Genomic DNA, 52732 nt, shown 5'->3' on the forward strand with positions numbered 1-52732 from the left:
GCCCCGCACCGATTCGGTGCGGGGCCCCTTTCGCGTCTGCTCTCGTGCCGGGGGGTGGCGGGCGTGGGACCGGGGGGTGGCGGGCGTGGGACCGGGGGGCGGCGCTGCGCGTCAGACGGCGGCGTGCAGCCAGCGGACGGGCGCGCCGTCGCCCGCGTAGCGGAACGGCTCCAGCTCCTCGTCCCAGGGCCGGCCGAGCAGCTTGTCGAGCTCCTCCTCCAGCACGCAGCGGCCCTGACCGGCGGTCAGCATCACGGCGCGCAGCCGGTCCTCGGGGATCATGATGTCGCCCGCGGCGCCGATGACCGCGCTGAACGCGCCGAGCGTCGGGGTGTAGGCGTGCCGGGAGCCGTCGACGCCCGGCGAGGCGTCCTCGGTGATCTCGAACCTGAGGCGCTGCCAGCCCATGAGTGAGGAGGCGATGGCGGCGGCGATGCCGGGCCGGCCTTCCCATTCGGCCTGCGCGCGCACCACGTTGGGCGCGGCGGGTTGCGGCGTCCAGGTAAGATCAACGGGCACGCCAAGGACACCCGCGACTGCCCATTCGATATGAGGGCACAGCGCGGGCTGAGCCGAGTGGACGTACAGCACGCCACGAGCAGACACCGGACCTCCCGTTTCGGTACGAGGTGCGCCTTCCCCAACGGCCTCGCCCCGGGATGATCACAAGTGACTAGGGAGAGACTACCGTCGGTCGCAATCCGACACCAGAGGGGGGCCATACCAAGTTGGTGCGCGTGTGACACGTGACAGGACGGCCGGCGGGGAAAGATACCCGCTCATGAACATCCAACAAGTCGGCGACGCGCTCATCCGCCCAGGTCAGGTGCTGACCGACCGCAGCGCGCTGTCCGCCGCCTCGCGCTGGACGCAGGCCGTCTCGGAGGCCGACGGCGTCTGCGTGATCCACCTGTCCGACGGCGTCGACCCGTGCGAGCTGACCGCCGACCTGCGCGAGCACGGCTTCCGCGCCTCCCCCAACCACGTGCTGGCCGGGCAGCCGCTGTTCTTCGGCGGGCCGGCGTCGCGCCCCTTCCCCGCCCCGCCCATCGCCCACCGCCACAGCCGCACCCGCTCGCCGGTGGTGGTCGGGCTGCTCGACACCGGCGTGGCGGAGCACCGCTGGTGGGCCGGGAGCGACTGGTTCGCCGAGCGCCGGGCCGAGGACGACGACGCCGCCGAGGGCCGCCAGGCCGGGCATGGAACGTTCCTGGCCGGATTGCTGACGATGCGGGCGCCGGGCGTGTCGCTGCGGGTGACCCGGGTGCTCGACGGCGAGGGGCTGGGCGACGAGGCGACCGTGGTGCGGGCGCTGCACCGGATGCGCGAGCGGCCGCCCGACGTGCTGAACCTGTCGTTCGGCTGCCACACCTTCGACGGCAGGCCGCCGCCGCTGCTGGCCGACGCGCTGGCCGAGCTGCCCGGCACGGTCGTGGTCGCGTGCGCCGGCAACTCCGCCTCGGACGTGCCCTTCTACCCGGCCGCGCTGGGGCCGGTGGTGGCGGTGGGCGCGGTCGACGACACCCAGCAGCGCCGCGCCCCGTTCTCGGCGTACGGGCCGTGGGTGGACGCCTGCGCCCGCGGCGAGTGGCTGACCAGCACGTTCCCGGAGCGGGGCGAGTTCGCCGGCTACGCCTCGTGGAGCGGCACGTCGTTCGCCGCGGCCCTGGTGGCGGGGGCCATCGCGGACGCCGCGCGCGATCTGCCGGCGGCCCAGGCGGCCAAGGCGGTGCTGGATCCGCAGGCCACCCGGCAAATTCCCGATCTGGGAGTTCTCGTCCCGTCGAGTCTGTAGAGTTTACGCTCAGTCCCCGGGCGATCACGTGGAGGCAGGACAGCCTCCCGGCAGGGTCGGGAAGGAGGCCGTATGCACGACACGCGCGACCCAGCGGAGCTGCTCGCGGCGGCGGCCGGTGGCGACCAGGACGCCTGGGACCAGCTCGTGTCCCGCTTCGGGCCGCGGATGTGGGCGGTGGCCCGCTCCTGCGGTCTCGGCGAGAGCGACGCGGCGGACGTCGTCCAGGGCGCGTGGCTGCGCCTGCTGGAGCGGCTGCACGCGATCAGGGAGCCCGCGGCCGTGGGGGCGTGGCTGGCCACCACGACCCGCCGCGAAGCGCTCCAGCTGCTGCGGAAGACTCCGCACAGCGTGGCCGCGGAGCCCCCGGCCGCGCCCGACCCGGCCTCCGCCGTGCTGGAGGCCGACGGCAACCGCCTGCTCTGGCAGACGGTCTCCACCCTGCACGAGCCCTGCCGCACCATGCTCCGGCTGGTGGCGACGGATCTCGGCAGCCGGCAGATGGCCCAGCGCCTGGGCGTCCCGATCGGCAGCGTCGGCCCTACCAGGGCGCGCTGCCTGGAAAAACTGCGCACCCTGATCTCACTACAGGAGACGGTGCAATGATCAACGACGAATACTTCCTGGCGGCCCTCAGACTGGCCGCCGGGAGCGATCCCATCCCGGGACACGTGAGCGCGGCCGCCCGCGACGTCTTCCGGCTCCGGGTCCCCAGCGCGATCACCGCCGTCCCCGCCGAGTGCACCGCCACGCGCGGCGTGCGCGGGCCGGAGGGCCCGCACATGGTCCGCTTCGTGGCGGCCGGGCTCACCTTCGACCTGGAGGTGACCTTCGGCGACGGGCTGATCGACGTGGCGGGGCAGGTGTGCCCGACTCCGGGCGACGGGACGCTCGTCGACGTACGCACCCCGCACCTGACGTTGAGCAGGCGGCTGGCGCCCACTGGCCACTTCGCGGTGACCGGGCTGCCGCCGGGCTGGCTCAGCGTGGTCTGCCACCGCCCCGGCAACGCCCCCGTCCAGACCCGGTGGGTGCGCATCCGCCCTTGAACACCGAGCCGAACCTGACGACACCGGAGCATCAGCGGGACACGTCCCCGGTCGTCGCCATGCTCGTGCGCGCGGCGGAGATGGCGGTGCAGCGTTCCGTGGTCGATCCGCCGCAGGCGTTGCGGGCGGGCCGGACGATCCTGGCGAAGGCGGCGGCCGTCCCCGGGGGCGCGGAGGCGACGGCGGTGGCGTTGCGGGCGATGGGCCTGGCCGAGCGTGAGCTGGGCGATCTGGAGGCGGCCGAGCAGCACCTCAGGCAGGCGATCGGCACCGTGGGGGCGCCCGGCGAGCGGCTGGCGCAGGCGCGGCTGTCGCTGGTGACGGTGCGCACCGAGCGCGGCCACCCGCTGCAGGCGCTGCGCGTCGCCGCGCTGGCCTGGGCCCACCTGTCGCCGCTCGACCGCGCCAAGCTCGACACGCAGCGGGCCGTCGCGCTGGCCTGCCTGGGCCGCTACCAGGAGGCCGTCGCCTCCTGCGACCGGGCGCTGCGGGCGCTCGTGGCCGCGCCGGGCACGCTCGACGACCGCAGGTTCCTGGCGGGCGGGCTGCTCAACCGGGGCCTGGTGCACGCCTACCGGGGCGACTGGGACGACGCCATGCGCGACATCAGCGCCTGCCTGGAGATCTCCCGCCACGCCGGGCTCCACCACCTGGCCCGGCTCGCCGCCGCCAACCTGCCCTTTCTCGCCGTACGGCGCGGCGACGTCGGCGAGGCGTTCGCCCACTACCGCGCCGCCCAGGACACGCTGTTCGGCTTCACCGAGCGGCTGGCCACGATGCGCGCCGACTTCGCGGGCGCCCTGCTGGCCGCCCACCTGCCCGGCGAGGCGCGGGCGCTGCTCAGCCTGGCCGTGCCCGACCTGGAGCAGTCCGGCGGCCGGGCGGCGCTGGCCGAGGCGCGGCTCAAGCTCGCCCAGGTCGAGCTGCTGACGGGCGACGCCCGCGAGGCGATCACGGTGGCCGAGCGGGCCGGGCGCGAGCTGGCGGAGCAGGAGCGGCACTCGTGGCTGCCGCTGGCCAGGGAGGTCGTGCTGCGGGCCAGGCTGGCGCTGGAGCCGCCCACGCCCGCGCTGCTCGCCGAGCTGATCGCGTGCGCGGGCGAGCTCGAACGCGACGCCGCCCACCTGGCCGGGGCGGCGGCGCTGCGGCTGGTGGCGGCCGAGACCGCGCTGGCCGTCGACGACCACCCGACGGCCTCGGCCCAGCTCGCGCGGCTCACCCTGCACGCCAGGCCGCAGGAGCGGTGGATGCCGGCCGGCACCCGGCTGACGCCGCTGTCGAGCGAGACGCAGCAGCGGCGGCTGGCCCAGGCCGCTCAGGTGCCGCCCGTGGTGCGCCAGCACGCGCTCGCGCTGGAGGCGGCGCTGCAGGAGGACGTCCCGGGCGCCTTCCGCGCCGTGCGGGAGGGGCTGGCCGAGATGGGCGGGCGCATGGACACGCTCGACGACCCGGCGTTGCGCGCCCACGCGGCCCGCGCCGGTGAGCGGCTGGCGGCGTTCGGGCTGCGGCTGGCGATCCGCGACGGAGACGCCGGCGAGGTGTTCGAGTGGGCGGAGCGGTGGCGGGCGGTGGCCGCGCCCGCGCACGCCCGCCCGCTGACCGGCTCCGGGCGGCTGCGCGAGGAGCTGGGGCGGGCCGCGCTGGTCGAGTACGTCACCGACGAGGAGTCGCTGCTGGGCGTGGTCGTCACCGGCGAGCGCGTGACGCTGCGGCGGCTCGGCGGGCTGCGGGCGGTGGCCGAGACGCTGATCCGGCTGCGCTACTCGCTGCGCCGGGCCGGGCTGCGCGAGGGCGGCGCCGCGCCTCCGCAGCCGATCGACGCCGTCGGGGCCGAGCTCGGGCGGCTGCTGCTGGAGCCCTTCGCTGACGAGCTCGCCGACGAGCTCGGCGACCGGCCGCTCGTCCTGGTGCCGACCGGGCCGCTGCACACCATGCCGTGGGGCGCGCTGCCCTGCCTGCGCGGCCGTCCGGTGAGCGTGGCGGCGAGCGCGGCCGGATGGCTGGCGGCGAGCGGACGCGGCGCCGGGGACGGGCCGCCGTCCGTGGTCGCCGCCGCCGGGCCCGGCCTCGCGCACGCCGAGGAGGAGGTGGGCCGGGTGCTCGCCCGCCACCCCGGCGCCCGCCCGGTCCCCGGCCGCAGGCAGGCGGTGCTCGACGCGCTGGCGGGCGCGGACGTGCTGCACCTGGCCGCCCACGGGGTGTTCCACGCGCGCAGCCCGCTGCTGTCCGGCATCACGCTGGAGGACGGCCCGCTCATGGCGTACGACCTGCTGCGGGCGGAGCGGGCGCCGAGGCTGGTGGTGCTGTCGTCCTGCGACTCGGGGATGGCGCGCACGCCCGCCGACGGGGCGCCGCTCGGGCTGGCCGGCACGTTCCTGTCGCGCGGCGCCGCCTGCGTGGTGGCGGGGATGGTGCCGGTGGGCGACGAGGACGCGCTGGCGCTCATGACGGCCTTTCACGAGCTGCTGGCCGCCGGCCGGCCGGCCGACGCCGCGCTGGCCGTCTCGTCGGCCGCGACGGGGGTGCCGGGCTTCGTGTGCTTCGGCGCCGGTCACCGGCCGCTCGTCCGGCCCGCGACGGCGGGCGTTCAGCCGGTGGCGACGGGCCTCGCCGGGTCGGCCACCCAGTTGGACCACGAGCCCACGTAGAGGGCGGCGTCGATCCCGGCGACCGCGAGCGCGAGCACCTCGTGCGCGGCCGTCACGCCCGACCCGCAGTAGGCGCCGACCGGCACGCCGCCCGTCACGCCCAGCCCGGCGAAGCGGACCCGCAGCACGTCCGGGGCCGGGAAGCGGCCGTCGGCGCCCACGTTCGCGGTGGTCGGGGCGCTGACCGCGCCGGGGATGTGCCCGGCCACCGGGTCGACCGGCTCCACCTCGCCCCTGTAACGCTCCTCCGCCCTGGCGTCGAGCAGCACGCCGGAGCCGGCCAGCGCCGCGGCCTGCCCGGCGTCGAGGACCGGCATCCCGCCCGGCGTGGCCGTGAAGTCGCCGGGCTCGGGCCGGGGCTCGTCCTTGGTGACCGGCAGCCCGGCCGCGATCCAGGCGGGCAGCCCGCCGTCGAGCACCCGTACGTCCTGGTGGCCGAAGTAGCGCAGCGTCCACCAGGCGCGGGCGGCCACCGTCGAGCCCGCGTCGTCGTACACCACGACGGGCCTGCCGTCCGACACGCCGAGCCGCCGCATCGCCCGCTCGAACGCGTCCGCGCCGGGCAGCGGGTGCCGGCCGGCGTCGCCGGGCGGCGCCGCCAGATCGGCGACGAGGTCGCAGAAGACGGCGCCCGGCACGTGACCCTCGCGGTAGAGGCCGATCCCGGGCGGGCCGCCCAGCCGCCAGCGCACGTCGAGCACGCTCGCCGTGTCGCCCAGCGCGGCCAGCTCGTCCGGAGTGATCAGCGGGCTCATCTGCGGGATACCTCCACAAGTGGTACGAGCTGCTCGGCGGCGGTCATGGAGCCGTGGTAGCCGGTGAAGAGCGCCTCGATCCGATGCGCGGACGGGGCGATGATCGCCAGGTCAGTGTAGGGGACGGCGAGCACGTCACCGATGCGCCGCAGCCACGCGCCGCGCACTTCCGGCCCGAACCAGCCGGCCTCGACCGCCTCCTCGCGCGGCACCACCCAGGCGCGCCCGTTGAGCGTCGCCGCCCAGGCGTCGAGCACGTCGCCGGCCGCGCCGGGCTCGGCGTAGACGTGGCGGGCGCGGGCCTCGCCGCCGAGCATCGCCACGCCGCGCGTCAGCTCGGGCGTCTTCTCGGCGTCGAGCTTGTCGGCGGCGTTGATCATGCCGTGGTCGGCGGTCACGTACAGGGCGGCACCGTCGGGCAGTCCCTCGGCCAGGCGCTCGGCCATGCGGTCGACGATCGCCAGCTGCCGCAGCCATTCGTCGCCGCCCCAGCCGGTCATGTGCCCGGCCGCGTCGAGGTCGCCGTAGTAGACGGTGACGTGGGCGCGCGGCCCGGCCAGCTCGGCCAGCGCCCTGGTGACGCGCTCGTCCGGCGTCTCGGCGGGGGCGTAGCGGACGCCCCGGTAGACGGCGTCGGTCAGGCCGGTGCCCTCGAACTCGGCCGGGGCCACGTAGACGGCGTCGATCCCGGCCGCGGCGGCCCGCTGGTAAACAGTCGTGCTCGGCTGCCATTCGGCCGGGTCCATCGGCGTCCCGGTCCAGCGCAGGCAGTTGAACAGCAGGCCGGCGCCGGGCACGGCCAGCGTCATGCCGAGCATGCCGTGCTCGCCCGGCGGCAGCCCGGTGCCGAGCGAGCACAGGCTCGTCACGGTCGTCGCGGGGAACCCGGCGGTGAGGGTGGCGGGCGGCGCCGCGTGGGCCGGAGGGGCGATCGTCCCGCCGGTGGCGGTGGTCGCAGCGGCGGCCGTGAGGAAGGGAGCGGTGTCAGGGTGGGCGCGCAGGAGCTCCGCGCCGAGGCCGTCGACCAGGAACAGGCAGGTGCGGGTGGCGGGCGCGATCGCCAGCGGGTTGGGCTCGTCGAGGCCGAGGGCCGCGAGCAGGGAACGGGCGAGGTCGGGCAACGAGGCCCCGCCGTAGGCCGGCACCAGCGGCACGCTGTCCATGCCCTCGATCTTAGACGCCGCGGCGGCGCCCACCTACAGCGTCGGCGAGGCCGTACGGGGGATGATCGCTCAGGCGGCGGCGCGGGCCGTGGCCTCCGACAAGGCCTTGGCGAAGGCCAGCACGTGGGTGACCGCCTCGGGCCCGTCGGCGGCCTCGCTGACGCGCAGGGACAGGTCGTCGGCGGTGATGGCGCCGGTGTAGCCGTGGTCGGCCTCGCAGTTCTCGTCGCCGCAGGTGGCCGGTTCGAGGTCCACGTGGGAGATGGCGCCCCAGCCGATGGTGAGCGTCACCTCGGTGGGCGGCACGCCCGGGACGTAGGAGGCGGGGTCGGGAACCACCCGGGTCACCGCGACCGACTGGACGCGGCTCAGCCGCACCGCCTCCGTGGTCGTGGACGCGTGCGCCGTCGAGACCCCCTCCACCGCCGGGTGCTCGTCGGTGTGGCACACCAGCAGCCTCGTGCCGGACAGCACCAGCACGGTGACGTGCCGGCGCACCTCCATCGCGGGATCGAAGGTGGCCTCGTGATGGACCACGAACGCGGTCACGGCCTCCTTGCCCAGCGCGGATTCGACCGCATCGGTGACGAGGTCGGGATAGTAGCCGCTGCGCTCGATCGCTTCACGCAGGCCCGCGGCTGAGACTCGGGTTTCCCTCATGGATCCAGTTTGCCAGGGCGTCGCAGTGCACTCACCCGCCGGATATAACGCTCTATAACGTCTTCAACACCGAAATTTTCCTTTCGCCCCCAGCTTCCCCGCCGGGGCGGAGCCCGCCGCCCGCGCCGGTCAGCCCAGGCGGCGGGGGCCGCCGTCCAGCCGGGGGCCGGGCGGGGTGCGGAGGGTCACGCGGGCGCCGAGGACGATCACGCCGCTCTCGCCGACCAGGACCTGGTCCAGGTCGAGGCGGGCCAGCTCCGGCAGGTCGTGGGCCAGACGGCCCACCCTGACCAGGAGGTCCTCCAGGGCGTCGACGGCCACCGGCGGGTAGCCGTACTCGCCGAACAGCAGCGGCGCGGCCCGTACGGACCTCACCAGGCCGGCGGCGTCGTCACGGGTCAGCGGCGCGAGACGGAACCCCTGGTCGAGCAGCAGGCGCGCGGTCACCTCGCCCAGCCCGAACGACACCACCGGCCCGAACGCCGGGTCCTCGACGACGGTCACGACCGTGGGGACGGCGGGCTGCGGGGCCATGCGCTGCACGGCCAGCTCCGTGGCGTCGCCGAACTGGCGGGCGAGCTCGGCGTACGCGTGGCGGACGCTCTCGGCGGTGGACAGGCCCAGACGTACGGTCCCGGCGCGGCGGGCGGCGCGGGGGTCGGCGAGCTTGAGCACCACCGGCCACCCGAGCCGTTCGGCGGCGGCCACCGCCTCGTCCGGCGACCCGGCCACCTCGGCCGGCCACACGCTCAGCCCGTAGCAGGCGAGCAGCTCGGCCGCGTCGGCCAGGACCGGCGGCCCCGCCTCGGCGAACGCCCCGGCGTCCGGCACGGCGTCCGGCACGGCGGGGGCGGCGGCGGCTTCGTCCGCAGGGGTGCCGGGTGCTTCCTGGGGCGGCGGGGTGAGGGTGCGGTGGACGAGGGCGCGGGCGCGCGGGGTGTCGATGTCCTCCAGGTCCGCCGGGGGGACGGCGGGGCGGGCGCGCCAGGCGGCGTAGCGGACGGCGTGGGACAGGGCGCGCACCGCCTCCTCGGGGGCCGCGTAGGAGGGGATGGAGCCGCGCGCCGGGGCGGCGCCCGTCTGGAGGCAGGGGTGCATGCCCAGATGCCCCTGGAAGGTGGCGAGGACGGGCTTGGCCGAGCCCCGCGACACCTCCATGAGCCGGTCGGCGATGCCCGCGGCGTCACCCGGGATGGGCGGCATGTAGATGACGACCGCCGCGTCGACCTCGGGTGAGGCCAGCTCGGCGGCGAGGGCCGTGCCGAACTCGTCGGGCCCGGCGGCGGGGCCGAGGTTGGCCGGGGGCCGGGGAGCGAGCCCGGCGGCGACGCAGGCGTCGGCGGCCAGCAGGCCGAGCGCGTCGGAGTTGGTGACCAGGGCGACGCGCGGCCCGGCGGGCAGCGGCTGGTAGGCCAGGAGCTGGCCGACGTCGAAGAGCTCGATGAGGTCGGCCACCCGGATCAGCCCGGCCTGCTCGAACAGGGAGCTGACGGCGGAGTCGGGCAGGCCGAGCTCCTCGGCGGAGTGGCCGGACGGGGTGCCGCCGCTCTTGACGACGACGATGGGCTTGGTGCGGGCGATGCGCCGGGCCAGGCGGGTGAACTTGCGCGGGTTTCCCAGCGACTCCAGGTAGAGCAGGATCACCTCGGTGGCGTCGTCCTCCTCCCAGTACTGGAGCAGGTCGTTGCCCGACACGTCGGCCCGGTTGCCCGCGGAGACGAACGACGAGATGCCCATGCCGCGCTGCTTGACGCGCTGGAGGAGGGCGGTGCCGAGGGCACCGGACTGGCTGAAGAAGCCCACGCGGCCACGGCCGGGGACGGTGGCGGCGAGGGTGGCGTTGAGCTTGACGGCGGGGTCGGTGTTGGCGATGCCCAGGCAGTTCGGGCCGACCACGCGCAGCCCGTAGGAGCGGGCGATGCGGGCGAGCTCGTCCTGGCGGGCGCGGCCGCGGCTGCCCGTCTCGCCGAACCCCGACGACACGACGACGAGGCCGTGCACGCCCTTCTCGGCGCACTCCTTGACCACGTCGAGGACGCTCTCGGCGGGCACGGCGACGACGGCGAGGTCGACCTCGCCGTCGATGGCGGTCACGCTCGGGTAGGCGCGCACGCCCGCGACGGCGCGGACCTCGCGGTGCACCGGGTAGACGGGGCCGGTGAAGTCGGCGGCCAGCAGGTTGCGCAGCACGGTCTGGCCGACGCCGCCGGGCTCGCGGGAGGCGCCGATGACGGCGACGGAGCCGGGGGTGAGCAGCCGGGCGATCGAACGGGCCTCGGCGCGGTGCTCGCGGGCGGTGGTGACCTCGGCGGCGGTCTCGGTCGGGGTGAGGTCGAGCGTCATGCGGACGACCCCGTCGGCGAAGCTGCTCTCCGCCGTGTAGCCGGCCTGGCGCAGCACGCCCATCATCTTCATGTTGGCGGGCAGCACGTCGGCGACGAAGCGCTCGATGCCGCGTTCGCGGGCGGTGGCGGCCAGGTGTTCGAGCAGCACGGAGGCCACTCCCCTGCCCTGGTGGGCGTCCTCGACGAGGAAGGCGACCTCGGCCTCGCCCGGCCCGGTGCGGTCGTAGCGGATGACGGCCACCATCTCCGCCCCGATGGTGGCGATCAGGGCGACGCGGCTCTCGTAGTCGACGGTGGTGAACCGGGTGACCTCGCGGTCGGACAGGCGCGGCCGGGGCCCGAAGAACCGGAAATAGATGGATTCCGGGGACAGCCGCGAGTAGAAGGCGCGCAGCCGATCGGCGTCTGCGGGCCTGATCGGGCGCACGTGCGCGGTGCCGCCGTCGGCCAGGACGACGTCGGCTTCCCAGTGAGCGGGATATTGTGCCTCCACAGTCACGAGCGTAAACCCGTGTCCCACATGTCAAGAAGTTGGGCAACGCTTGTGCATCGACTCAGGCCGGGTGTCGGGGGTCCGCCACACGAACCGGCTGGAAGCTGTTAGTTTTGCCGTGGCCAGGCTCGATCTGTAGGCAGCAAGGTGGTGGCATCATGACGCGGGTCGTCGTGGTGGGCGATCTCATGACCGACGCGGTGGCGCGCGCCCGTTATGCGCTCGCCAGGGCGAGCGACACCCCGGCGATCGTCACGATGCACGGTGGCGGGTCCGGGGCCAACATCGCCTCGTGGCTAGCCGTCGAGGGCGCGGAGGTGGCCTTCATCGGCCGCCGGGGCGCCGACATCACGGGGCGCAACCGCGACATGGAGCTGATGGGCTACGGAGTCGACGCCCGGCTCGTCATGGACCCCGAGCGTCCCACCGGCACCTGCGTGGTGCTCGTCACGCACAAGGGCGAGCGCACCATGCTGTCCGACCCGGGCGCCAACGCGGCGCTGTCGCCGGAGGACCTGCCGCGTGACCTGTTCAACGGCGGCGGCCACCTGCACCTGTCGGGCTACACGCTGATCAACGAGGGCTCGCGCGACGCGGGGCTGGCCGCGCTCGACATGGCGCGCCGCTCGGGGATGTCGATCTCCGTCGACTGCGCCTCGTCGGCGCCTCTCGAGCGTACGGGCGCCGAGCCGTTCCTGGAGTGGACCAACGGCGCCAAGCTGCTGTTCGCCAACATCGACCAGGCCAAGGTGCTGACCGGGCGGGACGACCCGGAGGCGGCGGCCAAGGTGCTGACGGCGTGGTTCCCGCAGGTCGTCATCAAGATGACCGCCGAGGGCGCGCTGTGGTTCGGCAACGGGCGGCCGGAGCCGGTCCGGGTGCCGGCCGAGCCGGTCGACCGGATCGTCGACGGCACGGGCGCGGGTGACGCGTTCTGCGCCGGGTTCCTGCCGGCGTGGCTGGCGGGCAAGCCTCCGGCGGAGTCGCTGGGCGCCGGGTGCGCCCTGGCCGCCAAGGCGATCGTGCACCTGGGCGCGCGGCCCCGCCTCTGACCTTCCGGCGGGGCCTCTCCCTCCGAGCCACCGTACGAGCTGCCGAACGTCCCGGGCTGCCGAACGTCCCGGGCTGCTGAACGTACGCCACTCAGGACGTGCGGGGCTCAGGGGCGTACGGCGCTCAGGACGTGGTGGCCAGGACGAGCGGGAGGACGGCCGGGGCGCCCGCGTGGCGCACCAGGGCGGCGGCGAGCGTCATCGTCCAGCCGGTGTCGACCCGGTCGTCGATCAGCAGCACGGGCCCGCCGCAGGCGGCCACGGCAGCGCCCACCTCGCGCGGCATCGCCAGCGTCGCCCGCACGGCCTGCACCCGCTTGGCGCTGTTGAACTGCTGTCCGGGCGGCCCCGACCGGTAGCCGAGCTCGCCGAGGTAGGACAGCCGGCCCACCTGCGCCAGCCGTTCGGCGAACCCGCGCACGAGCAGCGGGCGCGACGCCGACGGCACGTTGACCACGGCCACCGGCCGCTCGCGCCACTCCCACGCCGACAGCACCTTGACCACGGCGGCGAACATGTCGTCGGCCATCGGCCCGTCGGCCCCGGCGAACAGCTCGCGCAGCCGGTGGCCCCAGCCGATGTCGGTGAGCCTGCCGAGCGCGCGGCCCGGCTCGGCGCCCAGCTCGGGCTTGATCCGCCCGGACAGGTCGGCCAGCCCGGTCGGCCACTGCTTGCGCGCCTCGATGTCGACGCCGGGCCTGCTCAGCCGCTCGCGGGCGGTCTCGACGGCCCCGGCGGCGATCTCGGGTGAGCGGTGGCGTCCGGTGCAGTTGTCGCAGCGGCCGCACGGCCGGGCTGCCTCGTCGTCGAGGCGGCGGCGCAGGTATTCCTCACGGCAGTCGGTGGTGGTCAGGTAGCCGAGCATGGCGTCCTGCTCGGCCTTGCGCTCGGCGGCGATGCGGGAGTAGCGCTCGGCGTCGTAGGACCATTCCTCGCCGGTCGACTCCCAGCCGCCCTTGACCCTGCGCACGGCGCCGTCGACGTCGAGGACCTTGAGCATCATCTCCAGCCGGCTGCGGCTGAGGTCGACGGCGGTCTCCAGGGCCTGCGTGGACATGACGCCGCGCTCGGCCAGCGTCTCCAGCACGGTGCGCACGACCGGCTCCGGCGGGAACGCCAGCGAGGTGAAATAGGCCCAGATGTCGCGGTCCTCGGTGCCGGGCAGCAGGATCACCTCGGCCCGCTCGACCCCGCGGCCCGCGCGGCCGACCTGCTGGTAGTAGGCGACGGGTGACTGCGGCGCGCCGACGTGGACGACGAAGCCCAGGTCGGGCTTGTCGAAGCCCATGCCGAGCGCGCTGGTGGCGACCAGCGCCTTGATCTTGTTGTTGAGCAGCGCCTCCTCGGCCGCCAGCCGCTCGGCCGGGTCGGTCTGGCCGGAGTAGGCGGCCACCTCGTGGCCCTGCTCGCGCAGGTAGGAGGCGATCTCGTGGGCGGCGGCCACGGTCAGCGTGTAGACGATGCCGGAGCCGGGCAGCTCGTGCAGCGTCTGGGCCAGCCAGGCCAGCCGCTGCTCGGCCGACGGGAGGCGTACGACGCTCAGGTGGAGGCTCTCGCGCTCCAGCGGGCCGCGCAGCACGAGGGTGTCCTCGCCCATCTGCTCGGCCACGTCGCGGGTGACGCGGGCGTTGGCGGTGGCGGTGGTGGCCAGCACCGGGATGCCGGGCGGCAGCTCCTCGAAGAGGGTGGCGAGCCTGCGGTAGTCGGGCCGGAAGTCGTGACCCCAGTCGGAGATGCAGTGGGCCTCGTCGACGACGACCAGCCCGGCGCTCTCGGCCAGCTCGGGCAGCACGTTGTCGCGGAAGTCGGGGTTGTTGAGCCGCTCGGGGCTGACCAGCAGCACGTCGACGAGGCCGTCGGCGACCTGGCCGTAGACCTCCTCCCACGCCTCGGGGTTGGCCGAGTTGATGGTGACGGCGCGGATGCCCGCGCGCTCGGCGGCGGCGATCTGGTTGCGCATGAGGGCCAGCAGCGGCGACACGATGACGGTCGGCCCTTCGCCGAGCTCGCGCAGCAGGGCGGTGGCCACGAAGTAGACGGCCGACTTGCCCCAGCCGGTGCGCTGCACGACGAGCACCCGCCGGCGGTCGACGACCAGCGCCTCGATGGCCTTCCACTGGTCGTCGCGGAGCCTGGCGTGCTCGCCGGCCAGCGCGCGCAGCTTCTCCTCGGCCTCTTCGCGCAGCATCCCGGCGTCGGGGGCGTCAATCATGTGTCCCTTGTTACCAGGTTTCCCCGACGATTCGCGCCCGCGAGCGGCGGAACCCGCCATCGGCGCGAAGCGTTGAGCGTACGTCACCCCTGGAGAGCACGGCCCTCAGGAGGGTTCATGGCGGAGTTGTCACTCGCGCGACGTGCCCGGCGGCCGGCGGTTCCGCGTCTAGCTTTCGCGCGGGTCGTCACGGTGATGCTGCTGGTGGTGGGGATGGGCGCGGCGGGCTGCGCGGGGACGGACGTGAAGGCGTCCTACCGGCCGATGTTCCTGCCGGTCAAGCTCGAGTGGGGGCCCGGCGGGGTGAAGGTCACCGGCGACGCCTCGATCGCCACGCCGATCGGCGTGTTCTCCGTGGGCGCCGAGCACAGCCTCGTGGCCAAGAAGCAGAACGCCCTCTACGTCATCTTCCGCGACCACGACGGGGTCCTGCCCGGCTCGCCCGTGGCGGGCACCGACCTGGTGTACGAGGTGCTGAGCGGGGGCGGCCGCTTCACCGCCGTGGTCAACGGCACGGCCGTCATCCAGGTCGCCAACCAGGAAGTGCTCATCGACGTCACGGACGGCACGCTCAAGGTCATCGAGTTCCAGGGCGCCCAGGCGATCATGCAGGAGCGGCCCAGCGGCCTGGCCCAGCGGTGGCAGGAGTTCTGGGACGGCTGCCTCTACACGCCGATGTCGCTGTCGCGGTGGGCCTACGACGACTCGACCATCGACCAGTGGTTCGGCCTGGGGTTCGTGCTGTTCCTGGTCCGGCTGGCCCTGGCGCTCGTCCTCGGGGTGGCCGACCTGCTGCTGACCGCCGGGTGCTTCCTGGCCGCCGTCGCCTTCGTGGTCGCCGGTCCGACCGGGCGCAACATCGTGTACGGCGTCGAGGTCCTGTTGTTCCTCGTCCTCGTGTTCGGGGCGCGGTCGCTGGCCTAGCGATTTCGGGGCAAGATCGGCACAAAAGTGATCATGTGGGCGTCCAGGCGCACGGCGAAGCACGTCGGTGTCGCGGGCACCCGCGTTTCTTCGGCACAATGTTCGACATGGCCCGACGTACCCCTGCACCCCCGACTGAGGACTTCGAAGAGCGGATCGTCGACATCGACGTCTCCTCGGAGATGCGCACGAGCTTCCTCGAGTACGCGTATTCGGTGATCTACCAGCGTGCGCTGCCCGACGCCCGTGACGGACTCAAGCCGGTGCAGCGGCGCATCCTCTACTCGATGAGCGAGATGGGCCTGCGCCCCGACCGGGGGCATGTCAAGTCCTCCCGCGTCGTCGGCGACGTGATGGGCAAGCTCCATCCCCACGGCGACACCGCCATCTACGACGCGGTGGTGCGCCTGGCGCAGCCGTTCTCGATGCGGCTGCCGCTGGTCGACGGGCACGGCAACTTCGGCTCGCCCGACGACCTGCCCGCCGCCATGCGTTACACCGAGGCCCGGCTGGCCCCGGCCGCGATGCTCATGGTGGAGTCGCTCGACGAGGACACCGTCGACTTCAAGCCCAACTACGACGGCCAGGAGACCGAGCCCACGGTCATGCCGTCGGCGTTCCCCAACCTGCTGGTCAACGGCACGACCGGCATCGCGGTCGGCATGGCGACCAACATGGCGCCACACAACCTGGCCGAGGTCGTGGCCGCCGCCCGCCACCTGATCAAGAAGCCCACGGCCACGCTCGACGAGCTGATGAAGTTCATCCCCGGCCCCGACCTGCCGACCGGCGGCACGATCACCGGCCTGCAGGGGGTGCGTGACGCGTACGAGACCGGCCGCGGCACGTTCCGCATGCGCGCCAAGTGCGCGGTCGAGCAGATCACGCCGCGCCGCAAGGGCATCGTCGTCACCGAGCTGCCCTACAACGTCGGCCCCGAGCGCGTGGTCACCAAGATCAAAGAGCTCGTGACCAGCAAGAAGCTGCAGGGCATCGCCGACCTGAAGGACCTCACCGACCGGCACAAGGGCCTGCGCCTGGTCATCGAGATCAAGAACGGCTTCATCCCCGAGGCGGTGCTCGACGAGCTCTACCGGCTCACGCCGATGGAGGAGACGTTCGGCATCAACAATGTCGCGCTGGTCGACGGCGAGCCGCGCACGCTGGGCCTGCGCGAGCTCCTCCAGGTCTACGTCGACCACCGCATCGAGGTCGTCCGCCGCCGCTCCGAGCACCGCAGGCGCAAGCGCGAGGACCGCCTCCACCTGGTCGACGGCCTCATCGTCGCGCTGCTCAACATCGACGAGGTCATCCAGGTCATCCGCTCCTCCGACGACTCCGGGCAGGCCCGCGAGCGGCTGATGGACGTCTTCGACCTGACCGACATCCAGGCCGCCTACATCCTCGACACCCCGCTGCGCCGCCTGACCCGCTACGACAAGCTGGAGCTCGACCGCGAGAAGGAGACGCTGACCGACGAGATCGCCGAGCTGACGGGCATCCTGTCGTCCGAGACGCGGCTGCGCCAGGTCGTCTCCGGCGAGCTCGCCGAGGTGGCCAAGAAGTACGCCACGCCGCGCCGCACCGTGCTGCTGGAGGCGTCCGGCGTCTCCCGCACCGCGACGGTCGAGCTCCAGGTGGCCGACGACCCCTGCCTGGCGCTGCTGTCGTCCACCGGCCTGCTGGCCCGCACCTCCAACGCCGACCCGCTGGCCGCCACCGGTGACCGCACCGCCCACGACGTGCTCGTCTCCGCCGTGCGCACCACCGTCAGAGGCGAGGTTGGCGTGGTCACGTCACTCGGCCGGCTCATCCGCGTCCAGGTGGTCGACCTGCCCACGCTGCCGCCGTCCGCCGGCCCGCCCTCCCTGTCGGGCGGGCATCCCGTCTCCGAGTACGTGTCGCTCCAGCCCGACGAGACCGTGGTCGGCCTCGGCTCCCTCGACCCCGAGAGCCCCGGCCTGGCCCTCGGCACCGCGCAGGGCGTGGTGAAACGGGTGGTGCCCGACTATCCGGCCAACCGTGACGACTTCGAGGTCATCACCCTCAAGGACGGCGACACCGTCGTCGGCGCCGTCGAGCTCGACTCCGAAGAGCACGACCTGGTGTTCATCAGCTCCGACGCGCAGCTCCTGCGCTACCAGGCGGCCCAGGTGCGCCCCCAGGGGCGGCCCGCGGGCGGCATGGCCGGCATCCGGCTCGACGGCGGGGCGCGGGTCATCTGGTTCGGCGTCGTCGACCCGGCCCGGCCCGGCCAGGTCGTGACGGTCGCCGGCTCCTCCACCGCGCTTCCCGGCACCCAGGTCGGCGGCGGCAAGGTGTCCGACTACGCCGAGTTCCCCGCCAAGGGGCGCGCCACGGGCGGCGTACGCGCCCAGCGCTTCCTCAAGGGCGAGGACGTCCTGCTGCTCGCCTGGGCCGGGCCCGCCCCGGCCAAGGCGGTCTCCTCGGTCGGCAAGCCCGTTCCGCTCCCCGACGAGATCGGCCGCCGTGACGGCTCGGGCGTGCGCCTCACCCACACCATCGGCGCCATCGGCGGCCCCCTCGCCTCCTCCCCTGACGACCCCGAGGGAGAAACTTCCCAGGAAACCGAGTAACCGCCGCCTGACCCCCGGCACGCTGCCAGCACCGGGGCCCTTCACGGACGGGCCGTACGGACGCCCGCCATTTGAGGCGGACGCCCTGAACGGCCCGTGGGCGGGCCCGGACGTGCGCGGACAGTCGTAGTGCCGCGGACCCTGAACGGACGCTATACACAGGCGGATGGCCGCCAACGCGGGCCGGCGCGGGGCCTGGGCGGGCAGGCGCAGGGCGCAGGTCTGGTCCCTCTGGTTGGGGTCTGGCGCCCGCCGTGCGCCTTGGAGGCTACGGCGGGCGTGTCGCCAGGGGGCCCGGACGGCCGGGCGCGGGGCGCGGGCGTGTGGGCCGGTGCCTGGGTCAGTCGGCGATCGTGAGGCAGAACGGGTGGCCGGCCGGGTCGAGGTAGACGCGGAAGTTGTCGCTCTCGCTCGGCTGGACCTCGTGCTTGGTGGCGCCGAACTTGAGCACCTGCTCCTCGGCCGCGTCCAGGTCGTCGACGACGGTGTCGATGTGGAGCTGCTGGGGCCGCTCCCCCTCGGGCCAGACGGGCGGCCGGAAGTCGCCGACCCGCTGGAAGGCCAGGCGCATCGACGAGCCGGTGTCCTTCAGCACGACCCAGTCGTCCTCGTCATAGATCACCGGCCAGCCGAACAGCCGGGAGTAGAAGTCCGCCAGCTTCTTCGGGTCGGGGCAGTCGATCACCGTGGAGTGGTACTCCGCGATGCCCTTCATGGCTCACCTCCGGGATGATGGTCCGCATGGCTGCGAACTCGTTCATGGTTCCTCTCGGCACGCCCGCGCCCCCGTTCGACCTCACCGCCGTCAGCGGCGGCAGCGTCTCGCTCGGCGATCTGCGCGGCTCGCCGGCCACGCTCGTGGTCTTCCTGTCCAACCACTGCCCGTACGTCCGCCACATCGAGCACGGCCTGGGCGCGTTGGCCGCCGACTACGGGTCACGCCTGTCGGTCGTCGCCATCTGCAGCAACGACAGCGTGAACTACCCGGACGACGATCCGACACACCTGGCCGAGCAGGCGGCCCGGGCCGGGTTCGGCTTCCCGTATCTGCTGGACGACACGCAGGAGGTCGCCAAGGCCTACCGGGCCGCGTGCACGCCCGATCTGTTCCTCTACGACGCCGACTTCCGGCTGGCCTACCGGGGTGAGTTCGACGGCTCGCGGCCCGGCAACGGGGTGCCCGTGACGGGCTCGTCGGTGCGGGCCGCGATCGACGCGCTGCTGGAGGGCGTGCCGGTCAGCGCGGATCAGGTGCCGGCGATCGGCTGCGGCATCAAGTGGAAGCCCGGCAACGCGCCGGCCTAGTGTGACTCCCATTCGGTGGCGGCGGTGATCGTGGCGGGCAGCGACAGCAGCAGCTCGTGCGGCTCGCCGCCCTGCCAGCCGCGCACCAGCCGGTCGCCGGCCGGGCCGGGGTTGAAGTCCTCGCACCCGAGCGGCCCGTAGCAGCCGGCCTGGTCGAGCATGAGGATGAGCGGGTCGTCGTCGGGCAGCGCCGCGGCGTAGGCGGCGGCGTCGAGCAGGGCCAGGGCGCATCTGGCGTTGCGGCCGCCGTCGTTGGACTCCACACGGTCCAGGCGGCGCCTGGCCTGGGCTCGGAAATACGCGGCGAGCGACTCGGACCTGCTCAAGACGACCCTCTTCTACGTCACGTTGGGCTAGCACATCATCACGCAAAGCTAGCAGTGATCGGGGGTCGTTCGCGAAGTACGACAGTCCGCCACCCCACGTTTTCGCGGGGGACGAGCATGGGATCATCAAGGACATGGATGCCTTCGACGACGTTTTCGCCGGTAACGCGAAGTTTGCTGAGAAGTTCAAGGAGTCTGGGCTCACCGGCACCGCCGCACGCGGGCTCGCGGTGGTCACCTGCATGGACTCACGGATCGACCCGCTCGGACTGCTGGGGCTCAAGCCCGGCGACGCCAAGATCCTGCGCAACGCGGGCGCCCGCGTCACCGACGACGTGCTGCGCACGCTGGTGCTGGGCGTCTACCTGCTCGGCGTGCGCCGGGTGCTCGTCATGCCGCACACCGACTGCGGCATGACGAAGGTGACGGACGCCGACGTGCACGACCTGACGCAGAGCAACGGCGTCGACACGCGCAGCCTGGAGTTTCACACGGTGCCTGACCAGCACGCCGCGCTGCTGCACGACCTGACCCGCATCACGTCCTCGCCCTTCCTGCCGGCGGACATGCCGGTGCAGGGAGCGATCTACGACGTGCGCTCGGGCGTGTTGCGGCCCGTGGGGTAGCGCCCCGCGGAGCGCCGGCTCGCGGGGTTAGCGCCCGAGCAGGATGGCGCCCGCAGGAGGGCGCCCCGCAGGAGGGCGGGCCGCTGGGTGGCGGCCCGCAATGTGGCGGGCCGCAGGGCGGGGGTGGTCAGGCGTCGATGTGGTCGCGGTCGACCTCGGCGGCGCTCTTGACGATGAACTCCCGCCGGGGCGCCACGTCGCTGCCCATGAGCAGGCTGAAGATACTCTCGGCCTCTTCGACGTCCTCGATGCGGACCCGGCGCAGGATGCGGTGGCGGGGGTCCATGGTGGTCTCGGCGAGCTGGTCGGCGTCCATCTCCCCCAGGCCCTTGTAGCGCTGCACCGGGTCCTTCCAGCGCTTGCCGCGCCGCTCCAGGTCGCGCAGCACCTTCTGCAGCTCGCCGTCGGAGTAGCAGTAGATGTACTTGTCCTTGCCCCGGCCGGGGTTGGTCAGCTCGATGCGGTGCAGCGGCGGGACCGCGGCGAAGACCCGCCCGGCCTCGACCATCGGCTTCATGTAGCGGTGGAAGAGCGTGAGCAGCAGGCAGCGGATGTGGGCGCCGTCGACGTCGGCGTCGGCCATCAGGATGATCTTGCCGTAGCGGGCCGCCTCGATGTCGAACGAGCGGCCCGAGCCGGCGCCGACCACCTGGATGATCGCGGCGCACTCGGCGTTCTTGAGCATGTCGCTCACGGACGCCTTCTGCACGTTGAGGATCTTGCCGCGGATCGGCAGCAGGGCCTGGAACTCGGAGTCGCGGGCCAGCTTGGCGGTGCCGAGCGCCGAGTCGCCCTCGACGATGAACAGCTCGCTGCGGTCGACGTCGTCGTTGCGGCAGTCGACGAGCTTGGCCGGGAGCGCGGAGTTCTCCAGGGCGCTCTTGCGGCGCTGGTTTTCCCGGTGCTCGCGGGCGGCGATGCGGGCCTTGGCGGCGGCGACGATCTTCTCCAGCACGGCGCGCAGCGCCTGCTTCGTGCCGCGCGGCGGGTTGGCGAACAGCTCCTTGAGCTCGCGGCTGACCACGTGGGAGACGATGCGGGTGGCCGCGGAGGTGCCCAGCACCTCCTTGGTCTGCCCCTCGAACTGCGGCTCGGGCACCCGGATGGTGACGACGGCGGTCAGGCCCTCGGAGATGTCCTCCTTGTTGACCGGGTCGTCGCCGTTCTTCAGCAGGCGGGTTTCGCGCAACTGCTCGTTGATCGTGCGCACGAGCGCCCGCTCGAAGCCGGTGACGTGGGTGCCGCCCTTGGGGGTGGCGATCACGTTGACGAACGAGCGCACGGTCGACTCGTAGCCCTTGCCCCAGCGCACGGCCACGTCGACGGTCAGCTCGCGCTGCACCTCGGTGGGCGTCATGTGGCCCTGGTCGTCGAGGACCGGGACGGTCTCGTGGAAGTGGCCGACGCCCTGCAGCCGCAGCACGTCGCAGACGGCCTCGTCGCGGGCCAGGAACTCGGTGAACTCGGAGATGCCGCCGTCGAAGCGGAACTCCTCCTCGACGCGCTCCTCATGGCGGCTGTCGATGACGACCAGGGTGAGGCCGGGGACCAGGAAGGCGGTCTGGCGCAGCCGGACGTGGATCTCGTCGAGGGAGACCTCGGCGTCGGGCAGGAAGATCTGCTTGTCGGCCCAGAACCGCACCCGGGTGCCGGTGACGCGCTTGGGCAGCGGGCCGCCGTCGCGCAGGCCGGACTTCTTGCGGAACTTGGCGGTGGGCCCGTCACCGTCGAACACGCCCGGCACGCCGCGCCGGAAGCTGATCTCGTGGATCCGGCCGTCACGGTCGACCTCGACGTCGAGACGGGACGACAGCGCGTTGACCACGGAGGCGCCCACGCCGTGCAGGCCGCCGGAGGCCGCGTAGGAGCCGCCGCCGAACTTCCCGCCGGCGTGCAGCTTGGTGTAGACGAGCTCGACGCCGGCCAGGCCGCTCTTGGGCTCGACGTCGACCGGGATGCCGCGGCCGTTGTCGCGGACCTCGATGGAGCCGTCGGCGTGGAGCTCGACCTCGATGCGGTCGCAGTGGCCGCCGAGCGCCTCGTCGACGCCGTTGTCGACGATCTCCCAGAGACAGTGCATGAGCCCGCGGCTGTCGGTGGACCCGATGTACATGCCAGGTCGCTTGCGGACGGCTTCGAGGCCCTCAAGCACCGACAGGTGACGAGCTGTGTAACCCGCCTCCACTAGCGTCACTCCAGCTCCTCTGGTCACTTGTCATCGAACACGTGTGCGTAGCCTACCGTTCTTCCCCTGCGCACGCGTACAAGCTTGCCATGCGGTCACGTTTGCCGTTACCGCCGGGCTGCTGGGCATTACTTTCGGACACATTCTGCTCTGGGCGTAGCGAGGGGGAGGTTGGGAACGTCCACGTCCGGTTAGATGTTGTTCCAAGTGACTGACGCCAGATCCTCGCTTCGGCGGGGGTGACCCGAAAGGCGATACGTGACTGGAGCTCTTGCCCCCGTTAAGCCGCTGACGGCCCTCGACCGCTGCGACCGTTGCGGTGCCCAGGCATACATTCGCGCGACCCTGCCCGTGGGCGGGGAGCTGCTGTTCTGCGCCCACCACGGGCGTCAGCACATCGCGGCGCTGCGCGAAAAGGGCGCCGACATCCTGGACGAGTCGGCACGACTCAGCGAAACCCGATCCCACGCCCCCGACGGCGAGCGCTGACTGCGCTGGCCTTGAGATAACCACATATTGCATGACAGAACGGCGATCCCGGGCCTGCCCGGGATCGCCGTTCTGCGTTCACACGCCAGATCAGCGCGCCTGGTCAGCGCACCCGGTAGTGATACGCGGCCACCGGCTCCAGCCCCTCGCTCCGGTAGAGCGCCTGGGCGGCGGCGTTGCCGGCCGTGACCACCAGGTAGGCCCGCCCGCCCCCGGCCAGCGCCCGCAGCACGCTGCGCGCCAGCCCGCGCCTGCGGGCAGACGGCAGCGTCGCCATGCAGTACACGCCGACCGTGGCGTCTTCCGTGCTCCCCTGCGGCACTCCCCTGCCGACCGCCACGGGCACGCCGTCCTCCTCCACCGCCGCGTAGCGGGCGGGCACGCCCGTGAGGATGCGCCCCGCCTCGCGCAGCCCGTCGCCGTAGCGGCCGTCGACCTGCCACCAGGTCCGCGTCCAGGCATCCCAGGGCCGGTCCTCGACCCGTACAGGATGGCCGGGCTCGCCGGGGACGGACCCGGACATCACCACGGTCGGGTCGGCCCGCGCGTAGCCGCGCCGGTCCAGCTCGGCGTCGAGGCCGGGCGTGGCGCCCGGCCCGATGGAGAACGCGCACGCCTGCCCGCGCGCCGCGTAGAACGCCTCGGCCGCCTCAATGGCCGCGCCCAGGTCGGCCGGGACGCCGAGCGGCAGCACCGAGTTCGCGCGCTTGGTCACGCCGCCCGCGTGGCGCAGGATCCAGCCGTCGTGGCGCACCTGCTCGTAGGCGGGCCACGCCTGGTGCACGAGAGCGTCGACGTTCATGGCCCGCGAGCCTAGCCGACCGGGTTTGACGGCATCACTCCAGGTAAGTGCCTCCCCCATCACATGGGCCGTGAAAGGGGTCGCCATGTCCAGGTCAGCTGCCGCGGTCGCCGCGATGCTCCTCCTGACCGCGTGCGGCGGCGTGGGCGGCCCGAGCCGCCCGGCGGGCGAGTCGCTGACCACGATGGGCTTCGGGCTGCCCGACGAGATCGCCACGGTCCGGGTGGACGCCTTCAAGAAGGCGTACCCGGGGGTGACGGTCCGGATCAACGAGGGCGCGTTCGACGAGCAGGCGTTCCTGTCGGCGGTCGCCTCGGGCAACCCGCCGGACGTGGTCTACCTGGCCCGCGAGCGGCTGGGCAGCTACGCCGCGCGCGGCGCCATCCAGCCGCTGGACGACTGCGTCAGCCGCGAGTCCATCCCGACCGGCGACTTCTACCCGGCCGCGCGGCAGCAGGTGCGCTACGACGGCCACTGGTACGGCATCCCCGAGTTCTCCAACTCGATCGTGCTCATCGTCAACGACCGGGCGGCCCGCGACGCCGGGATCGACCCGGCGAGCGTCGACACCTCCGACTGGGACCGCCTCGCCGAGCTGGCCAGGAAGATGACCAGGACGGACGGCGGCAAGGTCGAGCGGTTCGGCTTCAACCCGAAGCTGCCCGAGTTCCTGCCGCTGTGGGCCAAGGCCAACGGCGCCGACCTGCTGTCCGCCGACGGCCGCACCGCCGGGCTCGACGGCCCCGCCGTCGTCGAGGCCATGACGTACGCGAACCGCCTGGTCGAGTCGCAGGGCGGCTGGAAGCGGCTCAAGGCGTTCGTGGACACGTGGGACTTCTTCGGCGCCCGCAACCCGTTCGCCGAGGACCAGGTCGGCATGATGCTGGGCGAGCAGTTCCTGGTCTCCTCGATGGCCGGCACCACGCCGGACGTCGCGATCACCGTGCTGCCGTTCCGGGGCCGCGACGGGCAGCCGGTCAACCTGGTGGGCGGCAACGCCTGGGCCGTGCCGAAGGGCGCGCGCAACCCGCAGGCCGCCTGCCGCTGGATGAAGACGATGACCGCAGCCGAGACCTGGATCGCCGCCGCGCGGGCCCGCCAGGACAAGCGCACCCGCGAGGGCAAGGTCAACATCGGCACCTTCACCGGCAACGCCAGGGCCGACGAGACGATCTTCGGCGAGATCGTCAGGCCGAGCGGGAAGGCGCCGTTCGACGCGGCGGTCAGGACGATCCGCGCGGTGCAGCCGGCCGGGTTCGTGGTGCCGCAGTCGCCCGCCGCGGCCGAGTTCAGGAAGGCGTGGGAGGACGCGGGCACCCGCGTGCTGCTCGGCGGCCAGAAGCCGGCCGACGCCCTGGGACGCGCCCAGGCCGAGGCCCAGAAGGCCATCGACGGGGCGGCGTCGTGAGACCGGAGACCCGCTGGGCGTACGTCTTCGTGCTCCCCTGGCTCATCGGGCTGGTGCTGTTCCAGCTCGGCCCGATGCTCGCCAGCCTCGCCCTGTCGTTCACCGAGTACGACCTGATCTCCAGCCCGGAGTTCGCCGGGACCGCCAACTACGCGCGGATGGCGCAGGATCCCAAGGTCGCGGTGGCGATCGGCAACACCGTGCTCTACACCGCCCTGCACGTGCCGCTGGCCATCACGCTGGCGCTCGGCCTGGCGCTGATGCTGAACCGGATCGGCGGCCGGGGCGCCGGAGTTTTCCGGACGATCTTCTACCTGCCGTCGATGACCCCGTACGTGGCGGTGGGGGTGCTGTTCCTGTTCCTGCTGAACGGGCAGGCGGGCATGGTCAACCAGTTCCTCGGCCTGTTCGGCGTCGAGGGGCCGCAGTGGACGACCGATCCGGACTGGATCCTGCCGGGCATCGTGCTCATGTCGCTGTGGAACCTGGGCTCGACGACGATCATCCTGTTCGCGGCGCTGCGGAACGTGCCCGCCGAGCTGGCCGAGGCCGCGATGATCGACGGGGCCGGGGCGTGGGCGCGGTTCCGGCGGATCACGCTGCCGATGATCAGCCCGGCGCTGTTCTTCGTCGTGATCATCAACACGATCGCGTCGCTGCAGATGTTCGACCAGGTGTACGCGATGTTCTTCGGCAACCAGGTGACGCAGCAGGCGTCGGGCGACTCGGCGCTGTTCTACGTCGTCTACCTGTTCCAGCAGGCGTTCCAGTTCCTGCACATGGGCTACGCCTCGGCGCTGGCCTGGGTGCTCTTCCTGGTGATCGCGCTGATCACGCTCGTGCAGTGGAAGCTCGGCGGGCGGCTGGTGCACTACGAGGCGGGAGAGCGGGCGTGAGGCGGCGGCCGTTCTTCTGGATGATGCTCGCGGCGGCGTCGGTGATCTTCCTGTACCCGTTCGTGTGGCTGGTCGTCGCCTCGCTCAAGCCGCGCTCCCACACCTTCGCCGACCCGTTCGTGCCGTGGCCCGACCCGTTCGCGCCGGAGAACTACGCGGTGGTCTGGGAGGCCGTGCCGATGCTGGCGTGGCTGGTGAACACCGTGCTCGTGGGGCTGGCGGCGGCGCTCGCGGTGACGCTGTCGAGCGCCTTCGTGGCGTTCGGGTTCGCCTACTTCCGCTTCCCCGGGCGCAACGTGATCTTCGCGAGCGTGCTGGGCACGATGATGCTGCCGGCCGCGGTGACGCTCGTGCCGACGTACCTGATCTGGCACGCCGCCGGGCTGACCGGGACCCAGGTGCCGCTGTGGGCGGGCAACCTCTTCGGCTCGGCGTTCTACATCTTCCTGCTGCGCCAGTTCCTGCTCGGCGTGCCCCGGTACGTGTTCGAGGCCGCCCGGGTGGACGGCGCCACGTACCTGGACCTGTTCTGGCGGATCGCGGTGCCGCTGGCGAAACCGGCGCTGATCATCGCGTTCGTGTTCGAGCTGAAGGCGAGCTGGTTCGACCTGATGAAGCCGCTGGTCTATCTGCAGGATCCGAGCCTGTTCACGTTGCCCCGGGGGCTGAAGGCCGTCGTCGACCAGTTCTACCAGGGCGGCGACCCCAAGTGGGAGCTCGTCCTGGCCGCGAGCGTGATCACCACGCTGCCGCTCGTCGTCGTCTTCTTCGCCGGGCAGCGCTACTTCGTGCAGGGCGTCGCCACCACCGGGCACCGGTGATGACCAGGGCGTATAGGGTTCGGCTGTGCTGATTCTGCTGCCGCCGTCCGAGGGCAAGGCGTCCACGGGAGACGGCCCGCCCGTCGGAGAGCTGTCGTTCCCCAAGCTCGGCCGCCCGCGCGGGCGGGTCATGAGCGCCCTGATCAAGGCCTCGCGCCGCCGCGACGCTCTGAGCGTGCTCGGCCTGTCGCCCGGTCAGGCCCCCGAGCTGGCCAAGAACCTCGCGCTCAAGGAGGCGGCCACGCTGCCCGCCGCCGAGCTCTACACGGGCGTGCTCTACGACAACCTGGCGCTGTCCGGCCTCGACGCCGACGCACGGGCCAGGGCCGAGGAGAGCGTGCTGATCTTCTCGGGGCTGTGGGGGGTCGTGCGGCTGTCCGACCGCATCCCGCCCTACCGGCTGTCGATGGGCGTGTCGCTGAAGCCCCTGGGCGGGCTGGCGGCCTTCTGGCGCCCGCTGATCACCGCCGAGCTGGACCGGCTGCCCGGCCTGGTCGTCGACCTGCGCTCGGCCACCTACGCGGGCGCCTGGCGCCCCGGCGACCGCGGCGTGTCCGTACGGGTCTTCAAGGACGGCAAGGTCGTCAGCCACATGGCCAAGGCCACCCGGGGCGAGATCGCCAGGAAGCTGCTGGAGAGCGGCCTGACGCCCACCACCCCCGACGAGCTGGCCAAGGCCCTCGACGGCCTCGGCTACTCCGTACGGCTCGCCCCCGGCAAGCTCGACGTCGACCTCTGAACGACGAAAAAAAGGGGGGTGCGGCCCGCGCGGGCCGCACCCCCCTTTTCTCCGTGCTGGGACCTAGTCCAGGTAGTCGCGCAGGACCTGCGAGCGCGACGGGTGACGCAGCTTGGACATGGTCTTGGACTCGATCTGCCGGATGCGCTCGCGCGTCACCCCGTAGACCTTGCCGATCTCGTCCAGCGTCTTGGGCTGGCCGTCGGTGAGGCCGAACCGCATCGACACGACGCCCGCCTCGCGCTCCGACAGCGTGTCGAGAACGGAGTGGAGCTGCTCCTGCAGCAGCGTGAAGCTGACGGCGTCGGCCGGCACGATGGCCTCGGAGTCCTCGATGAGGTCACCGAACTCGCTGTCGCCCTCCTCACCCAGCGGGGTGTGCAGGGAGATCGGCTCGCGGCCGTACTTCTGGACCTCGACCACCTTCTCGGGGGTCATGTCCAGCTCGCGGGCGAGCTCTTCCGGCGTGGGCTCGCGGCCCAGGTCCTGCAGCATCTGCCGCTGGACGCGGGCCAGCTTGTTGATCACTTCGACCATGTGGACCGGGATGCGGATGGTCCGCGCCTGGTCGGCCATGGCCCTGGTGATCGCCTGCCGGATCCACCACGTGGCATAGGTGGAGAACTTGTAGCCCTTGGTGTAGTCGAACTTCTCCACCGCGCGGATCAGGCCCAGGTTGCCCTCCTGGATCAGGTCCAGGAACAGCATGCCTCGGCCGGTGTAGCGCTTGGCCAGCGAGACCACCAGGCGGAGGTTGGCCTCCAGCAGGTGGTTCTTGGCCCGGCGGCCGTCCTCGGCGATCCACTCCAGCTCGGCGCGCACGTCGACCGGAAGGCCGTCGCTCTCGCCGCCCAGCTGCTCCTCGGCGAACAGGCCGGCCTCGATGCGCTTGGCCAGCTCGACCTCCTGCTCGGCGTTGAGCAGGGGGACCTTGCCGATCTGCTTGAGGTAGTCCTTGACCGGGTCGGCGGTGGCGCCGGCGGCGGCGACCTGCGCGACCGGGGCGTCATCGTCGTCGTCGGACAGGATGAGGACCTCGTCCTCGCTCTTCTCGGCGGTCACGGCGGCGGCCTCGGCGACGACCTTGGGCTCGTCGTCGGAGTCGTCGTCGTCGGAGTCGGCCTCGTCGGTGGAGTCGGCGTCGTCGGCGATCTCCTCGACGTCGATGTCCTCGAGGTCGTCCAGCTCCACGTCGCCGTCGAGCTCGATGTCCTCGTCGTCGTCGGCGTCGGCCTTGGGACCCTCGGGGCCCTTCGGCTTGTTGTCGGCAGGCCCAGCGCTGTCCGGCTTGGCCTTCTTGGCAGGCGCGGCCTTGGCGGGCGCGGCGGCCTTCTTGGCCGCCGGAGCGGCCTTCTTGGCGGGAGCCGGCTTCTTGGCCGCCGGCTCTGCTTCGGCGGTGCCCACGACCGCGGTCACGGTCTCGGGTTGCTGCTCTTTGGCGGCCGCCGCCGTCTTGGTCTTGACGGGCGCGGCGGTCTGGCGCTTTGCTGAGCCTCGAGACTTCTTCTTCGGCGCAGCCGAATCCGCGGCGGTCACCACCACGGTCACGCCCTCTTTGCTGAGGTTCCGCAAGAACGCGGCGGCGTGCGACATGGGGATGTCCGCCTCCTCGAAGGCCTGACGGACGTCCTCAGACTCGAGGAAACCCTGCGAGCGCCCACGCTCGAGCAGTCGCTGAATGACGGGCTCGTTCAGCTCTTGTGGCTTCGAGCGAGTCGAACTTGCAGGCGACACGAACACCTCTCGAACGAACGCGTGGCGACAATGGACCCAGATGCCCGCTGGGGGGCTGATGCCTCTCTCGGAGATCGGTGAGGCCGTGCGGATCGCGACGGACCTGTCCAGCATTCTGGCACGACCACGCACTCCATACGGCCACCTCCCGGCGGTTGACCTCCACCCTAGGCCGACCAAGAGAGTAGTGCGTACGTAAGCGCGCCACTGATATCCGAAAGCAACCCTTATGACTGTTTCATTCAGTCACTCTTCGTGGCGGGCGGCACGTGAATGGCCAGGGCGGTAACGTCATCATCTTGCTCATATCCCGACAACATCCGGTCGACCAGGAAGTCCAGCAACATGTGTGGACTTCTCACGACCTCAGGCGGCGCTTCGGTCACAACACTGCAAATCTCTGCGAGACCGGCATCCAGCCCGCGCTTCCGGTTCTCGACGAGGCCGTCGGAGTAGAGCACGGCGGTATGGCCGGGCGGCACCACGAACCGGAACTGCCTACGGCTGGTCGGCCAGCCTAGCGGGGTGCCCGGCTCCGCGTCGCAGAGGATCGCCGTGCCCTGCGGAGAAACCAGCACGGGCGGCGGGTGACCGGCCAGCGCCAGCGTGCCCTCGCCCGTCGACGGCTCGACGACCATGTAGGCCAGGGTGGTGACCTGCTCTTCCTCCTCGGTCGCGTCGAAGACCCGGTCCAGGCCGGTGAGAACGGCGGCGGGCGGCGGGTTGGTCAGCGCCAGCGCCCGCATGGCGTTGCGGATGCGGCCCATCCCGGCCGCCGCCTTGACGCCCTTGCCCATGACGTCGCCGACGACCGCGGCCACGCGGCCGTCCTGCAGCACGAACGCGTCGTACCAGTCGCCGCCGACCTGCACGTGGCGGCTGCCCGAGCGGAAGCGCTGGGCCAGCTCCAGGCCCCTGACCACCGGCAGGCGGTCGGGCAGCAGGCTGCGCTGCAGCGTCTCGGCGGTGCGGTGCTCGCGCTCGAACAGCGTGGCGCGCTCCACGGCCAGCGCGCACTGCCCGGCCAGCGCCTCCAGGAAGACGCCGTCCTCCTGGGAGATCTTCTGCGGCCGGGTGAAGGAGAACCGCAGCGCGCCCAGCGCCCGGCCCGCCGCCAGCAGCGGCAGCCCGACCCAGGCGCGCTCGTCGCTGCTGGCCAGGTAGTTGGTCAGCACCTGCTCGTCGCCGCCCGCCTCCAGCAGCTGGGCCTTCAGGCTCTCGGGCGACTCGGCGAACACCGGCCGCCGGCTGTTGACCGCCATCGTCATCACGCTGGAGCTCGACAGCGGGATCTCCTCGCCGGCGGCGCCGGACGCCTCGGGGACGCCCTCGCCGTTGATCAGCTTGAGCGCCGCCCGGTCGGTGTCGAGCAGCGCCACGGCCGACCGGTCGGCGGCCAGCGCCGTGCGGCCGACGTCGATGATGACCTGCACCACCTGCTCGACGGTGAGCGCCTCGGCCAGTATGGCGGTGGCGCCCTGGAGCCGGGCGGTGCGCAGCGCGGCGGCGCCGAGCTGGTCGGTCAGCCTGCCGCGCATCTCCTCGGCCTCGCGCTGCGGCGTGACGTCGGTGTTGGCGCCCACCCACTCCACGACCCTGCCGTGCCGGATGATCGGCACCGCGCGGACCTCGAAGTGGCGGTAGCCGCTGGCCCGGGTGCGCACGCGGTAGTTCCACTCGAACATGGTGCGGCCGCGCAGCGCCTCCTTCCAGGCCTCCTCGGTCTGCTGGCGCTCCTCCGGGTGGACCACGTCCAGCCAGCCGGCCGCCAGGTATTCCTCCAGGCCCTGGCCGGTGATGGCGCGCCACTGCGGGGCGTCCTCGACCACCGTGCCGGTCGGCGAGGTGATCCAGACGAGCTGCGACTGCGCCTCGACCAGCGAGCGGTAGCGCTCCTCGCTGCGGCGCAGGTCCTCCTCGACCAGGCGGCTCTCGGTTACGTCGAGCCCGGCCAGGGCGACGGCCTGCAGCGCGCCGTCGGCGTCGTGGACCGGCGAGAACGAGACCGACCAGTAGCGGGCCTCGCCGCCGGTCGCGCGCACCCGCACGGGCCGCTCGGAGACCGGCGCGTCGCTGCCGATGACGGCCTGGACGCCGTGCGTGATGAGCTGGCTGAGGTCGGCCGCGAGCGTCTCGGACGGCGCGCGTCCCAGCAGCCGCTCGGCGGGCACGCCGACGACCTCGGCGAACACGTCGTTGACCCGCAGGACGCGGGTCTGGGTGTCGAAGAAGGCAAAGGCGAACTCTGCCTCGGACAGCAGGCCCTCGAAGAGGGCGGAGTCTGAGACGTCCACATCCGACTCCCGGGGACGGGGAACGGAGGTCTCGGCGCTCATGGTCGGCACCTCCGTCGCGTGCCAGGGTCTCCCACGCGGCACATCTCCATAATCGTGTATCGGCGTAGCGCAGCTCCGGGCGACCGGATTCTGCAGTACATCATCTGCGATGGGCGGGCGCGGACGGAAGCCCCGGCCGCCATACGGTCAACGCATCCTGTCAAAATCGCTCCACGTTGCGCAGCAAGATCAGGCTACTCGGCCTTCGCCGCCCGCTTGGCCGCCTGCTTGGTGGCGCGCACTCTGCCCAGGCTGTCGGCGTCGACCACGTCCGCGACCGAACGGTAGGACCCCTGCTCGCCATAGGGGCCGGCCGCCTCGCGCCATCCTTGCGGCTGGACCCCGAGCTGCTTGCCCAGCAATGCCAAAAATATCTGGGCCTTCTGCTTGCCGTATCCCGGAAGGTCCATCAGTCGTTTGAGCAACTGCTTGCCGTCGGCTGCCTCGGTCCAGATGCGCTCGGGCTTGCCGTCGTAGTGCTCGACGAGGTAGGCGGCGAGCTGCTGGACGCGGGCCGCCATCGACTTGGGGTAGCGGTGGACCGCCGGTTTGGCGGCCAGGAGCGCGGTGAACGCCTCGGGGTCGCAGGCCGCGATCTCCTCGGCGGTGAGCTCGTGCCCGAGCCGTTCGGAGATGGTGTAAGGGCCCGTGAACGCCCACTCCATCGGCACCTGCTGATCGAGCAGCATGCCGACGAGCAGGGCGAGCGGACTGCGGCCGAGCAGTTCGTCGGCCTCCGCGCGCTGGGTGAGCTGGATGCGCATGGGAACAGCTTCGCACGAAAGCCGCTCCCGAGAAGCGAAGACAGCCGTCGTGGAGGCTTGACACCAGCCCGAGAAAAGATGAAATGAGAGCGCAAGTCACCTGCGTCCATTCCTGGGGGTTTGCCCTGGGGCATCCAGAGGAATCTCACACCTATGCTCGCTCTGGCCACACGCTTCCTCAAGGAGCCGGTCAGTCTCAGGCTGGCCGAGGAGTTCCTGACCGTGCCCGTGGACACCATCGACCGGTGCGTCGAGGACGTGTGCGTGTGCGCGCAGCACCTCGGCATCACCGCGACACCCGAGATCGTGGAGCGGATCGCCCGCGAGCACCTGCTCGCGATCGTCAACTCCGCGCCGCCGCCGCGCGCCCCTCGATAACATCGGAGTCACCGGGCCGCGTTCTGCGCACCGTTTCCGCCTGGAATGCGAGAGAGTGAGGGCGTGCGCCGACACCGACGAGACCCCCGGGAGAGCCCCCCGCCCGACGACGTGTTCAAGGAGATGGTGCAGGCGGCCCGCGAACTGCTGGCCGTGCGCAGCCCGCTCGACGCGGAGCTGATGGTCTCCGACATGGTCGGGGCCTGGTGGGGCAGGAAGGTGCGGGGCGGCGACGTCGAGCAGGTGCTCGGTGAGGGGCTGGTCGACTACGCGGCCAAGGCCGGCACCCCCGCCTCGCTGACGCTGCTCATCTGCCTGGCCTACCTCGGCACCGCCCGCCAGGGCGCCAAGGCCGAGGGCGCGGCGCTGGCCATGATGGAGTCCGGCGTGGCCAGGCCCGGCTGGGCCGACCGGGTGGGCGCGGTCAAGCCCACCGGCTGCTACGTCTCCCGCGACGCCTACGGCGACCAGGACACCGTCATCTGCACCTTCGCCTACCGCTGGAACGAGGACTCCACCCCCCGCCACAACCAGGACCGGCACGCGCTGGTCATGGTCGTCGACCACAACATGTCCGGCATGGCGCGCGACGCCTGGGTGTCCTCCCACGTCGACAAGCTGCTGGAGCAGGCCAGGGCCGAGGCCGCGGGCAACCCGATGCTGCTGTTCGAGGAGATCGAGCCGCAGCAGGCCAGGGCGCTGCTCGAATCGGCGATGAAGGCCACCGGCGAGCCCAAGACGCCCCCGCCCGTCAGCGACAGCTACAGCGCCTACCACGCCTTCGCCCGCGCCCGCCTCAAGGCGCTGCCGCCCGGCCGCAAGCGGCCCGCCCCGCTGCACATCGAGGCCCCCTACAGCCGCGAGCGGCGGGCGATGCTCGCCGCCGAGTTCCTCGCCTCCGACGCCGCCGAGCACCTGTCGGACCCGTCGGCCGCCTCCCGGTGCGCCGACCACATCATCGACTACGGCTGCGAGCAGGACTTCGGCCGGCCGCTGCGGGTCAGCCCGACCAAGTGCGAGACGTTCCTGCTCGACTGGCTGCCGCGCAAGGTCATGCTCTCGCAGGCCGAGCAGGAGGCGATGCCGCACGCGCTGTCGGCCTGGGTGCGCTTCGCCGCCGCCCGCACCGGCCTGCCCGAGCAGGGGCTCAAGGCCACGCTCGACGCGGTGTGGGGGGCGATCGGCAAGTTCCCCGAGGCCTACCGCGACCCGACGTCGTTCGGCATCGACCGGCCGCTGCTGGAGCGCCTGCTGCCCGACGGCGACCTGTCGGCGCTGGCCAGACGGGCGTTCGCGTTCCCGTTCCTGCAGGGCGTGCACAACGGCGTCGACCTCGACCGGCTCAACCCCGCCGACGCGGCGGACCGCCGTACCCTCCTGGAGATCGACCACGTCGGCGCGATCGACGAGGAGCACCTGGCGTGGCACGAGGAGATCGCCACCCGCCTGTGGGACGGCGACCCGCCGCAGCTGTGGGAGGCAGCCCAGCGGCTGCTCGACCTCGGCCACGACCGCCACGACGTGCTCCACGTGCTCATCGAGATCGCCGAGCGCATCGGCGGCGACCCCGAGGAGCTGGCCGCCGCGCTCGACGACATCGCCGACATCCCCGACGAGATCTGATGGCCATGTACACGCGGCTCGCGCCGGGCCGCTACCGCGCCTCCGAGCACACCCAGGGCCCGTGGGACCCGGCCACGCAGCACCTCGGGCCGGTGACGGCGCTGCTCGTGCACGAGCTGGCGCTCACCGCGCCCCGTCCCGGCCTCGACCTGGCGCGGCTGGCCGTCGACGTGCTCGGTCCCGTCCCCGTCGGCGACCTCGACGTACGCACCGACGTCGTGCGCGACGGCAAGCGCGTGCAGTGCCTGTCGGCGTCGGTGAGCGGCGGCGGCCGCGAGCACGTACGGGCCACCGCGTGGCGCATCCGCGAGGCCCCCACGCCCGCCACCCCCGCCGCCGACCCGCCGCCCCTGCCCGGCCCGCAGGGCGAGTCGTGGATCTCGACCGGCTTCGGCTACGGGCGCGCCACCGAATGGCGCTTCGCCCGCGGCGGCCCCGACGAGCCCGGCCCCGCCACCGCGTGGGGCCGCTGCCGGGTGCCGCTGGTCGACGGCGAGGAGATCACGCCGATGGAGCGGCTGGCGCTGTTCGCCGACAGCGGCAACGGCATCAGCCTCGCCCTCGGCTTCGACACCCACCTGTTCGTGAACGTCGACCTGACCATCTCCCTGTTCCGCGCGCCCGCCGGCGAGTGGATCTGCCTCGACGCCGCCACCGCCATCGGCCCGTCCGGGCGCGGCCTCACCCGCTCCACCCTGTACGACCTCGACGGCGAAGTCGGCAGCGCGACTCAGACCTTGTTCGTCGCGCCGAGGTAGCCGCTCACGCCATGATGGGGTCATGGTGATGGACCTGAACGCGGACCTCGGCGAAGGCTTCGGCATCTGGCGGCTCGGCGACGACCTGGCGCTGCTCGACATCGTCACCAGCGCCAACGTCGCGTGCGGCTTCCACGCCGGCGACCCGGTGACCATCCGGCGCACCTGCGCCGCCGCCGTCGACCGGGGGGTGTCCATCGGGGCGCAGGTGTCCTACCGCGACCTGGCCCACTTCGGGCGCCGGGAGATGGAGGTCGAGCCTGAGGAGCTCTGCGCCGAGGTGCTCTACCAGCTCGCCGCCGTCGACGGCATCGCCCGCGCCATGGGCGGCCGCGTCTCGTACGTGAAGCCGCACGGCGCCCTCTACAACCGCATCTGCCGCGACCGGGAGCAGGCCGAGGCCGTCGTCGACGCCATCGCCGACTACGACCCGGCGCTGCCGGTGCTCACGCTGCCCGGCTCCGTGGTCCACACCGTCGCCGCCGCCGCGGGCGTCCCCACCGTCGCCGAGGCGTTCGCCGACCGCGCCTACACCGCCGACGGCGCCCTGCTCCCCCGCCGCCTGCCCGGCGCCGTGCTGCACGACGCCGCCGACGTCTCGGCCCGCGCCGTCCGCATGGCCCTGTCCGGATCGGTCATCTCCGCCGACGGGGCCGAGGTCCCGGTCAAGGCCCGCTCCCTCTGCGTCCACGGCGACACGCCCGACGCCGTCCACCTCGCCCGCACCGTCCGCGACGACCTCCTGGCCGCCGGCGTCGTCCTCCAGGCCTTCGCATGACCGCCCCCACGCGGCCCCTGCCGCCCCGCCGCCTCCCCTCGCGCGAGCTCCCTCCCCGCGAGACGCCCTCCCCCCTCCGCCCGGCCCGCGAGACTCCCTCCCGCCGCCTCCCACCCCGTCGTCTCCCCTCCCGCCAGGCCCACACCTCTGGTGGACACGCAAAGGCCACGCCCCTGCCGGACCACCGGAACGGCGCCCCCTTCCGGCAAGGGCCCCACCTCCCGGAGGTGGGGCACCGCGCTGCCAAGAGCGCGCCCCCGCTGGAGGGCGCTTGGCCTTCGGCGAGAGAGTGGGGGTCTGCCCAAGAGGACCGTGGCCCGGTCTGGCCGGGCGGCCTCGTGGGGGCGGCGGTGCGGAGGGGCGGGCGCAGTCGCCGGGAGGCGGGCGGGTGATTCGGCGGGTCGGGGAGCACGGGCTGCTCGTGGAGACGGGCGCGCTGGACGTGTCGCACCGGCTGGACGCCGCGCTGAGGGCCGAACGGCCGCCCGGGGTCGTGGAGGTGGTGCCGGGGCCTGAGACGGTCCTGGTGGTGGCTCCGGGGGCCGAGCAGGGCGGGTTGCGGGCGCGGCTGGGCGAGCTGCTGCGGCGGTGCGCGGCGGCCGGGGTGACGGAGGCGCCCGAGGAGAAGGACGTGGTCCGGGTGCCCGTCGTCTACGACGGGGCGGATCTGGAGTCGGTGGCCGAGCTGGCCGGGGTGCCGGTGGACGAGGTGGTGGCCCGGCACACGGGGCGGGAGCTGGTGGTGGGCTGGCTGGGGTTCGCGCCGGGGTTCGCGTATCTGACGGGGCTGGACCCGGTGCTGCACGTGCCCCGGCTGGCGACGCCGCGGACGTCGGTGCCCGCGGGGTCGGTGGCCGTGGCGGGGCCGTACTCGGCCGTGTATCCGGCGGCGTCGCCGGGCGGGTGGCGGCTGCTGGGCAGGACGGGGCTGCGGGTGTGGGACGTGACGGCGCGCCCGCCGTCGGCGTTCCGCCCGGGGACCCGCGTGCGCTTCGAGGCCGCATGATCGAGGTCCCATGATCGAGGCCGCATGATCGAGGTGCTCGGGTCCGGTCCGTACGCGACCGTGCAGGATCTGGGGCGCCGGGGGCTGGCGCATCTGGGGGTGCCGCGTTCGGGGGCGGCCGACGAGGCGAGCCTGCGGCTGGCGAACCGGCTCGTCGGCAACCCGGAGGGGCTGGCGGGGATCGAGGCGACGTTCGGCGGGCTGCGGCTGCGGTTCGGGCGGGGCGCGTGGGTGGCGCTGGCGGGCGCGCCGTGCCCGGTGCGGGGTCCCGCGCGGGCGGGCATGGGGGTTCCGTTCTGGGTGCCCGGGGGCGGCGAGCTGGCGCTGGGGGCGCCGGCGTGGGGGCTGCGGACGTACCTGGCGGTGCGCGGCGGGGTGGCGGTGGAGCCGGTGCTGGGCAGCCGGTCGACCGATTCGCTGTCGGGCCTGGGGCCGCCTCCGCTCGCGCCGGGGACGAGGCTGCCGATCGGCGACGCGGCGGATCGGGGCGGGATCGGGGTGGATCTGGCGCCGCTTCCGGGGCCGGGGCCGGCGGTGCTGCGGGTGCTGAGGGGCCCGCGTGACGACTGGTTCGCCGAAGGGGCGCTGGCGGCGCTGTGCGCGGCCCCGTACGAGGTGAGCCAGGACAGCAACCGGGTGGGGGTGCGGCTGCGCGGCGCGGAGCTGGCGCGCGGCCGGGAGGGGGAGCTGCCGAGCGAGGGCATGGTGGCGGGCGCGGTGCAGGTGCCGCCGAGCGGGCAGCCGATCGTCTTCCTGGCCGACCATCCGCCGACGGGCGGCTACCCGGTGATCGCGGTGGTGCGTGAGGCGGATCTGGGGGTGGCGGCGCAGCTGCGGCCCGGGGACGAGGTGCGCTTCCGCGTCACAGGCTGACGTGGCCGCTGACGCGGGTGACGACCGAGCCGCCCACCCAGACGTCGTCGCCCTCGGCCGTGATGCGGACGCGGCCGGCGCGGCCGAGCGCGGTGCCCTGGCTGACCGTGTAGGGGGCGGTGACGCGGCCGGTGCGCAGGAGCCACTGGGCGACCGAGGCGTTGAGGCTGCCGGTCACCGGGTCCTCGGTCGTGCCGCCGTCGTGGGGGCAGAAGGCCCGCAGCTCGTACGCGTACGGCGACCCGGCGGGGTGCGGGCCCGCCACGCCGACGTCGACGGGCACCCGGCCGGGCCGCAGCGCGAGGACGGCGTCGGCGTCGCGGAGCAGGAGCGCGACCCAGCCGGGGCCGTTGTCGGCCCATTCGGCGTCGACGACGTCGTCCCTGGCGATGCCGAGCGCGGCGGCGAGGCCGGTCAGCAGCGTCTCGTCCACGGGGCCGGAGCGCAGCAGCGGCGGCGCGGCGAAGGCGAGGTCGCCGCGGTCGTCGCCGCGCACGCGGATCAGCCCGGCGCCGCATTCCTGGACGACGGTCCGCGAGTCGCGCGGGACGCCGCCCGCCTCCAGCCAGGCGTGGCAGGTGCCGAGCGTCGGATGCCCGGCGAACGGCAGCTCGGACGTGGTGGTGAAGATCCGTACCCGGTAGTCGGCGCGGGGGTCGGCGGGCGGCAGCAGGAACGTGGTCTCCGACAGGTTCGTCCAGTGGGCGAAGCGCTGCATCTCCTCGTCGGTCAGCCCGTCGGCATCGAGCACGACGGCGAGCGGGTTGCCGCCGTAGGGCGTCGAGGTGAACACGTCGACCTGGCGGAAGGGGCGCTGCATGCTCGCGAGTCTGTCAGAACCGCCGGGAGCGGCGCAGCGCCGGGGGCCGCCCGTCGGGGTCGACGGCGAGCCGGTAGAGCGGCTGGGCCAGCATCCTGCGCACGCGGCCGAGGCTGGGCCCGGGATGCGGGCGCAGCCGGCCGGGCGGCCTGGGCCCGCGACGGCCGCCGCGGTGCCAGGCGTCGAGCGCGCGGGCCGAGGCGGCGAACGCCTCGAACGCGTCGCGGGGGTCGCACAGGCCGGACGGGTCGCGGTCGAGGTGCTCGCCCGCCAGGAGCAGCCGCAGGTCGCGGGCGAATTTGCGGGCCCCGGCGGGCGGGCGCGGGTCGGGCTCCTCGTCGACGACGGCGCAGCTCAGCTCCGAGTCGTACGTCCACGAGCGCAGGTTGACGTTGTCGGAGCCGATCGAGGCCCACACGTCGTCGACCACGCACACCTTGGCGTGCACGTAGACGGGGGTGCCGGCGTGGTTCTCCAGGTCGTACACGCCGAGCCGGTCGCCGCCGGCGCGCCGGAGCCTGGCCAGCGCGTCGGCGCGGCCTATGAGGCTGGCCGGGGCGGCGAGCCAGCCGTCCTGGTCGGGGTGGCGCGGCACCACGATGATCATGCGGAGCCCGGGCTCCCGTTCGAGCGCGGCGGCGAACGGCTCGATCACCTCGGTGGACCACAGGTACTGGTCCTCCAGGTAGACCAGGGACCGGGCCCTGGCCAGCACCTTGTGGTAGGCCCTGGCGACGCTGCGCTCGCCCAGGGGCGCGAAGGGGTAGGCGGACCGCCGGTAGGGGTAGGTGCGCAGGAGCTGCACGGCGTGGGTGCCGGCCGGGGCGGGCGGCGGACCCGGGTCGGGCAGGGCGGGCACGTCGTCCATCCGCTCGACGTGGTCGCGCAGGCGGCGCAGCGGCTGGCGGGTCTCGGGGGCGGGGTCGTCCCAGCGCTCGCAGAAGACGGTCTCCACGTCGGCCACGGCGGGGCCGTGCACGGCCACCTGGGCGTCGTGCCAGGGCGGGGTGTCGCCGTAGACGTCCGGCATGGGCGCGGCCTGCGGGTCGCCGCGGTGGGCGGCGTCGTCGCGGCGGCTGTGGCACAGGTCGATGCCGCCGACGTAGGCGACGTCGGCGGCGGCGTCGCCGTCGTGGCGCAGGACGACGAACTTCTGGTGGTGCGAGCCGCCTGGGCGGACCCGGGTGTCGAGCAGGCACTGGCCGCCGGCGGCCTCGATGTCCTCGCCGAGGTGGCGGTTCTCCGCGGCGCTGAAGCGCAGCCGGTCGAGGTGGGAGCGCCAGATCAGGCCCCGGACGAGCGCTCCCCGGTGCGCCGCCGCGGCCATGGCGCTCGCCACGCCGGGGCCGTCGCCGGTCAGCCGCTCGTCGGGGTCGCCGCGCCAGTCGGCGAACAGCAGCAGGTCGCCCTTGCCGAGCCGGTCGAGCGCGGCCCGCAGGTCGGCGAAGTAGGCGGCGCCGTGGACGAGCGGGCGCACGAGGTTGCCGGTCGTCCAGGCGCCGAGCCTGGTGGCCGGGTTGCCCCGCTCCTCGCGGGTGAGGAACCACTCGTCGAGCCGCACCCCGCCCGGCTACCCGGCGGCGGCCCCGGCAATCAGCTTCTCGGCGCGGGAGACGGCGGCGGCGAGCGGATCACCGGGGACGGGCTCGAACAGGTCGGCGGTGACCCGGCCGCCCTTGGCCTCCCAGACGCCGGCGACGTGCCCCTGGTGGAGGACGACCGGGGAGATCCAGCCGGCCTGGCGGCTCACTCTCGCCTTGACGGCGGCCGGGACGAGCGGCTCCAGGGAGCGGGGCGCGCCGAGGATGTAGGGGTCGAAGCCGGGCAGCAGGTGGACCTCGTCCGCCGGCCGGGCGGCGGCCAGGTCGTCGAGGTGCTCGGTGAGCGCCAGCAGGGTGTGGCCACCGGCCTCGACCTCGGTCAGCTCGCCGGCCAGGTCGCGGAACCAGCCCTTGAGCACTGCCTTCCTGGCGACGCCGCCGAACAGCCAGCCGTCGAGCATCTCCGGCGTGGCGGGGCCGTGGGCGGCCAGGAAGGCGCGGGCGATCCGCACGCCCGCCTCCTCCTGCGGCGGCAGCTCGGCGGGCCAGCCGGGCAACCAGGCGCGGGGCGCGGTGAAGGTGACACGGCCGTCGCGCGGCGGGCCGTAGCACAGCTCGCCGAGGCGGCTGAGCGGCTTGAGCAGCGCCCCCCAGCCGGAGGTGAGCGCCTCCCGCAGGTGGGCGTCACCGGTCACCTCGACGACGGCGTCGACCAGCTCCTCCCTGGTCTTGGGCGTGTCGCCGAGCGCCTGCGGGACGGCCTCGACGATGGCGGCGATCTCGGCGGCGGTGACGCCGTGGCCGCGCTGCCAGGAGCCCTTCTCCCAGAACCGCAGCGTGCTCAGCGCCGCGCAGTAGCCGGGCAGCTCGTCGGCGGGCAGCAGGTGCAGGGTGCCGCGCATGACCCAGGTCTTGACCAGGGTGCGCTCGTCCCAGAGCGCCCGCTCGACCTCGCCGGGGTCGGGTGAGGCGGCGCGGACGGCGACCGCGTGCTGGGCGGAGGAGGCCACCTGGGCCTGCACCCCGCACAGCCGGCGGGCGATCTCCACGGCGCCCGGCCCGCCGGGGCCGCTCACGAACTGCCGGCGCAGCCGCCAGGCGAGGATCTGCGGCCAGCTCAGGTGGATCGTCACCCGGCCAGTTGTACACGGCCGGGCCGACAGTCCGCGTCAGCGGGTGTAGCCGATGTCCTGGTAGCGCAGCGTCTGGAACCCCCGGGCGCCCGCGTTGGCCAGGTTCTGCCGGGCGGCGACGAGCTGCGGCCGCTGGTAGAGGGGCAGCACGTTGACCTGCTGCCAGATGAGCCGGTCGGCGGTGTTGGCCTCGGCGCGGGCCTCGTCCGGGTCGAGGCTGCGGGCGGCGCGGGCCATGGCGGCGTCGATGTCGGCCGAGCCGGTGCGACCGAAGTTGGCGTTCCACGTCTTGCCGTCGGCGGCGTGGGCGTAGACGCCGTAGCTGCTCGACACCGGGTACGGGGTGCCGATGTAGGCGAACGGCGCGAGGTCGAAGTCGCCGGGGATCACGTACTTGGCGAAGAAGTCGTCGCTGGGCACGGCCCGGATGGCGAGCTTCACCCCGATCGCGGCGAGCATGTTCTGCGCCAGCTCGCCCTCGGACTTGCTGATCTGCACGCCGGACGGCACCACGAAGGTGAGCTCCAGCGGACGGCCGTCCTTGTGCCGGACCGGGCCGGTGCGGCGGTCGAGCCGCCAGCCCGCCTCGTCGAGCAGCCGGGCGGCGCGTGCCGGGTCGTGGGCGCCGAGGTCGCCGGCGTTGTCGCGGTAGCCCTGCTGGGTGGTCATGAAGAAGTGGCTGTTGAGCGGGGTGCTCGGCCAGTCGAGGCCGCGCAGGTCGGAGCGGGCTATGGCCTCCCGGTCGAGGCCGAGCTGGACGGCCTGGCGGACGCGCAGGTCGCGGAGCGGCCCGCGTGAGCCGTTGAGCGTGAAGTGGCGGAAGTCGGGCGCGGCGGCCCGGCGGACCTCGGCGCCTGGCGTGGCGGCGGCGCGGGCGTGGTCGGGGGCGGACGGGCCGATGTCGGCCAGGTCGAGCTCGCCATTGCCGAACATGCCGATGAGCGAGTCCTGCTCGGCCGCCCGGAAGACGATCCTGTCCAGTTTGGCCCGGTCGCCCCACCAGGCGTCGTCGCGCACGAGCGTGACGGTCTTGGCGGTCTGGTCGATGCCCTGGACCTTGAACGGCCCGGCGGTGACGGGGATGCGGTTGAGCCAGGCGGTGTTGAACGCCTCGGGCGTGGCGTTGGCGGAGGCGGGCAGCAGCGGCCCGAACAGCGCCCGCCAGTCGCCGAACGGCCGCGCGAACGTCACCACGACCTCGTGGTCGCCGCGGCCCCGCTCGACGCTCTCGATGTCCTGGTAGCCGGTGGAGGAGGCGATGTGGAAGGCCGGGTCGCCGCCGTCCAGCGCCTGCCACTGGGCGCGGAAGTCGGCCCAGGTGATGGGCCTGCCGTCGGACCATCGGGCGCGCGGGTTCAGCTCGTAGGTGACGACCTGCTTGGGCGTGGTGGCGGTGACCCGGGCGTCGATCAGGTAGGCGTGGTTGACGGAGATGCGCGCCCTGTCGTCCGACACGAACGGGCGCGGCAGCAGCGCGTCGGTGATGGCCGCCGCCACGGCGAGGTGGCCGTCGACGTGGTGCCTGTTCCACTGGGCGGGGAACTCGTTGACGCCCCAGCGCAGCGTGCCGCCGTCCTTGACCCGCTCGCGCGGCACGGGGTTGAGGTCGGACGCCTTGATCACCGCGTCTCCGGTGGGCCGGACGACCACGGCGCCGCCCCCGCCGCACGCCGCCAGCGCCAGCGCCGCGGTCGCGGCGGCCACGAAATGAGTTGCTTTCAACGGTACTCCTGTCAGACGACGGCGAGCTTCTCGGCGTAGTGGCAGGCGGCGGCCTGGTCCTCGCCGAGCGGCCGCACCTCGGGCTCGGTCTCGACGCACAGGCTGCGCTCCTCGGCCGTCAGCACGCCCCGGAAGGTCGGGCATCGGGTACGGAACCGGCATCCCGACGGCGGGTCGGCCGGGCTGGGCGGCTCGCCGTCGAGCAGGATGCGCTCGCGCGAGCGTTCGCGCACCGGGTCGGGCAGCGGGACCGCCGACAGCAGCGCCTGCGTGTACGGGTGCGCCGGGCTGGCGTAGACGGCCTCGGCGCGCCCGATCTCGGCGATCCTGCCGAGCTGCATGACGGCGACCCGGTCGGCCAGGTGGCGGACCACGGCCAGGTCGTGCGCGACGAACAGGTAGGACAGGCCCAGCCGGTCCTTCAGCGCGCCGAGCAGGTTGAGCACGCCCGCGCGGATCGACGTGTCGAGCGCGGAGACGGGCTCGTCCAGGACGAGCAGCCGGGGTTCGAGGGCGAGCGCGCGGGCGATGGCGACGCGCTGGCACTGGCCTCCGGACAGCTCGCGCGGGTGGCGGGCGGCGCAGGCGGGGTCGAGCCCAGCCAGGGCGAGCAGCTCGGCCACCCGGCCCTCGGGCGCGCCCCGGCGGTGGGCGCGCAGCGGCTCGGCGAGGATGTCGTGGACGGTCATGCGCGGGTCGAGCGAGGCCGCCGGGTCCTGGAAGACCACCTGCATGTCGCGCCGGATCGCGGCGCGCTGCGCGGGCGTGAGCCGGGCGGTGTCGCGGCCGAGGACGACGATGCGGCCCTCCTCGGGCCTGGCCAGCTCCAGGATCTGCGTCAGCGCCGTGGTCTTGCCCGACCCCGACTCGCCGACGAGGCCGAGCGTCTCGCCCTCGCGGATGTCGAAGCTGATCCCGGCCACGGCGTGCACGGTGCCGGTCCGCCGCCTGAACAGCGTGCCGCGCGTCAGCGGGTAGCGCTTGACCAGGCCCTCGACCTCCAGCACCGTGCGCGGGCGGCGGGTCACCGGCTCGCGCGGCGGCGCGGGCCGCTCGGCGCCGTCCCGGCGGACGTCGGCCCTGTGCACGTCGGCCCAGCGGATGCAGGCCGCCCGGTGCCCGGCCCCGACCTCGAACAGCGGCGGCTCCCGGTCGTCGCACGCCTCCACCCGCATCGGGCAGCGCGGCGCGAACGGGCAGCCCGGCGGCAGCCTGCCGGGCTCGGGCGGGCCGCCCTCGATCGGCACCAGCGGCCGCCTCCCGCCGCCGTCGACGCGCGGCACCGAGCCGAGCAGGCCCGCGGTGTACGGCATCCGCGTGCGGTAGTAGACGTCGTCCACGTCGCCGACCTCGACCGGGCGGCCCGCGTACATGACCAGGACGCGGTCGGCGAAGCCGGCGACCACGCCGAGGTCGTGGGTGATCAGGACGATGGCGGCGCCGGTCCGGCGCTGCGCCTTCTTGAGCACCTCCAGCACCTGGGCCTGGACGGTGACGTCGAGCGCGGTCGTGGGCTCGTCGCAGATGATCACGTCGGGGTCGTTGGCGACGGCCATGGCGATGAGCGCGCGCTGGCGCATCCCGCCGGAGAACTCGTGCGGGAAGGCGAGCGCGCGGCGGGCCGGGTCGGGGATGCCGACGAGGTCGAGCAGGTCGACGGCCTTGACGGCGGCCTGCTCGCGGGTGACCCGGTGGTGGGCGCGCACCGCCTCGGCGATCTGGTCGCCGACCCGGTAGACGGGCGTGAGCGCCGACAGCGGGTCCTGGAACACCATCGACACGGACCGGCCCCGTACGCGGGCCAGCTCGCGCTCGGAGGCGCCGACGAGCTCGCGGCCGTGCAGCCGCACCGAGCCGGCGACCTTGGCCTCGGGCGGCAGCAGGCCGAGCACGGCGGCGGCGGCCACGGACTTGCCCGCGCCGGACTCGCCGACGATGCCGAGCACCTCGCCGGCACGCACCTCGTAGCTGAGGCCGCGCACGACGGGCACGTCGCCGAAGGCGACCTCCAGGCCGTCGACCTCCAGGACCGGGCTCATCGCGGCCCCTTCGCGGCGGGGTCGAAGGCGTCGCGCAGCGCGTCGCCGGCCAGGTTGACCGCGAGCACGGTGACGACGAGCAGCCCGGCGGCGAACCAGAACGTCCACGGCGCGTAGATCGCGGTCCGGGAGCCGTCGGCGATGACCGTGCCGAGCGACACGTCGGGCGGCTGGATGCCGAGGCCGAAGTACGACAGGGACGTCTCGGCGAGGATGGCGGCGCTGACGTTGACGGTGGCGTCCACGATGAGCAGGGACGACAGGTTGGGCAGCACGTGCGAGAAGATGATCTTCACGGGCGGGACGCCGAGATAACGGGCGGCCCGGACGAACTCGCGCTGCCTGAGCGAGATCGTCATCCCCCGGACGATCTTCGCGGTGACCATCCACAGGAACAGCGCCAGCACGATCACGAACAGCGGCCACTGCCCCGCCCCGAACAACGGCGACATGATCGCCAGGACGAGGAAGGCGGGCAGCGCGAGCAGCAGGTCGGCGGCCCAGCCGAGCACCCGGTCGGTCCAGCCGCCGAAGTAGCCGGCGAACGCCCCCGCGAGCGCGGCCAGCGCGGTCGACACCAAGGCGGCGAGCAGGCCGACGATCAGCGACCGCCGCAGCCCGCACAGCGTGACCGCGTACACGTCGGCGCCGGTCTGCAGGGTGCCGAACCAGTGCCGGGGCGACGGCGGCGCCAGGAACGCGGTGAAGTCCTTGTCCGCGGGGGACCACGGGCTGAACAACGGCCCGGCGAACGCGAGCGCGAACATCAGCGCCAGCACCGCGGCACCGGCCCGCCCCTGCCGGGAGGCGAGGAAGCGCCGCGCCAGCACGCGCCCGCGGGACGGCGGCGCGGCCATTGCCGGGCCGAGTTCGCCGGCGACCTCCTCCTCCGAGAGCGTCATCCCGCCCTCACCCGGGGATCGAGCGCGGCGTGCAGCAGGTCGGCGGCCAGCGACGCGCACAGCACGGCCAGCGCGGCCAGGCACGAGATCGCCGCGACGGTGTTGACGTCGTTGGTGAAGACGGCGCTGATCAGCCGCTCCCCCAGCCCGTGCCAGCCGAAGATCTTCTCGGTGAAGGCGGCGCCGGTGAGCAGCGTGCCGAACACGAAGGCGAAGTACGTCGCGACCGGGATGAGCGCGGTGCGCAGCCCGTGGCGGACCAGCGCCCGCCGCCTGCTCAGCCCCTTCGCCCTGGCGGTGCGCAGGTAGTCGGCGCCGAGCACGTCGAGCATCAGGTTGCGCTGGTAGCGGCTGAAGACCGCGATCAGGCCGAGCGACAGCGTCACGGTCGGCAGGATCAGGTGCTGGAGCCGGTCGAGCAGCCCCGCCCAGAGCCCGGCGTCGAGCCCGGCGGACCGCTCACCGCCCACCAGGAGGACCCGGCGGCCGAACAGGTGGTCGTTGGCCCAGGTGCCGCCCAGGATCGCCACGTTCGCCAGCACCACGACGGGGATCGCCAGCAGCAGGTAGGCCAGGCCCGCCGACAGCCGGTCGAACCAGCCGTACTGCCTGGCCGCCGCGGCGGCCCCGGCGGCGACGCCGAGCACGCTGCCGCACACCAGCCCGAGCAGGACCAGCCGCAGCGTGACACCGGCCCGCCGCCGCAGGTCGTCGCCGACCGGCGAGCCCGTCACGCTCCTGCCGAAGTCGCCGCGCAGCACCCCGCCCGCCCAGGTCAGGTAGCGCTCGAACAGCGGCGTGCGGTCGTTCAGGTTGAGCGCGGCGAGCTGGGCGTCGACGGCGGCGGGCGGCGGCTGCGGGGTGCGCCCGGCGTAGTTGGCGCGCGGGTCGAGGGCGGCGGCGGCCAGCAGGTAGGCGAGGCTGGCGGCGACGGCGGCCAGCACGACCGAGCCGAGCAGCCTGCGGGCCAGGAACCCCGCCATCGTCCCCCCTTACGAACGGCGTGTGGCCATCGTGCTACATTCCGCGACCATCCGGGCGCAGGCACATGTCAAGGGGGCGTCTGGTTAACGTCCGGAAAGCCCTGGTCAGACCCCTCGGCGGGGCGGTCAGCGGCCGGAGAGCTCGTCGACCGCGGTGCGGACGTCGTCGCTGGTGATCGTGGTGAGGTCGGCGGAGCTGGCCGACTCGCCGCGCGAGGCCAGCGCGGCCAGCCGCACGTCGCGGCGCATGGCCGCGCGCTCGAACAGCGACCTGGCGAAGCGGCCGTTGCCGAGCCCGTCGATCAGCCGCTCGCCGCACACCCAGGTGAACACCTCGTCGAGGTCGCCCAGCGCCTCCTCGTCGAACCGGTCGCCCGCCTGCTCGGCCAGCAGCACGGCGATCTCCGACAGCTCGCGCGGCGCGTAGCTGGGGAAGGTCACCCGCTGGTTGAACCGGCTGGCCAGGCCCGGGTTGGAGGCCAGGAAGACGTCCATCTCGCGCTGGTAGCCGGCCAGCACGATGACGAGCCGGTCGCGGTCGTCCTCGGCCCGCTTGAGCAGCGTCTGCACGGCCTCGGCGCCGAACGCGTCGCCGCCCGAGTAACCGGGATTGACCAGGCTGTAGGCCTCGTCGATGAACAGCACGCCGCCGAGCGCCCGGTCGACCAGCTCGTTCGTCTTGATCGCCGTCGCGCCCAGGTGCTGGCCGACCAGGTCGGCGCGGTGCGCCTCGACCACGTCGGGCCGGGCCAGCAGGCCGAGCGCGGCGAACACCCGGCCCACGACGCGGGCGACGGTCGTCTTGCCGGTGCCGGGCGGGCCGACGAACACGAAGTGGCGCGTCTGCGGCGGCGTCGGCAGCCCGCGCTCCTGGCGCATCCGGGCCACCTGGAGCTGGGCGGCGATCGCGTGCACCTGCCGCTTGACCGGGGCCAGCCCGGCCATCCTGTCGAGGTCGGCCAGCGCCTCCTCCAGCGTGGGCGTGGCCACGTAGCCGCGGAAGCGGGCCGTCAGCTCGTCGAACGCCTTGGTCACGTCGGCGGTCGTGGTCGTCACCAGGTCCTCGGTGGTCGGAGTGCCGCCCGCGCCGACCACGCGCACGTCACGGGCCTGGGCGGCGGCCTCGACCAGGCTGCGCGCGAACCGGGCGTTGCCCAGCTCGTCGACCAGGCCGCGCCGCTGCACGTCCTCGAACATGCCGAGCAGCGCCGCCCTGGCCTCCGGGCGCATGGTGTCGCCGCGCTGCCGCTGGAGCAGCTCGGTGATCTCGGCCAGCTCCCCGGCGGAGTAGGTGGGGAAGCGCACGCGCGTGGCGAAGCGGCTGGCCAGGCCGGGGTTGCTGGACAGGAACGCGGTCATCTCCTGCTCGTAGCCGGCCAGGATGATGATCAGCCGGTCGCGGTCGTCCTCGGCCCGCTTGAGCAGCGTCTGCACGGCTTCCGCGCCGAACCGGTCGGGCTGGCCGTCGGAGGAGTTGATCAGGCCGTACGCCTCGTCGATGAACAGCACGCCGCCGAGCGCCCGGTCGACCAGCTCGTTCGTCTTGATCGCCGTCGCGCCCAGGAACTCGCCGACCAGGTCGGCCCGCTGCCCCTCGACCACGTACGGGGTCTCCAGCAGGCCGAACGCGTAGAAGATCTTCGCGAGGGTACGGGCCACGCTGGTCTTGCCGGTGCCGGGCGGGCCCAGGAAGACGAAGTGGCGGGTGGGACGCCCGGCCGTGTAGCCCGCCTCGGCGCGCAGCCGGGACGCCTCGATGGAGGCGGCGATCGAGCGGACCTGCTCCTTGACCGGGGCCAGCCCGATCATGCCGTCGAGCTCGGCCAGCGCCTCCTCGACGGAGATCTGCGGCAGCGCGGGCGCCTTGTCGGCCACCGGCTCCGGCCTGCCCTCGCGCGCCCGTACGCGGACCTGCTCCTCGGCGGTCAGCTCGGACCTGGCGCGGCGGGCCAGCAGGAAGCGGTAGCCGAGCACGGCGGCGGCGGCGCCGTAGGCGACCCAGACGGCCAGGCTCTCGGAGACCAGCGAGACGGCGGCGGCCAGCGCCCCGGCGGGCACCAGCGCCAGCAGCGCCGTCACCCAGGGCGCCACCCACCGGATCAGGTGCGCCCCCGCGGCCACCGGCAGCGCCAGCAGCAGGAGCAGCGTCGCGGTGAACGGTGCCTGAAACAGCACTTCGAATACGGGCAGCAGGCACGCCCATGCGGCCACCACCAGCAGCGTCGCGGCAGCGCGCGGGAAGTGCAGCGCCAGCGCGACGAAAGAGAGCACCGCAAACGTGATCAAGAAGGTCTTGTCCGGCGCGCCACCGAGCGCCACCGACAGACCGACGGAGCCCACCAGGACGACCACGTACATCACCCGGCGGGCGGCCGGCGGAAGCCGGAAATAGCGCACGCGCACCTGTTCGAACAGATCCCGCACCGCGGCCCGCCCCGCCGCCCGGGTCCTGCTGGACTCCTGCATCACGCCTCCCCGGTCCGCCCCTGGTTATACCGCACCGGGCCGTCGATTGGGCGGACCTGACACGCTAGGTGGAGCTGACGAAAGCGGCGATGTGCCGGCCGAGTTCGGCGCCCGCGTCCTCCTGGAGGAAGTGGCCGGCGCCCGTGATGACCGGATGGGCGCGGCCGGCCGCCCCCGGCATGGACCGGCGCAGGACGGGCGCCATCCCGGCGGTGATCGGGTCGCCGTCGGAGAAGGCGACGAGAAAGGGCCGGTCAAGCGTGGTGAGGACCTGCCAGGCGGCGCGGTTGGCGGCCGAGGCGGGGTTGTCCGGCGCGTACGGCACGAGGCCGGGCATCGCCCGTGGGCCCGCTTTGTACGACTCGTCCGGGAAGGGGGCGTCGTAGGCGGCGCGTACCTTCGGCGGCAGTTTCGTGGCGCAGCCCGATTGGACGAACCTGGCGATGTCCAGCTCCGGCGCGGACGCCACCGCGTCCTTGAACCGGTGCCACACCTCCGGCATGGGATTGTCACCCGTCGGCAACCCCGTGTTGGCGGCGACGATCCTGGCCACGCGTCCGGGGTGCTCGGCGGCCAGGCGCAGGCCGATCAGCCCGCCCCAGTCCTGGCCGACGAGGGTGACGCCGGTCAGGCCGAGCGCGTCGTACAGCAGGGCGCGCGTCCACTCGACGTGCCGGGCGTAGCTGTGGTCGCCCTGTTCGGCCGGTTTGTCGGAGCGGCCGAAGCCGATGAGGTCCGGCGCGATCGCGCGCAGCCCGGCGGCGGCCAGCTCGCGCATCACGTCGCGGTAGAGGTACGACCAGGACGGCTCGCCGTGCAGGAGCACCACCGGCTCCCCGTCGGCGGGACCCGCCTCGGCGTAGGCCATCCGCAGTCCGTCGCCCACGTCGGCGTAGCGGGCCTCGTACGGGAATCCGAGCAGATCGGCGAATCGGTCGTGGGGGGTGCGGAGGATTCGCATAGAACAAGATTCTATGCAGCGGCCCCGGCGCCGCCCAGGGATCGGGCCGCGAACGGTATTCCGGATCAACCGATACCGCTACACCCATCGGGTGACATGGCCTAAGCTGCCACGCAAGTTCATGCGGGCCCGCTTGCGCACGGATCGGCCTGCAAGGAGGTCCATGACCGTCACCCAGGCCGCGCCCCTCGCCCGCCGCGCCGACCACGAACCCCGGGACAACCGCTGGGCCGTCCTGGTCCTGCTCTGCCTGAGCCTGCTGCTGATCACGGTCGACGCCACCGTCCTGCACATCGCGGTCCCCGCGCTCACCGCCGCCCTGGAGCCGTCGGCGGTGCAACTGCTGTGGATCGTGGACGTCTACTCGCTGGTCGTGGCCCCGCTGCTGATCATGTTCGGCTCGCTCGGCGACCGCTACGGGCGCAAGCGGCTGGTGCTGGCGGGGTTCGTGCTGTTCGGCCTGGCCTCGGCCGCGGCGGCCCTGTCGACCACGCCGCTGGCGCTCATCCTGTCCAGGGCGGCGCTCGGCGTCGGCGGCGCGATGATCATGCCGGCCACGCTGTCGCTGATCCGCCAGGTGTTCACCGACCGGCGCGAGCGGACGATCGCGCTCGGCGTGTGGAGCGCCGTGGCCGCCGCGGGGGCGGCCGTGGGCCCGCTGGTCGGCGGCCTGCTCGTCGGCTGGTGGTGGGGCGCGGTCTTCCTGGTCAACGTGCCGATCCTGCTCGTGCTGCTGCCCGCCGCCGTGCGCCTGCTGCCGGAGTCGCGCGGGCGCGCCGGTCACCCGTGGGACGCGCCCAGCGCCGCGCTGTCGGTGCTGGGCATCCTGGCGCTGGCGTTCGGGCTGAAGGAGGCGGGCTCGGGCAGCCTGATGCCGTTCGGCGCGGCCGTGGCGGTGTTCCTGACCGGGGTGGCGCTGCTGGTGTGGTTCGTCAGGCGGCAGACCCGGCTGGCCGCGCCGCTGCTGGAGGTCGGCCTGTTCCGGCGGCGGGCGTTCACCACCGGGGTCGCCGGGGTGCTGCTGGGCGTGTTCGCGCTGGTGGGGCTGCAGCTCATGCTGGCGCAGTACCTGCAGCTCGTGCTGGGCGACAGCGAGATCCGGGCGGCGCTGCGGATGCTGCCGCTGGTCGTCTCGGCCGTCGCCGGCGGGCTGGCGGCGGCGCACCTCCTGCCCCGCCTCGGCATGCGCGCCACGATGAGCGGCGGCCTCGGCCTCGTCGCGCTCTCCCTGACCCCGACGCTGACCTGGGGCGTCGAGAGCCATCCGGTCATGCTGGCCTGCTGCTTCGTGGGCATCGGGTTCGGCGTCCAGGTCGCGCTGCTGGCCGCGTCCGACACGATCATGTCGGCGGCCCCCGAGTCCCAGGCGGGCGGCGCCGCCGCGATCGAGGAGACCGCCTACGAGCTGGGCGCCGGTCTCGGCGTCGCCGTGCTCGGCACGATCACCACCATCGTGTACGCCCCCGCGCTGCCGGCCGTGCCCGGCGTCCCCGGTGCGGACATGGACCAGGCCAGGCAGTCGCTCGCCGGCGCCGCCCACGTGGCCGACCGGGTCGGCGGCAGCGCCGGCCACGCGCTGCTCGACGCGGCCCGCTGGGCCTTCGTCAACGCCCTGCACACGACCGTGGTCGTGAGCGTCGTCCTGCTCAGCCTGACCGCCGTCGCCGTGGCCATGCTGCTGCGCCGTGATTGAGGTGTGTGATGTCCCGATTAGGGCAGACAACAACCGTGAGACAGGCCCTCCGTGATCTCGCCGCGCTCGTCGCCCGTGTGGGCGTGGGCGGCATCTTCTTCGCCAACGGCTGGCGCAAGCTGGAGATCGGCCTGGCCCAGACCGGGGTCCAGTTCCAGTCGCAGGGCGCCCCCGCGCCACGGGCCTGGGCCACGATCACCATGATGACCGAGCTGATCGGCGGCGCGCTGCTGATCGCCGGGCTGCTGGTGTCGGTGATGGGGCTGATCCTGTTCGCCGAGGCCGTGGCCGTGCTGACGGTCGCGCCGCCGCTCAACCCGATCACGCTCAACGAGCTCATCCTGCTGGGGGCGACCTCGCTGCTGCTCGCCGTGGTGGGCGCGGGGCGGCTCTCGGTGGACCACATGGTGGTGATCCGGCGCAGGGAGTCGGAGGCGGCCGGCGAGTTCGCGGCCGACCAGGAGGCCGACGCGGTCATCGCCAGCCTGCGCGACCCTGACGCCCCGCCGCGCCCGTCCACCCCCTCGCACCCGACCACTCCATCGCGCCCGGCCACCGCGCCGGAGCAGGCCGACGACCCCGCGCCGCCGCCCAGGACACCGCCCAGGACGCCGCCCGCCGCCAAGGGCGCGCCGGCGGCCAGGGGCAAGCCCTCGGCCGAGCCCGCGCCGGACGACACGGCTCCGCACCCGCGACCCGGCCGCACGGACCCCGAGCCCGCCGGTGAGCCCGGCTCCTCCCCCGGCGACACGCTGGTGGCCGGGCGGAAGAAGCCGCCGACGCGGGGCCGCCGGACGACCTCGGCCGACTAGATGATTGATTCCAAGGGGTTGGGATCAGTGGTCGTAGGCGGTCAGTGAGCGGGCGATGGGCTGACCGGTCTTGTCGTTGTGCCAGATCACGGCGGTCAGTGCCAGGATGCGGGTGATCAC

At 73.4% G+C, this 52732-nt stretch carries 44 protein-coding genes and 1 pseudogene; 22 read left to right on the forward strand and 23 right to left on the reverse strand.

The annotated features are described in order from the left end of the window. Window positions 1-111: 111 nt before the first annotated feature. Window positions 112-606 (reverse strand): DUF3145 domain-containing protein, encoded by a 495-nt coding sequence (locus KME80_RS32140; RefSeq protein WP_219510259.1) that lies wholly within the window; start codon window positions 604-606, stop codon window positions 112-114. 175 nt (window positions 607-781) lie between these two features. On the opposite strand from KME80_RS32140, the gene KME80_RS32145 reads away from it, so the two are divergent. The 4 genes from KME80_RS32145 to KME80_RS32160 all read left to right on the forward strand — a co-directional run bounded on the left by KME80_RS32145 (window position 782) and on the right by KME80_RS32160 (window position 5492). Continuing rightward, the gene (locus tag KME80_RS32145) at window positions 782-1795 is read left to right on the forward strand and encodes a S8 family peptidase (protein WP_219510261.1); all 1014 of its coding nucleotides are present in this window, start codon (window positions 782-784) and stop codon (window positions 1793-1795) included. Between the two features lie 72 nt (window positions 1796-1867). Continuing rightward, window positions 1868-2401 carry an RNA polymerase sigma factor gene (locus KME80_RS32150; protein WP_219510262.1) on the forward strand — a complete coding sequence of 178 codons (534 nt, stop codon included), beginning with the start codon at window positions 1868-1870 and terminating at the stop codon, window positions 2399-2401. Beyond that, window positions 2398-2844, forward strand: a complete 447-nt coding sequence (locus tag KME80_RS32155; protein ID WP_219510263.1) for a hypothetical protein — start codon at window positions 2398-2400, stop codon at window positions 2842-2844. The genes KME80_RS32150 and KME80_RS32155 overlap by 4 nt, the downstream gene beginning before the upstream one ends. After that, window positions 2841-5492, forward strand: coding sequence for a CHAT domain-containing protein (locus tag KME80_RS32160; protein ID WP_219510264.1), 2652 nt, complete (start codon window positions 2841-2843; stop codon window positions 5490-5492). Before KME80_RS32155 ends, KME80_RS32160 begins: the two co-directional genes overlap by 4 nt. Here KME80_RS32160 and KME80_RS32165 read toward each other — a convergent pair. From KME80_RS32165 to KME80_RS32180, 4 genes are all read right to left on the reverse strand, one after another. Further along, window positions 5432-6247: a sulfurtransferase gene (locus KME80_RS32165; protein ID WP_219510265.1), complete on the reverse strand. Its 816-nt coding sequence runs from the start codon at window positions 6245-6247 to the stop codon at window positions 5432-5434. The two genes, KME80_RS32160 and KME80_RS32165, sit on opposite strands and share 61 nt — an antisense overlap. Then, a complete protein-coding gene (locus KME80_RS32170; protein ID WP_219510266.1) occupies window positions 6244-7410 on the reverse strand; it encodes an alkaline phosphatase family protein in 1167 nt (388 codons plus the stop codon). The genes KME80_RS32165 and KME80_RS32170 overlap by 4 nt, the downstream gene beginning before the upstream one ends. Window positions 7411-7479: 69 nt before the next feature. Beyond that, window positions 7480-8070, reverse strand: a complete 591-nt coding sequence (locus KME80_RS32175; RefSeq protein ID WP_219510267.1) for a DUF5998 family protein — start codon at window positions 8068-8070, stop codon at window positions 7480-7482. Between the two features lie 129 nt (window positions 8071-8199). Beyond that, window positions 8200-10908 carry a bifunctional acetate--CoA ligase family protein/GNAT family N-acetyltransferase gene (locus KME80_RS32180; protein ID WP_219510268.1) on the reverse strand — a complete coding sequence of 903 codons (2709 nt, stop codon included), beginning with the start codon at window positions 10906-10908 and terminating at the stop codon, window positions 8200-8202. 158 nt (window positions 10909-11066) lie between these two features. On the opposite strand from KME80_RS32180, the gene KME80_RS32185 reads away from it, so the two are divergent. Next, window positions 11067-11960 (forward strand): carbohydrate kinase family protein, encoded by an 894-nt coding sequence (locus KME80_RS32185; protein ID WP_219510269.1) that lies wholly within the window; start codon window positions 11067-11069, stop codon window positions 11958-11960. A gap of 124 nt (window positions 11961-12084) precedes the next feature. Here KME80_RS32185 and KME80_RS32190 read toward each other — a convergent pair whose 3' ends face one another. Further along, window positions 12085-14172, reverse strand: a complete 2088-nt coding sequence (locus tag KME80_RS32190; RefSeq protein ID WP_246646119.1) for a RecQ family ATP-dependent DNA helicase — start codon at window positions 14170-14172, stop codon at window positions 12085-12087. Between the two features lie 117 nt (window positions 14173-14289). Between KME80_RS32190 and KME80_RS32195 the strand changes: the two genes are divergently transcribed. Continuing rightward, window positions 14290-15096, forward strand: a complete 807-nt coding sequence (locus KME80_RS32195) for a hypothetical protein (protein ID WP_219510270.1) — start codon at window positions 14290-14292, stop codon at window positions 15094-15096. Between the two features lie 107 nt (window positions 15097-15203). Then, window positions 15204-17693 carry a DNA gyrase/topoisomerase IV subunit A gene (locus KME80_RS32200; RefSeq protein WP_246646120.1) on the forward strand — a complete coding sequence of 830 codons (2490 nt, stop codon included), beginning with the start codon at window positions 15204-15206 and terminating at the stop codon, window positions 17691-17693. A 340-nt stretch (window positions 17694-18033) separates the two neighbouring features. On the opposite strand, the gene KME80_RS32205 is transcribed toward KME80_RS32200, so the two are convergent. Further along, window positions 18034-18408 carry a VOC family protein gene (locus KME80_RS32205; protein WP_219510272.1) on the reverse strand — a complete coding sequence of 125 codons (375 nt, stop codon included), beginning with the start codon at window positions 18406-18408 and terminating at the stop codon, window positions 18034-18036. A gap of 26 nt (window positions 18409-18434) precedes the next feature. Here KME80_RS32205 and KME80_RS32210 point away from each other — a divergent pair, with 26 nt between their 5' ends. Beyond that, on the forward strand, window positions 18435-18998 hold the full coding sequence (locus KME80_RS32210; protein ID WP_219510273.1) for a thioredoxin family protein: 564 nt from the start codon (window positions 18435-18437) through the stop codon (window positions 18996-18998). On the opposite strand, the gene KME80_RS32215 is transcribed toward KME80_RS32210, so the two are convergent. After that, window positions 18995-19324, reverse strand: coding sequence for a hypothetical protein (locus KME80_RS32215; RefSeq protein WP_219510274.1), 330 nt, complete (start codon window positions 19322-19324; stop codon window positions 18995-18997). The genes KME80_RS32210 and KME80_RS32215 overlap by 4 nt on opposite strands. Window positions 19325-19458: 134 nt before the next feature. Here KME80_RS32215 and KME80_RS32220 point away from each other — a divergent pair, with 134 nt between their 5' ends. Continuing rightward, window positions 19459-19950, forward strand: a complete 492-nt coding sequence (locus KME80_RS32220; protein ID WP_219510275.1) for a beta-class carbonic anhydrase — start codon at window positions 19459-19461, stop codon at window positions 19948-19950. A 127-nt stretch (window positions 19951-20077) separates the two neighbouring features. Here the strand turns inward: KME80_RS32220 and KME80_RS32225 are convergent, their stop codons facing one another. After that, the gene (locus tag KME80_RS32225; protein ID WP_219510276.1) at window positions 20078-22144 is read right to left on the reverse strand and encodes a DNA gyrase/topoisomerase IV subunit B; all 2067 of its coding nucleotides are present in this window, start codon (window positions 22142-22144) and stop codon (window positions 20078-20080) included. Between the two features lie 249 nt (window positions 22145-22393). On the opposite strand from KME80_RS32225, the gene KME80_RS32230 reads away from it, so the two are divergent. Beyond that, a complete protein-coding gene (locus KME80_RS32230) occupies window positions 22394-22624 on the forward strand; it encodes a DUF7455 domain-containing protein (protein WP_219510277.1) in 231 nt (76 codons plus the stop codon). 103 nt (window positions 22625-22727) lie between these two features. Here the strand turns inward: KME80_RS32230 and KME80_RS32235 are convergent, their stop codons facing one another. After that, on the reverse strand, window positions 22728-23426 hold the full coding sequence (locus KME80_RS32235) for a GNAT family N-acetyltransferase (RefSeq protein ID WP_219510278.1): 699 nt from the start codon (window positions 23424-23426) through the stop codon (window positions 22728-22730). 85 nt (window positions 23427-23511) lie between these two features. Between KME80_RS32235 and KME80_RS32240 the strand changes: the two genes are divergently transcribed. From KME80_RS32240 to KME80_RS32255, 4 genes are read left to right on the forward strand one after another with little or no spacing between them, the layout of a single operon-like run. Then, window positions 23512-24834 carry an extracellular solute-binding protein gene (locus KME80_RS32240; RefSeq protein ID WP_219510279.1) on the forward strand — a complete coding sequence of 441 codons (1323 nt, stop codon included), beginning with the start codon at window positions 23512-23514 and terminating at the stop codon, window positions 24832-24834. Further along, a complete protein-coding gene (locus KME80_RS32245) occupies window positions 24831-25730 on the forward strand; it encodes a carbohydrate ABC transporter permease (protein WP_219510280.1) in 900 nt (299 codons plus the stop codon). Before KME80_RS32240 ends, KME80_RS32245 begins: the two co-directional genes overlap by 4 nt. Then, window positions 25727-26551, forward strand: a complete 825-nt coding sequence (locus KME80_RS32250) for a carbohydrate ABC transporter permease (RefSeq protein ID WP_219510281.1) — start codon at window positions 25727-25729, stop codon at window positions 26549-26551. Before KME80_RS32245 ends, KME80_RS32250 begins: the two co-directional genes overlap by 4 nt. 25 nt (window positions 26552-26576) lie before the next feature. Continuing rightward, entirely contained in the window at window positions 26577-27290 is a 714-nt protein-coding gene (locus KME80_RS32255) for a YaaA family protein (RefSeq protein WP_219510282.1), read from the forward strand. 63 nt (window positions 27291-27353) lie between these two features. Here KME80_RS32255 and KME80_RS32260 read toward each other — a convergent pair whose 3' ends face one another. The 3 genes from KME80_RS32260 to KME80_RS32270 form a co-directional block, all read right to left on the reverse strand. Continuing rightward, the gene (locus KME80_RS32260) at window positions 27354-29024 is read right to left on the reverse strand and encodes an RNA polymerase sigma factor (protein WP_219510283.1); all 1671 of its coding nucleotides are present in this window, start codon (window positions 29022-29024) and stop codon (window positions 27354-27356) included. A gap of 242 nt (window positions 29025-29266) precedes the next feature. Beyond that, window positions 29267-31360 carry a SpoIIE family protein phosphatase gene (locus KME80_RS32265; RefSeq protein ID WP_219510284.1) on the reverse strand — a complete coding sequence of 698 codons (2094 nt, stop codon included), beginning with the start codon at window positions 31358-31360 and terminating at the stop codon, window positions 29267-29269. A 194-nt stretch (window positions 31361-31554) separates the two neighbouring features. Next, window positions 31555-32124, reverse strand: coding sequence for an HhH-GPD-type base excision DNA repair protein (locus KME80_RS32270; protein ID WP_219510285.1), 570 nt, complete (start codon window positions 32122-32124; stop codon window positions 31555-31557). Window positions 32125-32277: 153 nt separating this feature from the next. Here KME80_RS32270 and KME80_RS32275 point away from each other — a divergent pair, with 153 nt between their 5' ends. The 6 genes from KME80_RS32275 to KME80_RS32300 all read left to right on the forward strand — a co-directional run bounded on the left by KME80_RS32275 (window position 32278) and on the right by KME80_RS32300 (window position 37540). After that, window positions 32278-32502 (forward strand): hypothetical protein, encoded by a 225-nt coding sequence (locus KME80_RS32275; protein WP_219510286.1) that lies wholly within the window; start codon window positions 32278-32280, stop codon window positions 32500-32502. Window positions 32503-32625: 123 nt separating this feature from the next. Beyond that, complete coding sequence (locus tag KME80_RS32280; protein WP_219510304.1) at window positions 32626-34125, forward strand: hypothetical protein; 1500 nt, start codon at window positions 32626-32628, stop codon at window positions 34123-34125. Then, entirely contained in the window at window positions 34125-34883 is a 759-nt protein-coding gene (locus tag KME80_RS32285) for a thioesterase family protein (RefSeq protein WP_219510287.1), read from the forward strand. The genes KME80_RS32280 and KME80_RS32285 overlap by 1 nt, the downstream gene beginning before the upstream one ends. A gap of 22 nt (window positions 34884-34905) precedes the next feature. Further along, entirely contained in the window at window positions 34906-35661 is a 756-nt protein-coding gene (locus tag KME80_RS32290; protein WP_219510288.1) for a LamB/YcsF family protein, read from the forward strand. 388 nt (window positions 35662-36049) lie between these two features. Continuing rightward, window positions 36050-36667, forward strand: a complete 618-nt coding sequence (locus KME80_RS32295) for a 5-oxoprolinase subunit B family protein (protein WP_219510289.1) — start codon at window positions 36050-36052, stop codon at window positions 36665-36667. Between the two features lie 24 nt (window positions 36668-36691). Continuing rightward, window positions 36692-37540, forward strand: coding sequence for a 5-oxoprolinase subunit C family protein (locus KME80_RS32300; RefSeq protein ID WP_219510290.1), 849 nt, complete (start codon window positions 36692-36694; stop codon window positions 37538-37540). On the opposite strand, the gene KME80_RS32305 is transcribed toward KME80_RS32300, so the two are convergent. The 9 genes from KME80_RS32305 to KME80_RS32345 all read right to left on the reverse strand — a co-directional run bounded on the left by KME80_RS32305 (window position 37530) and on the right by KME80_RS32345 (window position 50107). Continuing rightward, a complete protein-coding gene (locus KME80_RS32305; protein ID WP_219510292.1) occupies window positions 37530-38360 on the reverse strand; it encodes a PhzF family phenazine biosynthesis protein in 831 nt (276 codons plus the stop codon). The two genes, KME80_RS32300 and KME80_RS32305, sit on opposite strands and share 11 nt — an antisense overlap. A 13-nt stretch (window positions 38361-38373) precedes the next feature. Further along, on the reverse strand, window positions 38374-39921 hold the full coding sequence (locus KME80_RS32310; RefSeq protein ID WP_219510293.1) for a phospholipase D family protein: 1548 nt from the start codon (window positions 39919-39921) through the stop codon (window positions 38374-38376). A gap of 9 nt (window positions 39922-39930) precedes the next feature. Next, on the reverse strand, window positions 39931-41034 hold the full coding sequence (locus KME80_RS32315) for a winged helix DNA-binding domain-containing protein (protein WP_308126013.1): 1104 nt from the start codon (window positions 41032-41034) through the stop codon (window positions 39931-39933). Window positions 41035-41070: 36 nt separating this feature from the next. Next, window positions 41071-42756 (reverse strand): ABC transporter family substrate-binding protein, encoded by a 1686-nt coding sequence (locus KME80_RS32320; protein ID WP_246646121.1) that lies wholly within the window; start codon window positions 42754-42756, stop codon window positions 41071-41073. Between the two features lie 11 nt (window positions 42757-42767). After that, complete coding sequence (locus tag KME80_RS32325) at window positions 42768-44795, reverse strand: dipeptide ABC transporter ATP-binding protein (protein ID WP_219510294.1); 2028 nt, start codon at window positions 44793-44795, stop codon at window positions 42768-42770. Beyond that, window positions 44792-45697 carry an ABC transporter permease gene (locus KME80_RS32330; RefSeq protein WP_219510295.1) on the reverse strand — a complete coding sequence of 302 codons (906 nt, stop codon included), beginning with the start codon at window positions 45695-45697 and terminating at the stop codon, window positions 44792-44794. The genes KME80_RS32325 and KME80_RS32330 overlap by 4 nt, the downstream gene beginning before the upstream one ends. Next, window positions 45694-46680, reverse strand: a complete 987-nt coding sequence (locus KME80_RS32335; RefSeq protein WP_219510296.1) for an ABC transporter permease — start codon at window positions 46678-46680, stop codon at window positions 45694-45696. Before KME80_RS32335 ends, KME80_RS32330 begins: the two co-directional genes overlap by 4 nt. A gap of 126 nt (window positions 46681-46806) precedes the next feature. Then, window positions 46807-49146 (reverse strand): AAA family ATPase, encoded by a 2340-nt coding sequence (locus tag KME80_RS32340; protein WP_219510297.1) that lies wholly within the window; start codon window positions 49144-49146, stop codon window positions 46807-46809. A gap of 64 nt (window positions 49147-49210) precedes the next feature. Then, window positions 49211-50107 (reverse strand): haloalkane dehalogenase, encoded by an 897-nt coding sequence (locus tag KME80_RS32345; RefSeq protein WP_219510298.1) that lies wholly within the window; start codon window positions 50105-50107, stop codon window positions 49211-49213. A gap of 163 nt (window positions 50108-50270) precedes the next feature. Between KME80_RS32345 and KME80_RS32350 the strand changes: the two genes are divergently transcribed. Both KME80_RS32350 and KME80_RS32355 read left to right on the forward strand, forming a co-directional pair. After that, complete coding sequence (locus KME80_RS32350; protein WP_219510300.1) at window positions 50271-51800, forward strand: MFS transporter; 1530 nt, start codon at window positions 50271-50273, stop codon at window positions 51798-51800. Window positions 51801-51835: 35 nt separating this feature from the next. After that, the gene (locus tag KME80_RS32355) at window positions 51836-52612 is read left to right on the forward strand and encodes a DoxX family protein (RefSeq protein ID WP_219510302.1); all 777 of its coding nucleotides are present in this window, start codon (window positions 51836-51838) and stop codon (window positions 52610-52612) included. Between the two features lie 24 nt (window positions 52613-52636). On the opposite strand, the pseudogene KME80_RS53605 reads toward KME80_RS32355, so the two are convergent. Continuing rightward, window positions 52637-52732: pseudogene (locus KME80_RS53605) on the reverse strand (IS982 family transposase); the annotation flags it as partial.

The sequence above is a fragment of the Nonomuraea ceibae genome, from assembly GCF_019396325.1.
Taxonomy (GTDB): domain Bacteria; phylum Actinomycetota; class Actinomycetes; order Streptosporangiales; family Streptosporangiaceae; genus Nonomuraea; species Nonomuraea ceibae.

What these genes read in the sequence shown, in the direction of transcription:
- KME80_RS32220 (WP_219510275.1), top strand. Translation starts at nt 19,459, where the DNA reads ATGGATGCCTTCGACGACGTTTTCGCCGGTAACGCGAAGTTTGCTGAG.
- KME80_RS32305 (WP_219510292.1), bottom strand. Translation starts at nt 38,360, where the DNA reads ATGCAGCGCCCCTTCCGCCAGGTCGACGTGTTCACCTCGACGCCCTAC.
- KME80_RS32335 (WP_219510296.1), bottom strand. Translation starts at nt 46,680, where the DNA reads ATGGCGGGGTTCCTGGCCCGCAGGCTGCTCGGCTCGGTCGTGCTGGCC.
- KME80_RS32340 (WP_219510297.1), bottom strand. Translation starts at nt 49,146, where the DNA reads ATGCAGGAGTCCAGCAGGACCCGGGCGGCGGGGCGGGCCGCGGTGCGG.
- KME80_RS32145 (WP_219510261.1), top strand. Translation starts at nt 782, where the DNA reads ATGAACATCCAACAAGTCGGCGACGCGCTCATCCGCCCAGGTCAGGTG.
- KME80_RS32280 (WP_219510304.1), top strand. Translation starts at nt 32,626, where the DNA reads ATGGTGCAGGCGGCCCGCGAACTGCTGGCCGTGCGCAGCCCGCTCGAC.
- KME80_RS32265 (WP_219510284.1), bottom strand. Translation starts at nt 31,360, where the DNA reads ATGAGCGCCGAGACCTCCGTTCCCCGTCCCCGGGAGTCGGATGTGGAC.
- KME80_RS32300 (WP_219510290.1), top strand. Translation starts at nt 36,692, where the DNA reads ATGATCGAGGTGCTCGGGTCCGGTCCGTACGCGACCGTGCAGGATCTG.
- KME80_RS32290 (WP_219510288.1), top strand. Translation starts at nt 34,906, where the DNA reads ATGGTGATGGACCTGAACGCGGACCTCGGCGAAGGCTTCGGCATCTGG.
- KME80_RS32200 (WP_246646120.1), top strand. Translation starts at nt 15,204, where the DNA reads ATGGCCCGACGTACCCCTGCACCCCCGACTGAGGACTTCGAAGAGCGG.
- KME80_RS32330 (WP_219510295.1), bottom strand. Translation starts at nt 45,697, where the DNA reads ATGACGCTCTCGGAGGAGGAGGTCGCCGGCGAACTCGGCCCGGCAATG.
- KME80_RS32165 (WP_219510265.1), bottom strand. Translation starts at nt 6,247, where the DNA reads ATGAGCCCGCTGATCACTCCGGACGAGCTGGCCGCGCTGGGCGACACG.
- KME80_RS32235 (WP_219510278.1), bottom strand. Translation starts at nt 23,426, where the DNA reads ATGAACGTCGACGCTCTCGTGCACCAGGCGTGGCCCGCCTACGAGCAG.
- KME80_RS32185 (WP_219510269.1), top strand. Translation starts at nt 11,067, where the DNA reads ATGACGCGGGTCGTCGTGGTGGGCGATCTCATGACCGACGCGGTGGCG.
- KME80_RS32205 (WP_219510272.1), bottom strand. Translation starts at nt 18,408, where the DNA reads ATGAAGGGCATCGCGGAGTACCACTCCACGGTGATCGACTGCCCCGAC.
- KME80_RS32345 (WP_219510298.1), bottom strand. Translation starts at nt 50,107, where the DNA reads ATGCGAATCCTCCGCACCCCCCACGACCGATTCGCCGATCTGCTCGGA.
- KME80_RS32150 (WP_219510262.1), top strand. Translation starts at nt 1,868, where the DNA reads ATGCACGACACGCGCGACCCAGCGGAGCTGCTCGCGGCGGCGGCCGGT.
- KME80_RS32240 (WP_219510279.1), top strand. Translation starts at nt 23,512, where the DNA reads ATGTCCAGGTCAGCTGCCGCGGTCGCCGCGATGCTCCTCCTGACCGCG.
- KME80_RS32190 (WP_246646119.1), bottom strand. Translation starts at nt 14,172, where the DNA reads ATGATTGACGCCCCCGACGCCGGGATGCTGCGCGAAGAGGCCGAGGAG.
- KME80_RS32155 (WP_219510263.1), top strand. Translation starts at nt 2,398, where the DNA reads ATGATCAACGACGAATACTTCCTGGCGGCCCTCAGACTGGCCGCCGGG.
- KME80_RS32285 (WP_219510287.1), top strand. Translation starts at nt 34,125, where the DNA reads ATGGCCATGTACACGCGGCTCGCGCCGGGCCGCTACCGCGCCTCCGAG.
- KME80_RS32270 (WP_219510285.1), bottom strand. Translation starts at nt 32,124, where the DNA reads ATGCGCATCCAGCTCACCCAGCGCGCGGAGGCCGACGAACTGCTCGGC.
- KME80_RS32210 (WP_219510273.1), top strand. Translation starts at nt 18,435, where the DNA reads ATGGCTGCGAACTCGTTCATGGTTCCTCTCGGCACGCCCGCGCCCCCG.
- KME80_RS32275 (WP_219510286.1), top strand. Translation starts at nt 32,278, where the DNA reads ATGCTCGCTCTGGCCACACGCTTCCTCAAGGAGCCGGTCAGTCTCAGG.
- KME80_RS32195 (WP_219510270.1), top strand. Translation starts at nt 14,290, where the DNA reads ATGGCGGAGTTGTCACTCGCGCGACGTGCCCGGCGGCCGGCGGTTCCG.
- KME80_RS32175 (WP_219510267.1), bottom strand. Translation starts at nt 8,070, where the DNA reads ATGAGGGAAACCCGAGTCTCAGCCGCGGGCCTGCGTGAAGCGATCGAG.
- KME80_RS32350 (WP_219510300.1), top strand. Translation starts at nt 50,271, where the DNA reads ATGACCGTCACCCAGGCCGCGCCCCTCGCCCGCCGCGCCGACCACGAA.
- KME80_RS32170 (WP_219510266.1), bottom strand. Translation starts at nt 7,410, where the DNA reads ATGGACAGCGTGCCGCTGGTGCCGGCCTACGGCGGGGCCTCGTTGCCC.
- KME80_RS32325 (WP_219510294.1), bottom strand. Translation starts at nt 44,795, where the DNA reads ATGAGCCCGGTCCTGGAGGTCGACGGCCTGGAGGTCGCCTTCGGCGAC.